We start from the raw sequence: 43,329 nt of genomic DNA, 5'->3' as shown, positions 1-43,329 counted from the left end.
ACGAGGACTTCCGCCCGGCACGCCGAGAGCACGCACCAGACGCCGCGGAGCCGCCCTTCGGGCGACGACGGGAATGTGACGACAGGACCTAGGGGGGACCGGAAGGTGCGGCAGGCTCCCGTGTTTCGGGCGGTGTCGCCGTCGCCGCGGGAGGGGGCGACGGCGACACCGCCTGGTCACGGCGACCGGCTCCTCTGCCGTCGGCGCGAGGCCGGACTCGCCGGGCCGGGACGCGCGGCGGTTCCCTCCGTGCCTCGCCCCGACCACCTCCGCCACGACGGCCGGCGTGGCACCCCCGCCGACCGGCCGCCGGCACCGAACCGGGCGCCGGGGCACCCGCCCGCGCCGCCGACCCCGCGCTCCTCACTCCCGCCGTGCGGCTTCCTCGCCCACGCCGTGCGACCCGGCCCGCCGAGCGACGCCGGCACCGACCCGCCCGCCGCCCGCACTCACACCCCGCCCGCACGGCACTGGACCGAGGAGGCGGGCCGCACCGCGGCCGCGGCGGGGCTCGCTCACACCGCCCACGCCGTGGGGCCTGCCCACGCCGCTGATCGCCTGGCCGACCAGCGCCGACGGCCGGCGGAGGCGAGCCGCCACCACGCGCGCCACCGCGTGCACGGCACCGGGTGATTCCCCCCGGTCGGTGGCCTCCCTCACGCCACGTGACAGGCCGGGGCACGTACCATGGCGGCATGTCGTTCCTCCGCCGCCGCAACGCCACGCCCGCCGGGCCCGACTTCGACGTCCTGGCCATGGACCCGGGCGACTGGCCCGGCAACCTGGGCGCCGGTCTGCTGCCCGCGCCCGACGGCACCTGCCAGGGCGTGTTCCTGCGTTACGACCTGTTCGGCGGCCGCGGCACCGCGATGATCATCGGCAATCTGCCCGAGGGCTCGGTCGCCCGCGAGGTCGCCGAGGGCGAGGTGCCCTTCGAGGTGGCCCAGCTGCTGCTGGCCCTGGAGAACGACGAGGAGGTCACCGTCGTCGGCAGCGAGGACATGCCCGTGCTCCAGGGCGACAACCTCCTTATCGTGCGCCGGCTCAAGCTCTCCGAGAGCCGTATCTCCTGCGTGCAGTTCGACCGCAGCGACGGCGTCCTGGTCACCATCGCCGCCTGGGACCGGCCGATCACCGACGACCTGTACGCCCTGCTCAAGCCGCTGCCCGCCGAGCTGTTCCAGCAGGGCTGACCGGGCGCCACGCGAAAGGGCCGGCCCCCACGGGACCGGCCCCTCACGTTCTCGTACGGCGGGCGACCTCGTCCCGCTACCGGGACGACGGCTCCACCTGCACGTCCGCGGCCCGCACGAACGCCACCCGGTGGCCGAACTGGATCTGGTAGTAGATGTCCTTGCCGACCACCACCCGGTGCGAGTCCGTGGTGAAGGTGGTCGAGTAGTAGTACTCACCCGGTTGCAGGTCGCCCACCACGTACTTCTGGCCCGCGAGCAGCTTGTACGGCAGCGGCGACACCGCCTGGACGGGCACGCCCGCCGGATAGGCCCCTGCCTCCGGGTACGCCCTGCCGTACACCGGCACGCTGTCCAGCCCGGCCTTCGGCGTCACCACCGTTCCGGCCGCGTCCACCGCCGCCCGCTGCTTCGCCGGGTTCTGGAACCAGGCCTTCTGGCCCAGGTACCAGATCGCCGTCCAGTCGCCCTGCCGGTCGGCGACCGCGTACTGCTGCCCGGTCTCCACCCGCGAGGCCACGTCGTTCACGTCGATCGTCGACGGGCTGCCGCCCGGCCTGAGGCCGATGTCCTTGATCAGCGGCGAGGACGTGTCGGGCTGCGAGTACAGCCGCACCTCGCTGGAGCCGTGCGCCGCGCACGGCTGGCCGCTGGTGACGCAGCCCGTGTACTCGGGCCGGTTGGCCTCGTAGTCGGGGCGGATCGTCACCAGGCCGCCGTTCTTGCCCGCGGACGGCACGAACGGGCGGCCCAGCAGCTTGAAGTAGTGCCGCCAGTCCCAGTACGGGCCCGGGTCGGTGTGCATGCCCGGGATGTTCGCGGTGGTCGGCCCGGGCACGGTGTCGTGGCCGAGGATGTGCTGCCGGTCCAGCGGGATGTCGTACTTCCGCGCGAGGTACTTCACCAGCCGCGCCGAGGACCGGTACATCGCCTCCGTGTACCAGGCGTCCGGCGAGGCGAGGAAACCTTCATGCTCCAGGCCGATCGACTTGGCGTTGATGTACCAGTTGCCCGCGTGCCAGGCCACGTCCTTGGCCTTCACATGCTGGGCGATGTGCCCGTCGGTGGAGCGCAGCGTGTAGTTCCAGGACACATAGGTGGGGTCCTGGATCAGGTTGAGGACGCCGTCCCAGCGACCCTCCGTGTCGTGGATGACGATGTACCGGATGGACTGCGCCTTCGGCCGGTCGCCCAGGTCGTGGTTGCCGTAGTCGTCACCGCCGAACTCCTCGTACGGCGCCGGAATCCACTCGCAGGACACCGAGACCGGGCACTCCGTACCCTTCGCCGAGCGGTGCGGCAGGGCCGTCCGCGCCAACTGGGCGGTGCGGGGGGCGACGCCGGGCCGCGCGGCCAGGACGACCCGCTGGCCCGTGTCGGTGGTGCGCCGCTCACCGGAGCGGATCACGTTGTACACATCGTCGGCGTAGGCCGCCGCCGTCGCGCTGTCGTCCGCGCCGGAGAACCGGGCCACCGCGCCGTACCAGGCGGCCGGATCCGCGCTCAGCGGCTCGCCGAGCTTCTTCTGGGCGGCCGCCAGCAGGGCCGCGCCGCCCGCGATGTTCGCCGACTCGTCCGCACGCAGCCGCGCGGCGGGGATCCCGGTCAGCTCGGCCGCCTCGGGCAGCGTCTTCAGCCGGGCGGGCAGGGCCGGGTCCGCCGGCACCTTCGCCTCGGGGTGCAGGGCCGCCCGCGCGTCGTCGCCGCGCGCGTCCTCCGTGCCCTCGCCGTGGTGCGGGGCCTCGGCGAGCGCGGTGCGTGCGTCGGTCAGGTGCATCGGCCCGTAGCCGCCGGTCACGCTCGGGGCGCCGTCGTGCCCGTCCCAGCGCGACTGCAGATAGGACACGCCCAGCAGGACGCTGAGCGGCACGTGGTACTCGGCGGACGCGGACGCGAACGCCCGCTGCAACCTGCCGGTGTCGTCCGTGGCGGCGCCCGCGGACGGGGTGCCGCCCAGCAGCGGCAGCAGCAGCGCCGCCGAGGCGACGACTCCCGCCGCGCTGCGCGCGCTTCTGCGTCTCGGCAGGGGTCGGGGGTCGATGGCGGATCCTCGCAATGCAGCCTCCTGGGGCGCTCGGGCGTAGCGGGGCGTGCGGGGTCGGCGTGGATCAGTGGTACCGGCTGTCCGACGATCCGTCAATCATGCGCACAGCAAGGCGATTCCCCATGTCAAGCGGTATCTCGGCGAGTTTCGGCACGGCGCCCCCGAGGCCTGCGGGGCGTCAGTGGCTTACACCAATGGCCCCCGCTGCCACTGTTCCGAAAGAGCTGAACGAGAGCTGGGCAAGGCAGGGGGCGAAGGGGGCGGCCGGCGGAGATGCCGGGGCATGACAAAGGACCGCGGGCACCCGGGTCGATGGGTGCCCGCGGACCGTTGTCCCCGTCAGCGAGTGCCGACGGCTGCGCGTACGGCCCGGCGGGCCAGTTGGCAGTCGTCGTGGAGCCGCCGCAGCAGCAGTCGCTGTTCCTCGCCGGACGGCGCAGCACCCGGGTGGGCCGTGCCCGGTGCCGCCGGGGCCGTGTCGTGCATGGAGCGCTGCACGGCCGTCTCGTAGGTGCGGATCTCCCGGGTGAGCACAAGCATCAGGTTCACCAGGAACGCGTCCCGCGTGGCCGGGCCCGCCGACTGGGCGATCTGGCTGATCTGCCGCCGTGCCAGCGGCGCGTCCCCGAGCACCGACCACAGCGTCGCCAGGTCGTAGCCCGGCAGGTACCAGCCCGCGTGCTCCCAGTCCACCAGCACGGGACCGGCCGGGGAGAGCAGGACGTTCGCGAGCAGCGCGTCGCCGTGGCAGAACTGGCCCATGCCCTGCCGGCCTGAGGCATGCGCGATGCCGTGCAGCAGCTTCTGCAGGTCACCCAGGTCCCGGTCGGTGAGCAGACCCAGCTCGTGGTACCGGGAGATGCGGGCGGCGTAGTCCAGCGGGGCGTCGAACGTGCCCGCCGGCGGCCGCCAGGCGTTCAGCCGGCAGATCGCGCCCAGGGCAGCCCCGATGTCCGCCCGGGGCGGGGCCTCCACCGGGTGCCGTTGCAGAGCGGCCACCCGTCCCGGCGTCCGTTCGATCACCAGCGTGCAGTTGTCCGGGTCCGCCGCGATCAGCCGGGGCACCCGGACCGGCGGCCGGTGCCGGACGAACGAGCGGTATGCGGCTATTTCGTGCCGGTAGCGCTCCGCCCACGCCGGGGAGTGGTCGAGTAAGTACTTGGCGACAGCCGTGCTGCGCCCGATGGTGCCGACGAGGAGCACGGACCGCCCGCTGCGGCGCAGCACCTGCACCGGAGAGAACTCCGGGCAGATCCGGTGCACCGAGGCGATCGCCGTGCGCAGTTGCGCGCCCTGCGGGCCGGACAGGTCGAGTCTCCCGCTCAGCGGTTGTGTGCCGGGCCCCACGGCGTGCCGCGTCCGGCCGGCACCGAGCACGGGGGCCGCCGGACGAAGGGGGTCGAGGTGGGGGCCGCCGGTGCCCGGACGGGCACGCAGCGACCGGGGCGGGGCGGACACGGAGGACGACGCTGCATACATGTGGCGGGACCGATCCCTTCGTGTGCCTGATGCTTCAGCGCGCTCCCGGCCCGGACGCCCGGGTGCACCCTGGGGAATGTCCCTCGGCGACCGGGTCGGGGTGGCGCGTTCCTACCTGACACCCGGTGCGCACTGGCACACCATGTGGCGCACCCTGGCGAACCCTGGCGAATAGTCGCCGGGCAAGTCGCGGCGGGTCTACTGTCAACTCAGCCGAGTACCTGGGGGCTTGACGTGACAGGACAACCCAACACCCGTCTCGCGGACCTGTTCGGCCTGGCCGGCTGGTCCAAAGGGGAACTCGCGAGGCTGGTCAACCGGCAGGCGGCGGCCATGGGCCACCCCCAGCTGGCGACCGACACCTCTCGGGTGCGGCGCTGGATCGACATGGGAGAGATCCCGCGCGATCCCGTACCGCGAGTGCTGGCAGCCCTGTTCACCGAGCGTCTCGGCCGTGTCGTGACCATCGAGGACCTCGGTCTGGTGCGGCACGGGCGTACAGGGAAACGGCAGGGCGACGGGAGTGCGGAACATCCCGACGGAGTGCCGTGGGCGCCCGAGCGCACCGCTGCGGTCCTCACCGAATTCACGGGAATGGACCTCATGCTCAACCGACGCGGCTTGGTGGGCGCGGGCGCCGCGCTCGCCGCGGGCTCCGCACTCAGCAGCGCCATGCACGACTGGCTGCAATCCGATCCGACACTCAAGGCAGACACTCCCGCCCTCGACCATCCCCTGCACGCCGACCCCGCTGGGTTCGACCGCTACGACGCCGCCCCCATCGGGTCGCAGGAGATCGAGGAACTCGAACGCTCGGTGGAGGTGTTCCGAGCCTGGGACGCCGCCCGCGGCGGCGGGCTGCAACGCAAGGCGGTGGTCGGACAGCTCAACGAGGTGGGCGGCATGCTCGCCTACCGCCACCCATCCCACCTCCAGCGGCGCCTGTGGGGCGTCGCCGCCAACCTCTCCGTCCTCGCCGGCTGGATGTCCCACGACGTCGGCCTGGAACCCACCGCCCAGAAGTACTTCGTCATCGCCGCCCATTCCGCCAGGGAGGGCGGCGACCGGCCGCGCGCCGGGGAGGCGCTGTCCCGCGCGGCGCGCCAGATGGTGCACCTGGGCCGGCCCGACGACGCGCTGGACCTGATGAAGCTCGCCCACTCCGGCGCGGGTGACCGCCTCCAGCCGCGCACCAAGGCGATGTTCCACACCATCGAGGCCTGGGCCCAGGCCTCGATGGGCAAGGGCCAGGCGATGCGCCGCACCCTCGGACAGGCGGAGGACCTCTTCGTCTCCGGCACCGGCGACGCGGAGCCGCTCGACTGGATGCAGACCTTCAAGGACGAGGATCTGTACGGCATGACGGCGCTCGCGTACCGCACGCTGGCGGAGCACGACCCGAACGCGGCCGCGCACGCCCAGCACTACGCGGAGAAGGCCCTGGCCCTGCGGGTCGACGGACGCGAGCGGTCGAAGATCTTCGACCATCTGTCCATGGCCTCCGCCTGTTTCATCGCGGACGACCCCGAACAGGCGGACCGGTACGCACGGCTGGCCCTGATGGCGATGGGATCGAACTCCTCCCGCCGCACCTGGGACCGGCTGCGCGAGATGTACCGGCTCACCGCCGAGTACGCCACCTATCCGAACGTCGGCGAGTTGCGGGAGGAGATCCGGCTGGCCCTGCCCAAGCCGAAGGGCAGGAGCACGGGCAGCGCACCGGCGTAGGGTCCCGGTTCCGTACGCGGGCTACGACGTCACTCGGGCGACCAGTACGCAGGCGTCGTCCTCGCGCCCGGTTCCGCCGAACTCCTCCACGACCGTCCGTACGCACTCCTGCGCGCGGCGCGCCGCGGTGAACCGCGGGGCCAGGTCGAGCAGGCGGTGTGCGGTGGCCGTCCTTCCCTCACGCTCGGCTGCGCTGGAGCGCGCGGACTCCCGTCGCGGCACCAGTCCGTCGGTGTGCAGCAGGAGCAGGTCGCCCGTCTCCAGGGTCTCCTCGGCCTGCCCGTAGGAGGTTCCCGAGGCGGCGCCGAGCAGGACGCCGTCCGGGGCGTCCAGGATCCGCCCCGTCCCGCCGCGGAACAGCAGCGGGGCGGGGTGTCCTGCCCGCGCCCAGGTCAGGGTGCGGGTGGCCGGCCGGTAGCGGCAGCAGACGGCGCTGCCCAGGGCCGGCTGCACGGTGGCGTCCAGCAGTTGGTCGAGCCAGGTCATCAGCTGTCCCGGCCGGGCCCCCGCCATCGCCATGCCGCGCAGGGAACCCAGCAGCATCGCCGTGCCCGAGGTCATGCCCGGCTCGCGGCCGGTGAGTCCGCCGACGCTGAGCAGGGTGTCGCCGTCGGCCAGTTCCAGCGCGTCGTACCAGTCGGCCCCGATCGGCGTGCCGGTGGAGGACGGCAGGTGGTGGGCGGCCAGGTCGAGCCTCGGGCGGCCCCGGTGCGGGAGCCGCAGGGAGCCGCGCCACGGGGGGAGCGCGGCTTCCTGCGGCTCGACCGCGAGCGGGTGCTCGGTCTGCGTGCGACGCCGGTGGCGGTGCAGCGAGTCACGGGTCTCGCGCACCGCCGACTGACTGAGCCGCAGTTCGCTGACGTCCCGCAGCACCGCCCACATCGAGGCGGTGCCGCCGTCTGCGTCGAGCACGGGCTCGCCCATCATGTGCACCGCGCGGACGACTCCGTCGGGCCGCACGATGCGGAACTCCCCGTCGATCGGCTTGGCGTCGACCAGGCAGTCGGTGACCATGGCGGTCAGCCGGGGCCGGTCCTCGTCCAGCACCACGGAGGGCAGTTCGTCGAGGGTGAGCGGGGGAACGGCGGGGTCGCGGCCGAGGATCAGGAACAACTCGCCCGACCAGGCGGCCTCGTCCGTCAGCAGGTTCCACTCGGCGCTGCCGACCCGGCTGAGCAGCGGACCGCGCGGTGGGGCGGCCGGTGTGCCGACCTCGGCCGCCGGTGCCGTGTGCACCGGTTCCGGGCCGTCCCGTAACTGCGCCAAGTGCTCGTCCAGATCGCTGAGTTGGAGCAGGGCCAGGTCGCACAGCGCACGCTCCCACCGGCCCCGCGGATCCGAGGCGTCGCCCTGTGCGTCCCGCCGTACGGCGTCCACTTCGCCCCTGAGTCGGCGCGCCTGCGATATCAGCGCATCGACGGGCCCGTGCCCTGGTGGCTGGGCGGGGGAGCGGTCCGCGGACACGTGGGGCGGCATGGCGCACTCCGATGCGGGGACGGTAGGGCCGAGGCGGCGGAAGGGACCGCTACGACTGTTGCACAGCCGGCGGCGCCCCGTAAGGGATTTGGCAAGACGCGATGCGAGGGTGCATCCGGCATATGCCACAGTCTTCCCCGGGCGGCTGACCGGCACTTTCGGTGTAGCCGCCCCGGTGGTCAAGGCGTAGACGACGTACGCGATTTGGCGGTCGTCCGGAGGCGGCACCCGGGCGTTCAAGTGTGTGTTCTACGGTCGTGTGTTCCCTCCCGGCGGGCCGCCCGCCGCCGATCACCCAAGAAGTGACGCAGGTCACATGAATTGGTGGGGGCTCATGCGTAATGCGAACGGCCCCTTCGGGCTCCTAAGGACAACGGCACAACCGGCCGACCTGACGACCCGCAGGGGAGACCGACCATGGACACCACTCTCGAGCAGTCCGCCCGCGCTCGCCTGATCACCGCGGACGGGTGGGAACTCCCCGTGCCCGCCACCCTGCGCTACGCCTCCATCGACCCGCTGGCCGTGCACGTCGACTTCCCGCCCGAGGCCTCCCTCGACGGCGAGGCGGTCTCGTGGACCTTCGCCCGCGCCCTGCTGGAGGAAGGACTCGAAGGGCAGGCCGGGGCCGGGGACGTGCACCTGTGGCCGTGCGGAGGGTCCCGTACGGTGCTGGAGCTGCACTCGCCCGCCGGCCTGGCCCTGCTCCAGTTCGACACCCCGGCGCTGCGCCGCTTCCTGCTGCGCAGCTACGCGGTGGTCGCGTCCGGCCAGGAGGACCTCGCCACGGCCGTCGACCGCGGTCTGAGCACCCTCTTCGGCACGGTCTGACCCGGCGGGCCGCCGGGCCGCCGGGTGGCCTCCCCGGAGAGGCCCCGATGCCCGGCGCGGCCGTGCCCGCGCCCGGCGTCAGTAACGCAGCACTCCGGCGATCCCCTGCGCGTCGCCCAGGGTGCCGTCGGGAACGAAGCGCACGTCCGCGCCCGTCTCCAGGCACTGCTCGACGATCTCGTCCACGATGTCCTCGCGGGCGCCCGGCTCCTCGCTCTCCGCCGGAACCAGATGGCCGCCGGCGGAGTCGCGCACCGTCACGCGGTAGTTCTCCTCGACGGCCAGCAGCCGGATCCGGCCCTCCCGCGCGGTCTGCCAGACCTCGTCGACACCGGCCGCGTACTCCTTGCGTCCGCGGGCCCCCTCCAGTTCCCGGGCCACCGCCTCGGTGTCGCCCCGCGTCTCCTCGCCGAGCACGGGCCCGATCGCCCGCCAGACGGCCTCGGGGGTGGCGTGCGCCAGACCGCCGTGCTGGACGGGCACCGCGCACTTGGCGACGCTGCCGACCTCCTCCAGGGCGGACAGTGCGGCAGGCTCGCCGGTGATGTACAGCCGGCGCGGATGCTCGCGCAGGACCGCGCTCATCGCGCCGTCCGCCTCCCGCAGGAACTGGCGGGTGCTCTGGTCCCGGAACGTGCTCGGCGCGTCGCCGATCTGCATCCGGCGCTCGGCGTCGAAGTTCTCGACGAGTTTCCTGGTCAGCGGGAAGCCGCCGGTGTGGTCCTCCGTGACGCGGTCGACGCCGCCGCTCCACAGCGTCACGCGGTCCGCGGAGACGGACAGTATCCAGAACGGGCGCTCGGCGGTCCGCGCGGAGACCAGGTTGCGGGTCAGGAAGGTGTCCGAGAGGACCACGCGCTCCGGAACGGTACGGGTCAGCGACCACACCTGGTGCTCGCCCGGGGCGGCGAAGATCGCCAGTCCGTCCTCGGCGTACGTCAGGTCCACCTCGGCGAGGGCCTGGTCGAGCTGCCGGACGACGTCGTTGCGCTGCTCCCGGGTGACCTGGGGGTTGGTCTCCAGCTGCCGCTTGGCCTCGGCCACGACGTTGCGCAGCCGGACCGGATCCTGTGCGTTGTCGGGCTCGCGGCGGTGTGTCGGCGTCAGCACCGACACCGCCGGGTAGGGGCGCGGACGCCGCAGCTCGGTAAGGATCGAGGGACTCAGCTCGTGCTCCATGACAGCACGATAGGTCCGATTCGCACTTCAGGCATTCGGGGCAACTCGACTGGCGTGCGGGGCCTTTCGCTGGTAGGGCGCCGGAGGTGCCGCGGGCCCTGCGGCGTGCCCCGTCCAAGACCGCCCGCGGGCCGGGACGCACGGTTCGGCGTGGCTCCGTTCGCGGACATTGGAGAAGTCTTTGCCCTTGCCCGGTTCCCGGTGCTCCGCCCCTGGTACGAGGCCCTTTCCGCGATGTCCCGGGAGCAAAGTGCGGCCGGAACGAGCGGGTCACGGTGGCAACCGGGTGACGTCCGCGTTGACCGCCACCGCCCCGGTGGCACACGCTCGTCACATAGATGCTCGATGCAACTGGTTTCGCCTGGGCGTCGGGCGCTCACCCGGCTCCGTGCGGGTGAGCGATCCCTTCCGGCGGGCCGGAGGGCAGGAGGTAGCGGATGTGCGGCATCACCGGCTGGATCTCCTACGACCGCGATCTGCGCGCCGAGGCCGCGACCCTGAGTGCCATGACCGAGACGATGGCCTGCCGCGGCCCCGACGACCGCGGCACCTGGACCGAGGGACCCGCGGCCCTCGGGCACCGCAGGCTCGCGATCATCGACCTGCCCGGCGGCCGGCAGCCCATGACCGCCGACACCCCGGACGGCACGGTGGCGCTCGTCTACTCCGGCGAGGCCTACAACTTCACCGAGCTGCGCGCCGAACTGGTCGCGCGCGGCCACCGCTTCACCACCGACTCCGACACCGAGGTCGTCCTGCGCGGCTACCTGGAGTGGGGCGACGAGGTGGCCGAGCGCCTCAACGGCATGTACGCCTTCGCGATCTGGGACGGCCGCCACGACGAGCTCGTCATGATCCGCGACCGGATGGGGATCAAGCCCTTCTACTACCACCCCACCCCCGACGGCGTCCTCTTCGGCTCCGAGCCCAAGGCCATCCTCGCCAACCCCATGGTCCGCCCCCGGGTCACCCTGGACGGCCTGCGCGAGCTGTTCACCTTCGTCAAGACCCCCGGCCACGCCGTCTGGGACGGCATGCACGAGGTCGAGCCCGGAACCGTCGTCACCGTCGGCCGCACCGGCCTGCGCACCCGCGCCTACTGGCGGCTGCGGACCCTGCCCCACCCCGACGACCGCGACACCACCGTCGCCACGGTGCGCACCCTGCTGGACGACATCGTGCGCCGCCAGCTCGTCGCCGACGTGCCTCGCTGCACCCTGCTCTCCGGCGGCCTGGACTCCTCCGCCATGACCGCGCTGGCCGCCCGCCGCCTGGCAGAGCAGGGCGAGAAGGTGCGCAGCTTCGCCGTCGACTTCGTGGGACAGAGCGACCACTTCGTCGCCGACGACCTGCGCGCCACCCCCGACACGCCGTTCGTGCACGACGTGGCGCGCGCCGCCGGCACCGACCACCAGGACATCGTGCTCGACGCGCACACCCTCGCCGACCCGGAGATCCGCCGGAAGGTGGTCCGCGCCCGCGACCTGCCGATGGGCTTCGGCGACATGGACTCCTCCCTGTACCTGCTGTTCCGCAGCATCCGGGACCACTCCACCGTCGCCCTGTCCGGCGAGTCCGCCGACGAGGTCTTCGGCGGCTACCAGCAGTTCTTCGACGAGGAGGCGCGCCGCGCCGACACCTTCCCCTGGCTGGTGCGCTTCCAGCGCGACTTCGGCGACGACGCCGGTGTCCTGCGCCCCGACCTCGCCCGGGCCCTCGACCTGCGCGCCTACATCGCCGACGGCTACCGCACCGCCATCAGCGCCGTCAGCCGCCTCGACGGCGAGAGCGACTTCGAGTTCCGGATGCGGCAGATCTGCCACCTCCACCTGACCCGCTTCGTCCGGGCCCTGCTCGACCGCAAGGACCGGATGAGCATGGCGGTCGGCCTGGAGGTCCGCGTCCCCTACTGCGACCACCGCCTGGTCGAGTACGTCTACAACGCGCCCTGGGCCCTGAAGTCCTTCGACGGCCGGGAGAAGACCCTGCTGCGGGAGTCGACCGCGGACCTGCTGCCCAAGTCCGTCTACGACAGGGTCAAGAGCCCCTACCCGTCCACCCAGGACCCCAAGTACGCCCTCGCCCTCCAGGACCACGCCAAGGACCTGCTCGGCCGACCGGGCCACCCGGTCTTCGACCTCGTGGACCAGGAACGGCTGCGCCGCCTCGCGCACAGCGACACCCCCCTCGGCGGCAACCAGGCGGCGCGACGCGGCCTGGAGCGGACCCTCGACCTGGCCGTCTGGCTGGACCTGTACCAGCCCCGGATCGTCACCGGCTGAGCCCGGTCAGCCGCTCGCGTCCGGCTCCCGGTCCGCGCCGCACGAGCTGCCGTCGGCCGGCAGGGAGCCGTACAGCAGGAAGTCGTTCACCTTCTTGTGCACGCACCGGGAGGACAGGTACCCGGTGTGCCCGTCGGCCCGGTTGTCGAGCACCACGGCGGACGGGCCGAGCCGCCGCGCCGTCTCCAGCGCCCAGCGGTACGGGGTCGCCGGGTCGCCGCGGGTGCCGACCAGCAGCATCCTCGCCGTGTCGACGTTCTTCACCTTCTCGCGGATGAAGTCGGTGCCCTTGGGGCGGCCGTAGCACATCAGCAGCTCGTTCAGCCGGGCGCGGCCGAAGACCGGCGAGGCCTGCTCGTACTCGGCGCTCAGCCGGCCGAGGTCCCTGGTGAACTGCGCGGCGCCGGGCCGGTCGGGGTCGTCGGCGCAGTTGACCGCGATGGTCGCGGCGGGCTGGTTGTCGGACGGTATCTCGGCGGAGCCGACCAGTCCGCCGTCCGCCGGACGCGGCGCGCTGCGCCGTCCCGGCAGGGCGCCGCCCCCGGCGGTGAAGGCCTCGATGCCGTGCGTGTCGCCGTCCTCCACCAGGGAGGCCATCGCCCGTTCCAGGGTGGGCCACAACCGCCTGCTGTAGAGCGCCTGCCCGACGGCCCGGGCGAGGTCCTGGCCCGACAGCCTGCCGCCGAACCCGTTCGGCACCGGGTTCGCGTCGAGCGAGCGGACGAGCTGGACCATCTGGTCGCCGGCCGCGCGGCGGTCGTCGCCCAGCGGGCAGGCGAGGTCCCGCACGCACCAGTCGAGGAAGTCGTCGAGCGCCGTCTGCTGCGCCTCGGCGGCGACCAGCCCCTGTTCCGCCGGCGGCTCGGTCAGGGTGTCGACCCCGTCGAGGGCCATCCTGCCGACCTTGCCGGGGAACAGCGCCGCGTACACCGCGCCGAGCCGGGTGCCGTAGGAGAAGCCCAGGTAGTCGAGCCGGTCGTCGCCGAGCGCCTGACGGATCACGTCCAGGTCCCGGGCCGCGTCGACGGTGCCCATGTGCGCCTGGACCGGGCCCGAGCGCCGGGCGCACTCGGCGGCCGTCCGCTGCCAGGCCGTGAGTTTCTCGCGGGCGACCTTCGGGTCGCCGAGGTCCCCGTTCCCACTGGTCAACTGCGTGGCCCGGTCGTCCGTGCCCAGGCCGCAGCCGACCGGAGAGGACCTGCCGACGCCCCGCGGGTCGAAGGCGACCACGTCGTAGCCGTTGGTCAGGTCCATGAACCGTCTGCCGTCGGTGGTCAGTCCGGACACGCCCGCGACACCGGGGCCGCCGAAGTCGAGCAGCACCGAGCCCCGGGAGGGGCCGGTGGCCCGGTAGCGGGCCAGGGCGAGGTCGAGGGTGCCGGCGCCGGCGTGCGCGTAGTCGAGAGGAACGGTGACCTTGCCGCACTGCATGTCCTTCGGGGCGCTCGCCTCGCACGCCGACCACGCCACCTTCTGGCGGTAGAACCGGCTCAGGTCCGGCGCGTCGCCGTCGGCCCCCGCGGACAGTCCCGCGCCGAGGAGGACGAGCGTGGCGGCCGCGACGCACGCGCCGCGCCGGGCTGCGCGCCGCGTCGACAGCTTGGCCAGCATGGGCGCCTCCAGCAACGCTCCGCCGCGGACCGGGAACAGGCCTTCGCCCACCTTAGGCGGCCCCTTTGGACGCCGCCTCCCGGCGGCCTGCCGCACGGGCGCCGCACCGGAACCCACCGCCCGGCATCGGCGGCTTCGCGCACCGTTCGATAACAGGCCCCCCGATGGAGTGAAAGGACGACAGGCCATAACCCCAAATCCTTCACCAGCGTTTTACGGAGTGCGGGTGAGCGCCCGCGACCATGTCTGGAAGGCAGGGAACCTATGAAACGGGTCACCCGGAACAGTGTGATCGCCGTGGCCGCCGCCTCAGGCGCGATGGCGATGGCCATGCCGTTGTCCGCCTTCGCGGCGGACGGCGGCGCCGCGGCGGAGGGTGCCGCGGTCGGCTCGCCCGGTGTGCTCTCCGGCAATACCATCCAGCTGCTGGTGGACGTTCCGGTCAACGTGTGTGGGAACACCGTGGACGTGGTGGGGCTTCTCAACCCCGCGGCGGGCAACCGGTGCGCCAACGCGTCCGACGGGAGGGAGCGGACGCCGGTAGCCGACGGTGCGGCGGCACAGGCAGGCTCACAGGATTCCCCGGGTGTGATCTCCGGCAACACCATCCAGCTGCCCGTGCACGTTCCGGTGAACGTCACCGGCAACAGCGTGAACGTGGCGGGCATCGGCAACCCGGCCTCCGGCAACACGTCCACGAACACCCCGGGCGACCACGTCGCCCCGACGCCTGTGCCGCCCGTGCGGTCCGAGCCGCAGCCGCTGCCGAGGCCCGTGACGCATCCCGAGCCCGCGGCCGTGCCCCAGGCGCAGGTGTCGCTCGCCCACACCGGCGCGGATCAGACCGTGCCGGTGGTGGCCGCGGGGGCGGCCCTGGTGCTCGGCGGAGCCGTCCTGTACCGGCGTTCCCGGCCCGGCGCGTACCGCTGACGCGGCCCGCGACCGCGGCGGAGGCCCACCGGACCTGGCCCGATGGGCCTCCGCCCGGTGGGGCCCGCGCCTGAGGGACCCGCACCGTAAACCTGTTGCCGTGGACGTCCGCGGTCTGTTGCAGTCTGCGTATGGATCACACAGCGGTACTCGCCCTGTACGACCGGGACCTGCGCGAGGGCGCTCGCCCCGACGGCCCCGGCATGCGCGTGGAGCGCGCCGGGAAGGTGGTGCGCCAGGTCGGCGCGGAGCAGGACTGGAACGGCGTGCTGTGGTCGGACCTGGACGAGGCCTCCGTGGACGCCGCGATCGCCGAGCAGACGGCCCGTTACGGCGAGTCCGGCCTCGCCTTCGAGTGGAAGGTGTACGGGCACGACCGCCCCGCGGACCTCGGGCGGCGCCTGCTGGCCGCCGGCTTCACCCCCGAGCCGCAGGAGGCGCTGATGGTCGGTGAGATCGCCGATCTGCATCTCGACGCCGAGCCGCCCGAGGGCGTTCGCTTGCGCACCGTCACCGACGAGGCAGGTGTCGACCTGCTGGTCGGCGTGCACGAGCAGGCGTTCGGGACGGACGGCTCCCGTCTGCGCCACCGCCTCCTCGCCCGGCTCGCCGCCGAGCCGGACACGCTCGTCGCCGTCGTCGCCCTTGCCGGTGACCAGCCGGTGAGCGCGGCGCGTATGGAGCTGGTGCCCGGGACACCGTTCGCGGGCCTGTGGGGCGGCGGCACCGCAAAGGGCTGGCGGGGCCGAGGCATCTACCGCGCCCTCGTCGCCCACCGCGCCCGTGCCGCCGCCGACCGCGGCTACCGCTATCTCCAGGTCGACGCCTCCAGCCAGAGCCGCCCCATCCTCGAACGCCTCGGCTTCGTCGCGCTGACCACCACCACGCCGTACGTGTACGAGCCGTGAGCCGCCTGCCGGACCGAGCGGGGTCGTCGGCTCAGCGGTGGCCCGTCTTCGCCCGGTCCAGCGCGGTGACACCCACCGCGGCGAGGGCGATCTGGATGAGCCACTCGATCCAGTCGACCCCCTTGGTGTCGGCGACACCGAGCGCGGAGGCGATCGCCGCACCGACCAGGGCGGCCACGATGCCGATGAGGATCGTCCAGAGAACGCCTATGTGCTGGCGGCCGGGAACGACGAGCCTTCCCAGGACACCGATGATCAAGCCGATGACGATGGCACTGATGATGCCCGTGATCTCCATCTTCCGCCCCTCTGCGTCGTGACCCCCGGGCCCTTCGAATGCCCGCTGGAACCGGAGCTACACCGGTCCGTTCCACCGCCCCGGCTTGACATGCAGGCAACCACCTGCATAACTGGAGTGTGCAATCACGCGGCGACTCGGGGATGGACACGGTCTTCAAGGCACTCGCCGACGAGACCCGCAGACGGCTGCTGGACCGTCTGCACGAGCACAACGGGCTGACGCTGGGCGAGCTGTGCGCGCGCATCGACATGACGCGCCAGTCGGTCACCCAGCACCTGGCCGTACTGGAGGCCGCCAACCTGATCAGCACGGTGCGGCGGGGGCGGGAGAAGCTGCACTACCTCAATCCGGTCCCGCTCCACGAGATCCAGGAGCGGTGGATCGACAAGTTCGAACGCCCACGCCTGAGCGCGTTGGGCGCCGTGAAGCGACGAGCCGAGGAAGCCATGGCCAACCCGCCGAGCTACGTGTACGTCATCTACATCGAGAGCACGCCCGAAACGGTCTGGGACGCCCTCACGGACGCCGACCTGACCGCCGTGTACTGGGGCCACCGCAATGTCTCGGACTGGCGGCCCGGCTCCCGCTGGGAGCACGTCCGCACGGACGGTTCGGGCGTCGCCGACGTGGTCGGCACCGTGGTCGAGGCCGACCGCCCCACCCGTCTGGTGACGACCTGGGCCGCGCCCGAGGACGCGGAGCGGCCGGACAGGCATTCCCGGGTCACCTTCGACATCCGGCCGCACGGGGACATCGTCCGCCTCACCGTCACCCACGAGGACCTCAACGACGAGGGCGAACTCGCCGACGTCTCGGGCGGCTGGCCCGCGGTCCTGTCCAATCTCAAGTCCCTCGTGGAGACGGGCAGTCCGCTTCCCCAGGAGCCGTGGCTGGTGCCCGGTCACTGACCCGGGGGCAGCCGGTCCCGGGGGAGCCGGTCCGCTCGCGCGCGGACCGGTCCGGACTTCTCGCACCGTTCGTGCATCGCATGCCGGTCCTCACCGTACGCCTGCGGCTCCAAGCGGCGGCGCAACTGGTGCAGGCCCCGGCGGGCGTGGCTCTTGACGGTGCCCAACGGCCAGCCCGTGCGCGCCGCGATCTGGGTCTGGGTCAGGTCCTCGAAGAAGGCCAGACGCAGCACACGCCGCTGGGCGGCCGGGAGCCGGTCCAGCTCGTACCGGACCAGGACGCGGTCCAGGGCGGCCTCCGGCCGGCCGCCGGTCGGATCGGCGGTGCCCAGGGCCGACCCGGCGGCCGCGACCAGTTCCCCGCGACGGGTCCGGGCGGACAGCGCGTCGGCGATCTTGCGCCGGGTGATGCCGACGATCCACCCGGCGAGCGGGCCGCGTTCGGGCCGGTAGCCGTGCCTGCCCCGCCAGACACCGAGGAAGACCTGCTGGGTCACGTCCTCCGCCTCCTTGGGGTCTCCCAGGGACCGCCAGGCCAGCGTGTGCACCAGGGCCGACCAGCGGTGGTAGGCGGCGGCGAGGCAGTCGTCGTCGCCCGCCGCCAGGCCGCGCGCGAGCTCCTCGTCGGGTGCCCGCGCGGACACCTCCGCGAGACCGTCCACAGCGGAAGCGCAAGCGGAAGCCGACGTGGCGGCGGGATGCGCGGTTTCGGTCAGGACGGCGGTCGGATGCGGTGTCATGACGACGGCTCCTGTGACGGTTCCCGGGGCTCGCCCCCGTGCCGCCATCGTCTGAGCCCCGACGTGCCCTCCTCAACTTGCATCGATCCTGCGTCGTTTTCCACGGCGGGCGCGGCCCCTCACTCGCGTCCGCGGGCATGCTTGAAGCGGGCCAGTCCCTCGGACAGTTCCACGACCGGGTCCGGGTAGTCGAGGGCGGCCCGCGCCGGCCCCTGGAGCTTCCACGGCTCGTGCACGGCCGGCCCGTCCAGCCCGGCGAGTTCGGGCACCCAGCGGCGTACGTACGTGCCGTCGGGGTCGTACCGCTTGGCCTGGATGACCGGGTTGAGCACCCGGTTGGGCCGGGTGTCCGTGCCGGTGCCGGCCATCCACTGCCAGTTGAGCTGGTTGTTGGCGATGTCGCCGTCGACCAGGTACCGCAGGAAGTGCCGCGCGCCCACCCGCCAGTCGACGTACAGGGTCTTGGTGAGGAAGCTCGCGGTCAGCAGGCGGCCCCGGTTGTGCATCCAGCCCTCGTGCAGCAGCTGGCGCATGGCCGCGTCGACGATCGGGTAGCCGGTGCGGCCCTCCCGCCACGCCTCGACGTCCTCGCGCGCCGATCGCTCGGACCGCCACCGGTCGTGCTTCGTGCGGTAGTCGGCGCTCGCCGCGGCGGGCCGCGCAGCCAGCACCTGGCGGTGGAAGTCGCGCCAGGCGAGCTGCCGTACGAAGGCCTCCGCGCCCGGACCGCCCGCGCCGCGCGCCCGGTGCACGAGCTCGACCGGGGAGAGGGTGCCGAAGTGCAGGTGGGGGGAGAGCCGGGACGTGGCGTCGCCGGCCAGGTCGTCGTGGCGCTCCTCGTAGGCACCGACGGCCGAGCGCAGCCAGGCCGCCAACCGCTTGCGGCCCTCCGCCTCGCCGCCCGGCGCCAGTCCTGCCGACAGGTCCGCGGCGGCCGGCCGGGAAGGCAGCTCCTCGGAGGCGACGCCGTCCGGCACGCGGACGGTGCGGGGGGCGCCGAGCGGAGCGCGCAGCCGCTGCCCCGACCACTGCCGGAAGTAGGGGGTGAAGACGGCGAAGTGGTCCGAGGAGGACGGTGTCAGCACGCCGGGCGTGACCGCCGTGGTCACCGTGTCGTGCACGTGCAGCCGGCGTCCGTCCGCCTCCAACGCGCGCCGCAGGCGCTCCTCGCGGCGGTGGGCGAAGCCGCTGACGTCGGCCGCCATGTGGACCTCGTCGGCGTCGGCCTCGCGGGCCACCTCGCACACCTGGTCGACGAGGCCGCCGTCGCGGACGACCAGCCGGCCGCCGCGCCGGCGCAGTTCCGCGTCGAGGCCGTGGAGGCAGTCGGCGAGGAACGCCAGCCGGTTCGGGGCGGCGAAGCCGGTGCCGTCCACGGCGCGGTCGCGGACGAACAGCGGGACGACGTGCCGGGAGCCGTCGAGGGCGGCGCGCAGCGGCGGGTGATCGTGTACCCGCAGGTCGGCGGTGAACAGGACGACCGAGACGTTCATGTGCGGTCTCCGTGGAGGGGACGGGAAAGGCCGGACGGAGCGCCCCGGATCACTCCGGATCGCTCGGATCGCTTCGGGCGCGGCACGTCCGGCGGATGCGGGCGTCAGCGCACGGAGGTGCGTTCCCCCGCCGAGGTGAGCCGGGCCTGCTCGGCCGCCGCCCCGGCGATGTTGCGGGCCATCCCGCCGAACACGAGCGCGTGGAAGGGCGAGACACTCCACCAGTAGGCGTGCCCCAGCAGCCCGTGCGGATGGAACACCGCGCGCTGGCGGTACAGCGTGCGGCCCCGGGCGTCGGCGCCGACGCGCATCTCCAGCCAGGCCTGACCCGGCAGCCGCATCTCGGCCCGCAGCCGGAGCAGCCGTCCCGGCTCGATCTCCTCCACGCGCCAGAAGTCGAGCGAGTCGCCGGCCCGCAGCCGCTGCGCGTCACGGCGGCCCCGGCGCAGCCCGACCCCGCCCGCCAGCCGGTCGAGGCCGCCGCGCAGCGCCCAGGCAAGGGGGAAGGAGTACCAGCCGTGGTCGCCGCCGATGCCCTCGACGACCCGCCACAGCGCCTCGGGCGGGGCGTCCACCGTGCGTTCCCGCCGGTCCGTGTAGAGGCTGCCGCCGGCCCAGTCGGGATCGGTGGGCAGGGGGTCGCTGGGCGCGCCGGGCACCGACGCGGACGACCACCGGGTCGTCACCTGCGCGTCGCGGACCCGTCGCAGGGCCAGCCGCACCGCCTCGTCGAAGCCGATCGGATGCCCGGGAGGGTCGGGCACGTACCGCAGGATGTCGTGCTCGCGGCAGACCACCTCGTGGCGCAGCGACTCGGCGAGCGGCCGCGCGATGGCCGCCGGTACGGGCGTGACCAGGCCGATCCAGTGACTGGACAGACGGGGGGTGAGGACCGGGACGGGGACGATGACCCGGCGGGGCAGGCCCGCCACCGCCGCGTACCGCAGCATCATGTCCCGGTACGTCAGGACGTCCGGCCCGCCGATGTCGAAGGCCCGGTTCACCTCGGTGGGCATCCGCGCGCTGCCCACCAGGACGCGCAGGACGTCGCGCACGGCGATCGGCTGGATGCGGGTGCCCACCCAGCTGGGGGTGACCATCACGGGCAGGCGCTCGGTGAGGTAACGCAGCATCTCGAAGGAGGCGGAGCCGGAGCCGATGATGACGGCAGCGCGCAGGACGGTGGTCGGCACACCCGAGGCCAGCAGGATGCGGCCGACCTCCGCACGCGAGCGCAGATGAGGGGACAGCTCCCGCCGCGGCACACCGCCGGGGGTCAGGCCGCCGAGGTAGACGACGCGCCGCACGCCCGCGGCCCGGGCCCGCTCCCCGAAGACGCGCGCGGCACGGCGGTCGGTCTCCTCGAAGCCCTTGCCGGTGCCGAGGGCGTGCACCAGGTAGTAGGCGACATCGACGTCCCGCAGGGCCGCGGCGACCGACTCCGGGTCAGTGACGTCCCCGCGCACCACCTCCGTGCGAGCTGCCCACGGATGGTCGCGCAGCTTGCCGGGGGAGCGGGCCAGACAACGCACCCGGTGGCCGGCGTCGAGCAGCTCCGGGACCAGCCGGCCGCCGATGTACCCCGTGGCGCCCGTCACCAGGCAGCGCGGCCCGTCGCCCGTGTCCTCACCGTTCATCGGCCTCGGTCCCTCGCGTGTCGGTGCCTTGTGACCGTCCGGATCACCTCCCCATCACTTCCACCGGGACGCCCCTCGCGGATGCGCGCCCGGCGCTTTCCGTGGGCCGATCGCGTGGCCGAGGCTGCCGCACCGCGCCGGCCGGGGAAAGGATTCCGCCAAGGCCGTCGGGCGAGGTGCCGGTGCGGCCCGCCGTTCGTGTACGAGGTGGGACGACGGCACGACGCCAAGGAGAACACGTCATGAAGTACTACCTGCTCAGCGTGATCCAGCCGGCCGAGGGCGAGCCGCCCTCGGCCGAGGCGCTCGCGCGGATCATGCGGGACGTCGAGGGCTTCCACCAGGAGCTGCGCGAGGCGGGCGCCTGGGTCTTCGCCGGCGGGCTGCACGGCCCGGAGACCGCCGTCGTCCTGCGTCCCCGAGGCGGTGAGGTGCGGGTCACCGAAGGCCCCTACACCAAGGGCGACGAGTACCTGGGCGGCCTGTGCCTCATCAAGGCGCCCGACCTGGACGCGGCCCTGGAGTGGGGCCGGAAGGCCGGCCTGGCCACCACCCTTCCCATCGAGGTGCGGACGTTCCTGCATCCGGCCGGGGACTGATGCCCGGCGCGGCCGCTGTCGAGGCCGGCGCCGAGTACGGCCGCGCCGTCTCCGGCCCACCGGAGCAAGGGGTTTGACTGGTCTATACCCTTGACTGGTACAGGCCAATGCGGTTGAGTGCCCCCAACCCCCCACCGCGGCCGCCCCCCCCACACCGTGCCCGGTACTGCCGGCGCATGCACGCGAGGACCGGCTCCGTCCGGCCTCGCGGGGGTGCGGCCGTGCTTACCGGGTCCTCGAAGTCGTCCCGCGCGCCGATCTGTTCCGCTGACGTCCGGCCGCAGTGCGTGGTGTCATGCACCTGACCATCCTGGCCGACGGGGTCATCGGCCTCCGGGGCGCTCCCGGGGGCACGGCCACCGTCCGGACGAAGGGCACACCGCCATGCGCACCCCCCACGCGCTGCTCGCCACGACCGCGGCGCTCGCCGCCGTCGTGGCGCCCCCCGCTCCCGCTCCCGCGAGCGCCACGGCACAGGCTCCGGCCGCCGGGGCGTACTACGTCCAGAGCGTCACGACCGGTCTGGCCGCGGCGGCCACCGGCGCCGGCGCCGTGGAACAGCACAACCCCAGGGGCGACGAGGACCACCAGCAGTGGAACCTGAGGGCGAACGGGCCGTCGTACGTCCTGGAGAACGCCGACCTGACCGGCACCTGCCTCGGCCGCTCAGGCGGCCAGGCGCGCACCGTCGCCTGCGCCGGCGCGGAGGCGGCCTGGGAGATCGCACCGGCCGGAGACGACCAGTACACATTCAAGTCGCCCGGCGCCGAACGCTACTTGACGGTCGCCGCCAAGCCGTCCGGCGCCAACTACCCCGCCCCGCTGGCCATCGGGGCCACGGGCGACCTGGCCCGCTGGTACCTCACCCCGGTGACGCCGAACATCCGGCCCATGCCGCCGGCGGACCAGCGCACGCTCGACCAGGTCACCTTCCTCACCGCCCACAACGCCTACGCCAACGGAGTCGACGGCGGCTTCGCCCCGCCGTTCGTCAACCTCTTCCCCAACCAGAGCCGCGGCATCGACCAGCAACTCTCCGACGGCGTACGCGGGTTCATGCTGGACATCCACCAGACCCCGGACGGCGCGATCCTCTGCCACAACAGCTGCACGCTGGTCAGCAGGCCGGTCGCCCTGTGGGTGGACCTCCAGCGCATGGTGGACTTCCTGGCGGCGCACCCCGACCAGTTCGTCACCGTGTTCTTGGAGGACTACGTCGATCCGGGCGTCCTGCGCGCCGAACTCGCCCATGTCCGCGGCCTGTCCGACGTGCTCTACCGGCCCGACCGGACCGGAGTGCGCAACGGCGGCTGGCCCAGGATGGCCGACCTGATCGCGGAGAACGACCGGCTGCTGATCCTCACCGACCACAGCCGCTCCACCGACGAGGCCGCCGGCCTGACCCGGGACGGCTTCGGCGTGATGTACCAGCGCGAGTGGACGGTCGAGAACCACTGGTCGATGGGGCCGGGCCTCGGCGCGTCCGACTGGTCCTGCCACAGCCGCTGGTACGGCGCCGACCTCGACATCCCGCTGACACGAACCGAACCGGGCTTCCGGCCGCTGTTCGTGATGAACCACTTCCGCGACAGCACGATCGCCGCCACGGCACAGACCGACAACACCAAACTCGCCGACCGCGCCCAGCGGTTCTGCGAGCCCGCCGCACGCAAGAAGCCCAACTTCCTCGCCGTGGACCGCTACGACCTGGGCGGCCCCGCGGCCGCCGTGGACGCGCTGAACACCCACAGATATCCCTGACATCTGCCCGTACGGCGCACGGGACCGCGGCCCGCGGGTGTGCGAGACTCCGCCGATGAGCTCCGAAACGATCACCGCGGACGCCGCGGGCACCTGGGAACTCGGCGGCCTGCCCGTCCACCGCATCGGCCTCGGCGCGATGCGGCTGACGGGCAGCGCCGCCTTCCACCTCGGCACACCGAGCGACAGGACCCGCTCGATCGCCGTCCTGCGCCGGGCGGTCGAACTCGGCGTGAACCACATCGACACGGCGGCCTTCTACTTCTCCGCCCGGCGCTCCGCCAACGAGCTGATCAACAGCGCCCTGTCGCCGTACCCGGACGGCCTGGTCGTCGTCACGAAGGTCGGTCCGTTCCGGAACTGCTCGGGGGAGTGGGGCCCCTCCGCGCGCCCCGACGACCTGCGCGGCCACGTCGAGGAGAACCTGCGTCAGCTCGGCCGCGACCACCTGGACGTGGTGAACCTGCGCCGGATGGGGCAGGACTCCATCGCCGAGCACTTCGGCGCACTCGCCGAACTGCGCGAGGAGGGCCTGATCCGCCACCTCGGCATCTCCGACGTGGAGCCCCGCCACCTCGAAGAGGCCCGGGCCATCGCGCCGGTGGTGTGCGTCCAGAACCGCTTCGGGCTCGATCTCCACGACCCCGGCACCGACGAACTGCTGCGGGTCTGCGGCGAGGAGGGCATCGCCTTCGTGCCGTTCTTCGCCATCGCCGGCGAGGGCGGCTCCCAGGGGGCGGCGGGCGGTGCGCACGACGAGGAGGTCGCGGCCGTCGCGAAGGCCCACGACGCCACATCCGCACAGGTCCGGATCGCCTGGACCCTCCAGCAGGGCCCGCACGTACTGGCCATCCCCGGCACCGGCAACCCCGACCACCTCGCGGAGAACGTGGCCGCGGGCGCACTGCGCCTCACCGACGAGGAGATGGCCCGTCTCGACGCGCTGCACGCCGGGACCGACTGAGCGTCCTTGAGCGCCCGCCGGTCCCGGCCGCGGCATCCGGTCCCGGTCAGTCCAGCTGCCGGTGCAGGAACGCCACGGTGCTCTGCCAGGCGCGGTCCGCCGAGCCGGGCTCGTGGCTGGGGCGTCGGTCGTTGAAGAAGGCGTGGCCGGCCGGGTACAGGCGGAAGTCCGCGGTGACGCCCGACTGCCGCCGGATCGTCTCGCCCAGCTCCTCGACCTGCTCCGGCGAGATGCTCCGGTCCTGCTCCCCGTAGTGGCCGAGGAGCTGGGCGCGCAGCCCGGAGAAGTCGGGCAGCTCGCCGCGGACGACGCCGTAGAACGGCACGGCCGCGCTCACCCGCGGCTCGACCGCCGCGAGGTACAGCACGAACCCGCCGCCCATGCAGAAGCCGACCGCGCCGACCGTGCCGGAGGTGACGTCGGGCAGGGACAGCAGATGGTCGACGGCGCCGGAGAGCAGTTCGACACCGCGGGAGACCGGCAGGGCCTTCATCATCCGCAGGGCCTCGTCGGCGTTGTGCGCCACGCTGCCGCCGTACAGGTCGGGTGCCAGGGCGACGAAGCCCTCGGCGGCGAGCCGGTCGGCCACGTCGGCGATGTGGTCCGTCAGCCCCCACCACTCCTGGATGACGAGGACGCCCGGACCGCTGCCCGACGGGGGCAGCGCGAGATAGCCGTGCGCGGTGGCTCCCGCGCTCGGGAAAGTGACGTTCTGCCGGGCGGGCGTCTCGGCGGGCCTGGGCCGCTCGGACATGGCGCTCAACTCCTTGCCGGGTTGCGGATCGGCGCCCCGCCGGGGGTGACGGAAGGCCTCCACGGATCCTTACCGCGTTCGCCGTGCCGATTCCGCCCGCCGTTCACGGTTCGGTTCGCGCCCCTTCGTACGGTACTGCCGGCGGTCCGGTCGCGCGGCGGGCCGCCGGAGCGCATCGGGGCGCGGGTGCGCGCATCCCCGCGGTCATTCCCGGCGGCTCCTTCCATAATGGGCGGGCGGCGAGGCCGCGAGCGGATCACGGCGCCAGACTGACTACAATCATGTAGACGATCTACGACTGTGGGCGACGACGGGGTGAGGAAGTACCCATGACCGACGACGACAAGGACGAACGCAGGCCGGCCGGCGAGCTCGAAGCCAGCGTCATGGCCGTCCTGTGGGCGGCCGGCGCGCCCCGGACCCCCGGCCAGGTCCAGCTGGGCCTCGGCGCCGGCCTGGCCCGCACCACGGTCACCACCATCCTCACCCGGCTGCACGACAAGGGCGTGGTCGAACGTCGCCGCCAGGGCCGGGGGTACGCCTACTACCCGGTCCAGGACGCGCATGGGCTGACCGCCCGCCGCATGCACTCCGAGCTCGACCGCGACACCGACCGCGAGACGGTCCTCGCCCGCTTCGTCGCCCAGCTCAACCCCGACGACGAGCGCGTCCTGCGCGACCTGCTCGAATCAGGTGAGCGATGACCCCAGCCCTGCTCCTGCTCCTGCCCCTGCTGCTGCCGTTCGCCGCGCCGGCGCTGGCCCGGCGCGCGCTCGACCGCCTCGCCCCCGTCACCGCGCTGTGGATGATCACCCTCTTCGCGGTCGTGCTCGCCGGCTGCTCCCTCGCCGCGCTCGGCGCCTTCGTCCTCACCGGCCTGCTCAAGCTGCCGCTCGTCGCGGCGCTGGGCAAGCTCGTCCACCCGCTGCCCACCGCATCCGACCTGATGGTCGTCCCGACGGCCGCGATCTCCGTCGGAGCGCTCGCCGTGTGCGCGTGGACGCTCGGACGCGCCGCGCTCAGGGAGTTCCGCGCCTTCCGCAGTGCGCGGACGGAGGCCGGCCGCAGGCCCGCCGCCGGCGACCTGTGCGTGGTGGACTCCCCGCACCCGGACGCCTACGCGCTGCCCGGTCGCCCGCACCGCATCGTCGTCACCACCGCGATGCTCCGCAGCCTCGACGCGGCCGAGCGCGAGGCGCTGTTCGCCCACGAGCGGGCCCACAACCGGGGCGGGCACCACTACTTCCTGGCCGCCGCCGAGCTCGCCGCCCACTGCCATCCCGCGCTGCGACGCGTCCGCGGGGCGATCCGCCTCGCGGCCGAGCGCGCCGCCGACGAGGCCGCGGCCGCGGCCGTCGGCGACCGCCGCCTGACCGCCCGCGCCATCGCGCGGGCCGCCCTGGCCGGCCAGGAGGCCCGCTCCGTGCGCCCGGAGTTCGCCCCCGCCGCCACCTCCGGCCCGGTCCCGCACCGTGTCAAGGCCCTCCTGACCGACCCACACGTCACGCGCCGCGCCGCGACCCGGATCGCCGCGCTGCTGATGGCCTGCGCCGCGGTCTCCTTCGCCGCCTCGGCGACGGGCATGATCGACTTCCACCACCGGGTCGAGGTCGCCCAGGGCGACACCTCCCGCTGACCCCCCGCCGACCGGTGCCCGGGATGACTGGCGCCGACGACGTTTTACGTATAACGTCACACGACGATCGCCCGCTCCGAAAGGCCCCGATGAGACGCATCGCCCTGATCACCCTCGTCGTCGACGACTATGACGAGGCGATCCGCTTCTACACCGGAGCGCTCGGCTTCCGTCTCACCGAGGACGCCCCGCGCCCGGACGGCTCCCGCTGGGTCGTCGTCGAACCGGGCGACGGGGCCGGGACCGCCCTGCTGCTGGCTCGCGCCCGGACCGCGCCCCAGCGCGCCCGGGTGGGCGACCAGACCGGCGGACGCGTCGGGTTCTTCCTGCACACCGACGACTTCGCCCGCGACCACGCCCGGATGCGGGCGGCGGGTGTGACCTTCCTGGAGGAGCCGCGCCGGGAGCCGTACGGCACGGTCGCCGTCTTCGAGGACCTGTACGGCAACCGCTGGGACCTGCTCCAGCCCGCGCCCGACGCGGGCTGACCCACCGAACGCCACCACCGCCGAACACCACCACCGCTCGACTGCCCTAGGAAACGCCCCATGACCGCGCCCCGCATCGACACCGACACCCTCCGCCGGCTCCCCAAGGCCGTGCTGCACGACCACCTCGACGGCGGCCTGCGCCCCGCCACCGTTGTCGAACTCGCGGACGCGGTCGGCCACACCCTGCCCACCACCGACCCCGCCGAACTCGCCGCCTGGTACTACGACGCGGCCAACTCCGGCGACCTGGTCCGCTACATAGCCACCTTCGAGCACACCCTCGCCGTGATGCAGAACCGCGAGGGCCTGCTGCGCACCGCCGAGGAGTACGTCCTGGACCTGGCCGAGGACGGCGTCGTCTACGGCGAGGTCCGCTACGCCCCCGAACTGATGGTCAACGGCGGGCTGACCCTCAGCGAGGTCGTGGAGACCGTCCAGGAGGGCCTCGCGGCGGGCATGGTCAAGGCGGCGGCCCAGGGCACGCCCGTCCGGGTCGGCACGCTGCTGTGCGGCATGCGGATGTTCGACCGCACCCGCGAGATCGCCGACCTGGCCGTCGCCCACCGCGACGCCGGTGTCCTCGGCTTCGACATCGCCGGCGCCGAGGACGGCTTCCCGCCCGCCGACCACCTGGACGCGTTCGAACACCTGCGCAGCGAGAGCGTGCCGTTCACCATCCACGCCGGCGAGGCGCACGGCCTGCCCAGCATCCACCAGGCCCTCCAGGTGTGCGGCGCCCTGCGCATCGGGCACGGCGTGCGCATCACCGAGGACATCGTCGACGGCAAGCTGGGCCGGCTGGCCGGCTGGGTGCGCGACCGCCGGATCGCCCTGGAGATGTGCCCGACCTCCAACCTCCAGACCGGCGCCGCCACCTCGATCGCCGAGCACCCCATCACCGAGCTGAAGGACCTCGGCTTCCGGGTCACCCTCAACACCGACAACCGCCTGGTGTCCGGCACCACGATGACCCGCGAGATGTCCCTCCTGGTCGAGCAGGCGGGCTGGACGGTCGAGGACCTGCGCACGGTCACGGTCAACGCCGTCAAGAGCGCCTTCATCCCCTTCGACGAGCGCGTGAGCCTGATCCGCGACGTGGTGCTGCCGGGCTACGAGTCCGCGCTCTGAAGCAGCCCCCTGACGTAGGCGGCCTGTCCGGCGTGCTGGAGATCGTCGGACAGGACGCTGACCAGGCGCACGCCCAGCGTGACTGGGGGGTCCCAGCCCTCGTCGACGACGCTTTCCAGGTCCTTGGCGGTCAGTTGGCGCAGGGCCGTCAGGGTCTGCTCGTGCACGGCGTCGTAGTAGCCGGTCAGCAGCTCACCGGAGTCGACCTGCACCTCCGCGACCTTCGCCGGACTGTGCCCGTAGCCGGTGTCGTGGCGGTTCAGGGGGAGTCCGAAGCGCTTCTGCCAGTCCCGCGCCAGCCACACCTGGTCGAGGCCGAAGGCGTCGGCGACATGGTCGTCCTGTACGCGCGTGAGGTGCCAGACGAGCCAGGCCACGGAGTTGGCGTCGGCGGCGGGACGGGCGTTGAGCCAATCGGCCGGAAGGCCGTCGACGACGGCATGGACCTCTTCCCGGATGCGGCCGTAGCCCTCGATGAGGATGTCCTTCGCGTGCATACGTCCACCTTGGCGTATCGCTCCCCGTCCCGCGTCCGGAACCCGGACTCCGTCAGACGGCTCCGGGCTCTTCCGGCCGGAGCAGGGTGATCAGGGCGCGGGCCGCCGGACTGGTGGCCTGTTCGGACGGCAGCAGGGCGACGGTCTCGTACTCCGTCTCCGCGGCGCCCTTGAGTGGCAGCGCGGTGAGCGAGGGCCGCTTGTGCCGGAAGTGGCGGGGGACGACGGCGATGCCCAGGTTCTCGTCGACCAGGTCGAGCAGGCTGTGCACGTCGTTGACCTCCAGGGCCACCGTGCGCCGGACCCCCGCGGCGGCGAAGGCCGCGTCGGTGGTCCGGCGCGGCCCCCAGTCCGGGTGGAAGTCGACGAAGACCTCGCCGTCCAGGTCCCGCGGCGTCAGGACGGCCTCGGCCGACGCGAGCCGGTGCCCCGGGTGGCACAGCACCGTCATCGGCTCGCCGGCCAGGGACACCGAGCGCAACTGGTCGGTGTCCGCGCGGGTCCGGTAGGCGAACGCCAGGTCGAGCCGGCCGGCCGCGACCTCCTCCGCCAGCGCACCCGAACCCGTCTGCCGCAGCCGTATCTCCACATCCGGATGCCGCCGCCGGAACGCGGCGAGCAGCCCGGCCACGTGCACCCCGGCGATGCACTGCTCGGTGCCCAGCGAGAGCGTGCCGCGCAGCACGCCCTGCACCGCCGCCACCGCCTCGTGCGCCGCCCGCACCTGCGCCAGGATCCGCTGCGCCTCGCCGAGCAGCGCGCGCCCGGCCTCCGTGAGCGTCACCCGTCGTGTGGTGCGCACGAACAGGGAGGTCTGCAACTCCCGCTCCAGCGCCCGGATCGACGCCGAGAGCCCCGACTGGGAGACCATCAGGCGCTCGGCCGCCCGGGTGAAGTGCCGGTCCTCGGCGACCGCGACGAAGTGCTGGAGATGACGCAGTTCCATGATTGAGCAGCGTAACCGTTGAATCCCATCGGATTCTCCTGTTGGACCGCTGCCCACGGGACGCGCGAGAGTGGGGACACCGGTTCCGCCGGAACCGTTCACCCCTGTGCCAACCCTGATGGAGTCGCGTTGTTCACCGCCCACCCCGACCGCTACGCGGACATGCCCTACCGGCGCACCGGACGCAGTGGCCTGAAGCTTCCCGCGCTGTCGCTCGGCCTGTGGCACAACTTCGGCCCGGACCGCCCGGTCGACACCCAGCGCGCCATCCTGCGCCGCGCCTTCGACCTCGGCGTCACCCACTTCGACCTGGCCAACAACTACGGCCCGCCGCCCGGCGCCGCCGAGTCCGCCCTCGGCGACGCGCTCCGCGCCGACTTCGTGCCGTACCGCGACGAGTTGGTGATCTCCACCAAGGCCGGCTACCTGATGTGGCCCGGCCCGTACGGCGAATGGGGCTCCCGCAAGTACCTGCTGTCCTCGCTCGACCAGAGCCTGAAGCGGATGGGCCTGGAGTACGTCGACATCTTCTACTCGCACCGCCCCGACCCGGACACCCCGCTGGAGGAGACCATGGGTGCCCTGCACTCGGCGGTCCAGCAGGGCAAGGCGCTCTATGTCGGCGTCTCCAACTACTCCGCGGAGCAGACTCGCGAGGCCGCCAGGATCCTGGGCGAACTGGGCACCCCGCTGCTGATCCACCAGCCCCGCTACTCGATGCTCGACCGGCGCCCCGAGGAGGAGGGCCTCCTGGACACCCTGGACGAGCTCCAGGTCGGCTCCATCGCCTACTCCCCGCTGGAGCAGGGCCTGCTCACCGACCGTTACCTCGACGGCATCCCCGAGGACTCCCGGGCGGCGAGCGACAGCCCCTTCCTCGACTCCGCCGCGGTGACCGGCGAACTGGTCGGCAGGCTGCGCGCGCTGGACGAGATCGCCAAGTCCCGTGGGCAGTCCCTGGCGCAGATGGCGCTGGCCTGGGTGCTGCGCGGCGGACGGGTCACCTCGGCCCTGGTCGGCGCGAGCAGCCCGCGACAGCTGGAGGACAGCGTCGCCGCGACGCGGTCCCTGGACTTCGACGCGGAGGAGCTGGCCCGCATCGACGCGCTCGTCGCGTCGTAGGACGCCTCCGGCCCACGACACGGGCCGGACGCGCGCTCGTACCGGCCCCGGCGGACGCTCCGCCGGGGCCGGCCCTCGTCCCCGGGCGGGCACCCGGTCACCTCATGCCCCGGTGGGCACCCGGTCGAGGAAGCCGAGTACGGTCCGGATCCTGCCCTCGGCGTCCAGGGTGACCACGTCGGACCCGGCGACCGGCGCGGAGCCTCCCCAGCCTCGCTCACCAGCTCCCAGGAGAAGCGTGCCGTGTCGTGGTGCCCGTCGACGGCCCGGTGAGCCGGAAGGCGAACCCGGGGAACTGCTCGCGGGCGGCGGTGATGACCGCGGTGATCTCGGCGTGGCCTCCGGCGTCGGCTGGGGGTCCCCCCTGCTCGAAGAGCTTGGGGGAGGGTCGGTGTAGCTGCCGTCCGGGGTCCAGGCGTCGGCCACCGCCTTCGTCCGGGCCTGGGTGTCCGGCGCGTTCCAGGCCTCGAAGCAGCGGGTGACGGCGATCGTGTACCGGTCGGTCTGCGCGGACATGCTGAATCAGCCTCCATCGAGGTCGTAAACGCTGGTCGGAGCCCGGGTCCCGGTGATCGGCGACCCGATGGAACCACCCTGCCGCGCTGGTGCCGCCGGGGTCGATTACCGCGCGGGTCATGCCCGCGCGGTCACGGACTGTCGCCCTTTCGGCCACCTGGCGTGATGAATATGCCAGGAGACTGGCTGGAAAGTCGTGGTGACAGTGGTTCAGTAGTGAACATACTCGAATTCAGGGGCACTTCACCGCATAAAAGCCGTACGCAGGGCGAGGCGGGGCCGGCCGGGCGGCGACGCTACGGGGGAGGAGCAGTGCACGACGAATTCCTGTGCCATGTCACCGCGTACGGGGTGTGCGACGGCCGCCGCATCGGCGTACCGCTCGGCACCTACCGGGCGCCCACCCTGGCCCTGGCCCTGTGGTGGCTGCGTGACCGCGCCTCCTGGATCGCCGAGCGGCTCGACCCCGGCCCTGACACCCCCCATGTCCCGCCGGGCGCTCTGGTCCCGGTGCCGGAGTCCGTGCCCGACGTCCCCGGCATCCTGCGGGCCTGGTGCGCCGACGTGGCTCAACAGGGGATCGCGGCCGACGAGTTGACCGAGGGAAGGCTGGTACGGATCGCCGCCAGCGACGAGACCACGGAGTACGAACTGCTCGCCGAGTCGGTGGACGCCCTGCGCATGCACCGGACCCTGCCCGCGCTCGTCATGCCGATGGCCTGACCGCCCGGTGACGTGACCGGTGCGCCGGCAGAGCACCCAGGAAGCCCGTGACCAGACCCCACAGGGCGGCCAGGCCCAGCGCACCCCAGAACCGGGGACGCAGCAGCAGCTCTCCGGAGAGGTTGCCGCCCACGTCTCCGATGCCGAGGAGCGACAGACCGTAGTGCGCGGAGATACGGCCCACGGCACAGATCGTCAGGACCGTCAGCACCAGGGCGACGGCCATGCGCAGGGCGTGCCGCGAGGCCGGCGTCCCGGCCGGGGAACGCGCCGCCATCAGGAACGCGGCACCCAGCAGCAGCACCGCGTCCACGACCACCAGCCACCACACCCGGCCGTCGTGCTCGGCGAGCGTGCGCAGGTTGAGCGTGGAGACGTCCGGGGTGCGCAGCACCTCGTCGAGCAGCCGCGGCATCGGCAGCCCGAACGGGCCGTCCACCCGGCCGTCCCAGGTGGCTCCCAGGCCGATGGTGAACACCGGCCAGACCACGTTCGGCAGCCCGAGCAGGATCACGGCGAAGTGCTCCGCCGGGCGCCCGCGGGTGGCCGCCGTCACCAGCGCGACGACCAGTCCCACGGCCACGCACGCGAGCAGCAGGGCCACCATGGCGTACGCCGCCGGACGTACCGACTCCCGCCATCGCAGCAGCCGCGTCGGCAACGGCGCCCCGGGTGCCACCAGCAGGGCCAGTACCAGCACGCCCGCCAGCCACAGCAGCCCGAAGACCACGGTCAGCGGCACCTGCGCGGCGAAGCCGACCTCCGGCGCGGCGCCGAACAGGCCGCCGACGACGCCGAGCACCCCGTTGCCCAGGTCGATGGCGAAGGTCTGCCGGGCGCCCAGTGCCAGACCGATCAGCGCGAGCAGCCACAGGACGGCGATCCGGGCGGCCCACCCGGCCAGTTCCCGCGCCCCGGCCACCGCACGGTGCCGCAGCGGCCGCAGAAAGCCCGCGGCGACGACGAGCGCGCCGGTCAGCGTGACCGACAGCGGCATCACCGTGATGCCCGCGTGGGTCCGGGCGAGGCCGCCCGCGTCGCCCGACAGCTCCACGCTGCCGCCGACCGCCGTCACCAGGGTCGCGGCGACCACCCGGGGGAAGGCGTTGTCGGGGAGGCCCGCCGCACCGGCCGCCCACAGCCCGAGCGCGGCGACCACACCCATGGCCACCACCGCGGCCAGTACCGTGGCCAGGGCCTGTGCCCAGCCGTGGCGGGCCGCCGACGGGACCGGGGTGCTCACGGGGCTCACACCGCAACGCTATGCAGGACCCCGGCGCCGCGCCTGCCGGAAGGTCCGTCCGCGTCCGCCGGCGGGCGGGGACTGCCGGGCGCGGCTCGGGGTAACAGCACAGGTGCAGCAGTGTCCGGCCTGGCCGGCTTCCCGAGAGAGACACGCATGACCGACCATCTGGACGGGGCAGTGATAGCGACTGGCTTCGACGTTCCCGTGGAACCGCTTCGGCGGGCGACGCACTACACCGGCGAACCGGGTTGCATCGCCGAGGCGCGTTCCTTCGCCGCGCAATTCCTGGAGCAGCTCAGGACCGAGTGGTGCGCCGAGATCGGCCGCCGCTGCGGCGACGCGCTCATGCTGGTGGTCAGCGAACTGGTCACCAACGCCGACCGGCACAGCGACGGGCCGTACATCCTGGAACTGGAGGGTACGGACAGCGCGGTGAACGTGTGCGTGTACGACAGCAGCGCCGTACTGCCCCGGCGCTTCCCCCGGGATCCGCGGCGCGTGGGCCGGCACGGCCTGGAGATCGTGCACGCGCTGGCACTGGAAGTGAGCGCGGAACGCGTCCCGGTGGGCAAGCGGGTCCGCGCGCTGGTCGAGCTCGGCGGCGAGTGACCGGCGCGCGACGGGCGCGAGCGACCGGGGAGTGACGGACGCGTGACCGGCGCGGGCGCGCCGGTCGCAGCACTAGGCGCAGCCCAGTTCGCCGAGCATGCCCTGGCGGAGCTGGGTGATGATCCGCTTGATCAGCCGGGAGACGTGCATCTGCGAGCAGCCGAGCCGTTCGCCGATCTCCGCCTGGGTGGCCTCCTCCACGAACCGCAGATGGATGATCTCCCGGTCGCGTTCACTGAGCCCGGCCACCAGCGGCGCGAGGGCGTGGAAGTCCTCGACCAGCCTGATCCCGTCCTCCTCCACGCCGATGAAGTCGGCGAGCACCGCCTCGCCGTCCTCGGGTCCTTCACCGGTGAGGGCGGCGTCCAGCGACGCGGAGTTGTAGCCGTTGGAGGCGATCTGGGCCTCGACGACCTGGTCCTCGGAGATGTTCATGAGCGTGGCGAGCTCGGCGACCGTCGGGTCCCGGTCCAGGCGGCTGGACAGTTCCTCGCGGGCCCGGGCCAGTTCCACCCGCAGCTCCTGAAGCCGCCGCGGCACGTGCACCGCCCACGTGGTGTCGCGGAAGAACCGCTTGATCTCGCCGACGATGTAGGGCAGGGCGAAGGAGGTGAACTCCACCTCGCGCGACAGCTCGAACCGGTCGATGGCCTTGATCAGGCCTATCATCCCGGTCTGGACGATGTCCTCCATGTCGTCGCCGCGGTTGCGGAACCGGCCGGCCGCGAACCGCACCAGCGACATGTTCATCTCGATGAGCGTGTTGCGGGCGTACTGGTACTCGTGCGTGCCCTCGTCGAGTTCGGTCAGGCGCCGGAAGAAATGGCGGGACAGTTCGCGCGCGTCACGCGGAGCGACCGACCGTGGGTTCTCCACCCCCGGCAGCGGCTCGCCACCCGTCACGGCCTCCCGGGTCTCCTCGACCGCTGCCCCGGACCGGATCACGGTGGTGTCCATCGCCTCTCCCACGTAAGTCACGGTTCGCCCTCTGCCTCGTCGGCCTGCGTACGTCTGTTCCGGCGCCGGTGGCACCGAGCGGTTGCGCGACCCCCGGGTACCCGGCCCGCCGGAATGTATGCGCGCCGCCGGCCTCGGGGGGGTCGTGCTCCGCTCCCTGCCTGCCGGGCTGTTGGAGCTGCGGATACCCGGAGTGACCCGGCACATGCCCTTCGTGTGCCGGGCGGCGCGAATTCGCCGGTACGAGACGGGGATGAAGGGGGATGAGGGGGAGGCCGGGCCGCGAATTCACCCAGGGCGCAACCGCCCTCCCTTCCGCCCGCGTTCGGGACTCCTAGGCTGAGGGGATGAGCGAACGAGCGCCGAACCAAGCCCGCGTCATCCCCTTGCGCCCGCCGGCCGCGCGCCCGGGGCCGTCCCGTCCGGCACCCGAACGCCCCGCGCAGGGCCGCACCCCGGCGGCGGCGCCCAGGGAACCCCTCTGGCGCGATCTCGTCGGCGACGTCCTGCGCCGCGAGCGGCGGGCGCAGGAGCGCACGCTCAAGGACGTCGCGGACGCGGCGCGGATCTCGATGCCGTATCTGTCGGAGATCGAGCGCGGCCGCAAGGAGGCCTCCTCGGAGGTCCTCGCGGCCGCGGCGCAGGCGCTCGGCTTCGGCCTCGGTGACCTGCTCTCACTCGCCCAGGACGAGCTGGCGCGGACCGCACGAAGCGGCGCCGTGCGCGGCCGCGGCCCGTCCGTCCCCCGTTACGACGGACTCTGCCTGGCCGCCTGACGGCCGCACCCGGGCCGGTGCCTCGGAGCCGCGAGCCGGACCCGCGGGAGGCGCCGGCCCGCGCGGGTCAGACCCGCGCGAGGCGCCGGCTCAGCACCTCGTCCGCCAGCCCGTACGCCACCGCCTCCTCGGCGGTGAACACCTTGTCGCGGTCCATGTCCGCGCGCAGCGTCGCCGCGTCGTGGCCGGTGTGCCGGGACAGCACCTCCTCGACCTGGGAGCGGATCCGGCTCATCTCCCTGGCCTGGACCGCCAGATCGGAGACCGTGCCCTGCCGGCCGCCGGTGGCCGGCTGCCCCAGCAGCACCCGGGCGTGCTCCAGCACGAACCGCCGCCCCGGGTCGCCGCCCGCCAGCAGCACCGCCGCCGTCGAGGCCGCCTGCCCCACGCAGAACGTGGAGATCGGCGCCTGCACGAACGTCATCGTGTCGTAGATGGCCATCAGCGAAGTGAACGATCCACCGGGCGAGTTGAGGTAGATCGCGATCTCCTGGTCCGGAGCCGCCGACTCCAGGTGGAGCAGTTGGGCGATGACCACGCCCGCGACGCCGTCGTCGATCTCGGTGCCGAGGAAGACGATGCGTTCGTTCAGCAGCCGGCTGAACACGTCGTAGGACCGCTCACCCTGCGCGGTCCGCTCGACCACGTACGGAACCGTGTACGACCCCATGTCACAACCCCATCCGCCCGCGCGAGTGGGCCGGGCGGATGTCGGCGAGCGACTCCACCACCCGGTCCACCATCCCGTACTCCATGGCCTGTTCGGCGGTGAACCAGCGGTCCCGGTCGCCGTCTCGCGAGATCGTCTCCTCGCTCTGCCCGGTGTGCTCGGCGGTGATCCGCTCGATGGTCCGCTTGGTGTGCTCCAGGTTCTCCGCCTGGATCTCGATGTCCGCGGTGGTGCCGCCGATGCCCGCCGACGGCTGGTGCATCATGATCCGCGCGTTCGGCAGCGCGAACCGCTTGCCGTGCGCCCCCACCGCGAGCAGGAACTGGCCCATGCTGGCGGCGAATCCCATCGCCAGTGTCGACACGTCGTTCGGGATGAGCCGCATCGTGTCGTAGACGGCCAGCCCCGCGGTGACGGATCCGCCGGGGCTGTTGATGTACAGGGCGATGTCGGTGCGCGGGTCCTCGGCCGACAACAGCAGCAGTTGGGCGCACACCCGGTTGGCCGACACCTCGTCGACCTGGGTGCCCAGGAACACGATCCGCTGGGCGAGCAGTCCGGCCGCGAGGTCGTCGTCGAACCGGCTGGGCGGGGTGTCGTGCTCCTCGGCGCGCGGCGCGAGCGCGCCGGGTGAGAGCAGTGCGGTCGGTGGGGTCATCGGGTCTCCTTGTCGTGGCACGGATGCCGTCGACCCCACTGTCGGCCCGGAGCCACCGCCGCGTACGGTTTCTCTGCCGGTGGCAGATTCGCCACCGGCAGAGCGTCCCGGTCAGCCCTTCTCGCGCAACTGCCGGAAGAACGCCCGCACATCCGCGACCAGCAGGTCCGGCTCCTCCATCGCCGCGAAGTGCCCGCCTCGGTCGAACCGCGTCCACCGCACGATGTTCTCGGTGCGCTCCGCCCTGTGCCGCAGCGGGACCTGCAACTCGGCGGGGAAGAGGGCGACCGCGGTCGGCGCGGTCGACGGCTCGGCGGGCGCGGCGGCCCGGCCGGAGGCGTGCGCTCGCTCGTAGTAGATCCGCGCGGACGAACCGGCCGTCCCGGTCAGCCAGTACAGCATCACGTCGGTGAGCAGCCGGTCCCGGTCGACGGCCTCCTCGGGCAGCTTGTCGGAGTCCGTCCACTCGCGGAACTTCTCGACGATCCAGGCGAGTTGGCCGACCGGCGAGTCGGTGAGCGCGTACGCCAGGGTCTGCGGGCGGGTCGCTTGCAGCACCGCGTAGCCCGTGCCCTCCCGCTGCCAGGCGTCCCAGCGCCGCCACGACGCGAGCGTCCGCTCCCGCTCCTCCGAGCCGAGCCCGGCCAGCTCCTCCCCGGTCGGCTCGGTGGACTGCTGCGCGCCCGGCAGCAGATTCAGGTGGACGCCGATCACCCGGCCGGGGTGGGCGCGGCCCAGCTCGCGGGAGATCGCCGCGCCCCAGTCGCCGCCCTGCGCGCCGAACCGCTCGTAGCCGAGCCGCCGCATCAGCTCGGCCCATGCGTCGGCGACCCGTCCCGCCTCCCAGCCCCGCTCGGTGGTGGGCCCGGACAGCCCGAAGCCCGGAATGGTCGGCAGCACGACGTGGAAGGCGTCGGCCGGGTCGCCGCCGTGGGCGGCCGGGTCGGTGAGCGGGCCCACGATGTCGAGGAACTCGACGATCGAGCCCGGCCAGCCGTGCGTGACGACCAGCGCGGTGGCGTCCGGCTCCGGGGAGCGGATGTGGGCGAAGTGCACGTTCGCCCCGTCGATCGTGGTCGTGAACTGCGGCCACCGGTTCAGCAGCGCCTCGGCCGCCCGCCAGTCGTAGTCGTGCCGCCAGTACCGTACGAGCTCGCGCAGGTAGCCGACGGGAACGCCGTAGTCCCAGCCCGCGCCCGGAAGCTCGTCCGGCCAGCGGGTGCGGTCGAGGCGGTCGTGGAGGTCGTCCAGATCGCTCTGCGGGACGCTGAGCCGGAAGGGCCGGATGCCGTCGGCGGTCGGTGACGTCGTCATGCCCGCGATGCTAGTTCGGGGCCGCCGAAGCACCCGCGGATTTTCTCCGGATCCGCCGATGAGTTTCGCGGCGCGGGCCGGTCGATACACATGACCGCGTCGCACACTCCAGGAGGAACCCGTGGCCACCGAAGGATTCACCACCTGTCTCTGGTTCGACGGCCAGGCCGAAGAAGCCGCCCACTACTACGTCTCGATCTTCAAGAACTCCACCATCGGGCGGATCGGCCGCTACACGGAGGCCGGGCCCGGCCCGGCCGGATCGGTGATCGCGGTCGACTTCGTGGCCAACGGCCAGAGGTTCGTGGCGCTGAACGGCGGTCCCCAGTTCACGTTCAACGAGTCGATCTCCTTCCAGATCTACTGCGAGAGCCAGGAGGAGATCGACCACTACTGGACCAAGCTGACCGAGAACGGCGGCGAGCCCGGCCCCTGCGGCTGGCTCAAGGACAAGTACGGCGTCTCCTGGCAGGTGGTCCCGGCCAAGCTCATCGACATGATCGGCGACCCCGACGCCGAGAAAGCGGCCCGCACCACGCGGGCGATGCTCGCCATGCGCAAGCTCGACATCGCCGCCCTGGAAAGGGCCTACGCGGGCGAGTGACGGCGGGCGGCGGGGCCGGTCCACCCATCCGGGGGAGTGGACCGGCCCCACCCTTGCGTGCACGGGCCTGGCGCGAGGTGCGGGCCCCCGGTCAGGACAGGTCGTTCACCAGCACCGCGGCCCCGTCGAACCGGCCGGCCTTGAGGTCCTCCAGCGCCTGCGGGGCCCGGGAGAGCGGATAGGTGTGCGTGGTGGCGCGCACCCCGTGCCGGGCGGCCAGGGCGAGGAAGTCCCGGCCGTCCTCGCGCGTGTTCGAGGTGACGCTGCGCAGTTCCTTCTCGTAGAAGAGCTCGCTCTCGTAGCGCAGCGGCGGTGTGTCGCTCAGGTGGATGCCGGCCACCGACAGGACGCCGCCGCGGTCGAGGGCCCGCAGCGCCACGGGCACCAGATCGCCCACGGGGGCGAACAGGATCGCGCTGTCCAGCGGCTCGGGGGGCACCGCGTACGCGTCCTGGGCCGAGGCCGCGCCCAGCTCCAGCGCGAGCCGCCGCGCGGTCGCCCCGCGGGTCATGACGTGCACCCTCGCGCCCTCCGCGAGTGCCACCTGCGCGCACAGGTGGGCGCTGCCGCCGAACCCGTACAGGCCGAGGCGCCCGCCGGGCGGCAGCGCGGCCCGGCGCAGTGCCCGGTAGCCGATGATGCCCGCGCACAGCAGCGGCGCGAGCGCGACGTCGTCGACCTCGCCGGGCAGCCGGTAGGCGAAGGCGGCCGGGACGGTCGTGTACTCGGCGTAGCCGCCGTCGGCGTCCCAGCCGGTGTACCGGGAGGCCGGGCACAGGTTCTCCGCGCCGCGCAGACAGTACGCGCAGGTGCCGTCGGTGCGGCGCAGCCAGGCCACGCCCACCCGGTCGCCGGGCGCGAAGCCGTTCACCGCCCGGCCCTGACCCGCGACCACGCCCACGACCTCGTGGCCGGGTGTGACCCCGGGCCTGTGCACCGGCAGATCGCCCTCGGTCACGTGCAGATCGGTGCGGCACACCCCGCACGCGCGCACGCGCACCAGCAGCTCGTCGTCCCCCGGCACGGGAATCGGCTTCTCCGCCAGCCGCAGCGGGCCCTCCTCCACCGGCCGGGGCCCGGTCACCGTCCACGCCCGCATCGTGCCGTCCGCCATCTCGCGCCCCGTCCGCCGAAGGCCGCCCGGTCCACCCGTGTCCGGTACACCTCTGTCCGTCCCAGTGTGGAACAGGCGGGCCCGCTCAGCGCGCGACCGGACCCGGCAGTCACTAGCGTGAGGACGGGAACACATCACCGAACGGGAGAGGGCGACGGCCATGGCGGTACGACCCGAGGGAACCCCCTGCTGGGCCGATGCGATGTTCAGCGACCTCGAGGGGGCCAAGAGCTTCTACGCCGACGTCCTCGGCTGGACTTTCGGCGAGTCCTCGTCGGAGTACGGCAACTACACCCAGGCCTACGCGGACGGCAAGGCGGTGGCCGCCGTCGTACCGCCCATGCCCGGGCCGGAGGGGCAGTCGCAGTGGTGCCTGTACTTCGCCTCGCCGGACGCCGCCGCCACCGCCCGCAGGATCCGCGACAAGGGCGGCGAGGTGCTGATGGAGCCCATGCAGGTCGGCGACTTCGGCACGATGTGCCTGGCCCGGGAGCCCAGCGGCGCCGTGTTCGGCGTGTGGCAGGGCGGCACCCACGAGGGCTTCGAGGCGACCGCGGTGCCCGGCGCCTACTGCTGGGCGGAGGTCTTCACCCGCGAGCCAGCGAAGGCCGACACCTTCCTCTCCGCCGTCTTCGGCTACACCGCCAAGCAGCTCCAGGACGAGGCGATCGACTTCCGCCTGTTCGACGTGGGCGGCGAGACGGTCCTCGGCCGGATGACGATGACGGACGACTTCCCGCCTGAGGTGCCGTCGTACATCAACGTCTACTTCACCGTCGCGAACTGCGACGACGCCGTCGCCGCCGCGACCAGCCGGGGCGGTGTGCTGCGGTTCGGTCCGCACGACAGCCCCTTCGGCCGGTTCGCGGCGCTCACCGATCCGCAGGGTGCGAACTTCTCGGTGATCGACATCACCACGACGCAAGGGGAGAAGCCGCAGGCCGCGGACGTGTCCTAGGCGGCGGTCCGAAGGGCCCGGCCGGCGTGGCATGATCGGGCCCATGCGTGAACGTGTGGTGGCCGCCTGCGACGGGGCGTCGAAGGGAAATCCGGGTCCGGCGGGCTGGGCGTGGGTCGTCTCGGACGACGCCGAGACCCCCGCCCGCTGGGAGGCGGGAGCGCTCGGCACCGCCACCAACAACGTCGCCGAACTCACCGCGCTGGAGCGGCTGTTGACGGCGATCGACGCGGACGTGCCACTCGAGGTGCGGATGGACTCGCAGTACGCGATGAAGGCCGTGACCACCTGGCTGCCCGGCTGGAAGCGCAACGGCTGGAAGACGGCCGCGGGCAAGCCGGTCGCCAACCAGGAACTGGTCGTGCGGATCGACGAACTGCTCCAGGGCCGCTCGGTCGACTTCCGCTACGTGCCCGCCCACCAGGTCGACGGCGACCCGCTGAACGACTTCGCCGACCGGGCGGCCAGCCAGGCGGCGAGCGTGCAGCAGTCCGCGGGCAGCGCCCTCGGCTCGCCGGAGCCGCCGCCCGCCGCCCCCGCGTCCGCCGCACCGCGCCGCCGCGCGAACGGGACCAAGACGGCACGGCCGCGCGCCGGCGACGCCTCGTCCCGCACGATCAAGGCGAAGTTCGCCGGCCGCTGCGTGTGCGGCCGCTCCTACGCGGCCGGCGAGTCCATCGCCCGCAACGACCAGGGCTGGGGCCACCCGGAGTGCCGCACGGCGGCCGCCGGATAGCCCCGGTCGGCGCGCACGGGGCGCCGACCCCCGCGGTCGCCGCCGGCGCTTCTGCCCGGGTGAGCACCCGGAGCGGCCCGGCCCGCGCGGGCGGACCGCTGATGACAGACTGTCGCCATGGACGAACGTGAATTCGGCAGGTCGCACCAGCACGCGTCGGTCGTCGGGCTCGGCACCTGGCAACTGGGCGCCGACTGGGGCGACGTGGACGAGAAGGAAGCCCTCTTTGTCCTGGAGGCGGCCGCCGAGTCGGGGGTGACCTTCTTCGACACGGCCGACGTCTACGGCGACGGGCGCAGCGAGTCGGCCATCGCCAGCTTCCTCGCCGGCCGGCCGGACCACCACGTGCTGGTCGCCACCAAGATGGGCCGGCGCGTCGACCAGATCCCGGAGAACTACGTCCTGGACAACTTCCGCGCCTGGAACGACCGTTCGCGACGCAACCTGGGCGTCGACCGCATCGACCTGGTGCAGTTGCACTGCCCGCCCACCCCCGTGTACTCCAGCGACGCGGTGTTCGACGCGCTGGACACCCTGGTGGAGGAGGAGCGGATCGCCGCCTACGGTGTCAGCGTGGAGACCTGCGCCGAGGCGCTGACGGCGATCGCCCGGCCGAACGTGGCCAGCGTGCAGATCATCCTCAACCCGTTCCGCATGAAGCCGCTGCGCGAGGTGCTGCCCGCGGCGCGGGAGGCGGGCGTCGGCATCATCGCCAGGGTGCCGCTCGCCTCCGGGCTGCTGTCGGGCAAGTACACCAAGGGCACCGTCTTCGCCGCCGACGACCACCGCACCTTCAACCGGCACGGCGAGGCTTTCGACCAGGGCGAGACCTTCTCCGGCGTCGACTTCGCCACGGGCGTGGAGGCCGCGGCCGAGTTCGCCGCGCTCGCCCCCGAGGGCTGGACCCCGGCCCAGCTCGCGCTGCGCTGGATCATCCAGCAGCCCGGCGTCACCACGGTCATCCCGGGCGCCCGCTCACCGGAGCAGGCACGCGCGAACGCCGCCGCCGGGAAGCTGCCCCCGCTGGGCGAGGAGACCCTCGCGGCGATCCGGGACCTCTATGAGCGCCGGATCAAGGACCAGGTGGAGGCCCGCTGGTAGCAGCGGGTCGGGAACCGCTCGCTGGGGAACCCGCACGACACAGGGGCCGGGCCGGGAGGCGGGCCGGCCCCGGGGGGCCGGAAGCCGGGAGGCGGGATGGCGGTGACGGGAGACGGTGACGCGGGGCGCCGGGGGCGCCACGAGACCGAGGAGGAGCGGGCGGACCGCAGATGGGTGGAGCTCATCCAGGAGGTGCGGGTGGCCCAGACGGGTGTGCAGATCCTCTTCGGCTTCCTGCTCACCGTCGTGTTCCAGCCGAAGTACGACCACCTGAGCCACACCGACCAGGTGATCTACGTCGTCACCGTCGTCCTCGGCGCCGCGACGACCGGCGCGCTCACCGGCCCGGTGTCCCTGCACCGTCTGGTCGCCGGGCGCCGGATCAAGCCCCAGGCCGTGGCCTGGGCCTCGCGGCTGACCTTCGTCGGCCTCCTCCTGCTGCTTGCCACCATGACCTGCTCCCTGCTGCTGATCCTCAGGGTGGCGACGCACGGGGGGTTCGTGTCCTGGCTGGTCGCCGCGGTGGTGGCCTGGTACCTGCTGTGCTGGTTCGCGCTGCCCCTGTGGACCCTGCGCCGCCACACCACTCGGTGAGGCGGCGGCACCGAGTGCTGTGGATGTACTCGGGTGATGCGACAACGCGGCTGGGGGTCCCCCCTGCTCGAAGAGCTTGGGGGAGCCGTGCCGGGCGTCGCGAGCCGGTGAACCT

The 43,329-nt window shown here is 73.0% G+C and carries 42 protein-coding genes and 1 pseudogene; 24 read left to right on the top strand and 19 right to left on the bottom strand.

What is annotated here, in order from left to right:
- Positions 1 to 249 precede the first annotated feature (249 nt).
- Entirely contained in the window at positions 250 to 633 is a 384-nt protein-coding gene (locus ACIQFZ_RS36585; protein WP_383133620.1) for a hypothetical protein, read from the top strand.
- A gap of 62 nt (positions 634 to 695) precedes the next feature.
- Complete coding sequence (locus ACIQFZ_RS36580; protein WP_141364343.1) at positions 696 to 1,193, top strand: hypothetical protein; 498 nt, start codon at positions 696 to 698, stop codon at positions 1,191 to 1,193.
- Positions 1,194 to 1,269: 76 nt separating this feature from the next.
- Here ACIQFZ_RS36580 and ACIQFZ_RS36575 read toward each other — a convergent pair whose 3' ends face one another.
- Positions 1,270 to 3,249 (bottom strand): N-acetylmuramoyl-L-alanine amidase, encoded by a 1,980-nt coding sequence (locus ACIQFZ_RS36575; protein ID WP_402693240.1) that lies wholly within the window; start codon positions 3,247 to 3,249, stop codon positions 1,270 to 1,272.
- Positions 3,250 to 3,576: 327 nt separating this feature from the next.
- Positions 3,577 to 4,716, bottom strand: a complete 1,140-nt coding sequence (locus ACIQFZ_RS36570; protein WP_365421928.1) for an aminoglycoside phosphotransferase family protein — start codon at positions 4,714 to 4,716, stop codon at positions 3,577 to 3,579.
- Between the two features lie 234 nt (positions 4,717 to 4,950).
- Between ACIQFZ_RS36570 and ACIQFZ_RS36565 the strand changes: the two genes are divergently transcribed.
- Positions 4,951 to 6,444, top strand: coding sequence for a hypothetical protein (locus tag ACIQFZ_RS36565; protein WP_402693239.1), 1,494 nt, complete (start codon positions 4,951 to 4,953; stop codon positions 6,442 to 6,444).
- A 21-nt stretch (positions 6,445 to 6,465) separates the two neighbouring features.
- Here ACIQFZ_RS36565 and ACIQFZ_RS36560 read toward each other — a convergent pair whose 3' ends face one another.
- Positions 6,466 to 7,920 (bottom strand): PP2C family protein-serine/threonine phosphatase, encoded by a 1,455-nt coding sequence (locus ACIQFZ_RS36560; RefSeq protein WP_402693238.1) that lies wholly within the window; start codon positions 7,918 to 7,920, stop codon positions 6,466 to 6,468.
- A 417-nt stretch (positions 7,921 to 8,337) separates the two neighbouring features.
- Between ACIQFZ_RS36560 and ACIQFZ_RS36555 the strand changes: the two genes are divergently transcribed.
- Entirely contained in the window at positions 8,338 to 8,751 is a 414-nt protein-coding gene (locus tag ACIQFZ_RS36555) for an SsgA family sporulation/cell division regulator (RefSeq protein ID WP_365421936.1), read from the top strand.
- 78 nt (positions 8,752 to 8,829) lie between these two features.
- On the opposite strand, the gene ACIQFZ_RS36550 is transcribed toward ACIQFZ_RS36555, so the two are convergent.
- Positions 8,830 to 9,930, bottom strand: a complete 1,101-nt coding sequence (locus ACIQFZ_RS36550; protein ID WP_365421939.1) for a chemotaxis protein — start codon at positions 9,928 to 9,930, stop codon at positions 8,830 to 8,832.
- 437 nt (positions 9,931 to 10,367) lie between these two features.
- On the opposite strand from ACIQFZ_RS36550, the gene asnB reads away from it, so the two are divergent.
- Positions 10,368 to 12,212 carry an asparagine synthase (glutamine-hydrolyzing) gene (gene asnB / locus ACIQFZ_RS36545; protein ID WP_402693237.1) on the top strand — a complete coding sequence of 615 codons (1,845 nt, stop codon included), beginning with the start codon at positions 10,368 to 10,370 and terminating at the stop codon, positions 12,210 to 12,212.
- A 6-nt stretch (positions 12,213 to 12,218) separates the two neighbouring features.
- Here the strand turns inward: asnB and ACIQFZ_RS36540 are convergent, their stop codons facing one another.
- Positions 12,219 to 13,823, bottom strand: a complete 1,605-nt coding sequence (locus ACIQFZ_RS36540) for an alpha/beta hydrolase (protein ID WP_402693242.1) — start codon at positions 13,821 to 13,823, stop codon at positions 12,219 to 12,221.
- Between the two features lie 264 nt (positions 13,824 to 14,087).
- On the opposite strand from ACIQFZ_RS36540, the gene ACIQFZ_RS36535 reads away from it, so the two are divergent.
- On the top strand, positions 14,088 to 14,753 hold the full coding sequence (locus tag ACIQFZ_RS36535) for a chaplin family protein (RefSeq protein WP_402693236.1): 666 nt from the start codon (positions 14,088 to 14,090) through the stop codon (positions 14,751 to 14,753).
- A 131-nt stretch (positions 14,754 to 14,884) separates the two neighbouring features.
- The gene (locus ACIQFZ_RS36530; protein ID WP_402693235.1) at positions 14,885 to 15,661 is read left to right on the top strand and encodes a GNAT family N-acetyltransferase; all 777 of its coding nucleotides are present in this window, start codon (positions 14,885 to 14,887) and stop codon (positions 15,659 to 15,661) included.
- Positions 15,662 to 15,692: 31 nt separating this feature from the next.
- Here ACIQFZ_RS36530 and ACIQFZ_RS36525 read toward each other — a convergent pair whose 3' ends face one another.
- Positions 15,693 to 15,959: a GlsB/YeaQ/YmgE family stress response membrane protein gene (locus ACIQFZ_RS36525; protein WP_365421950.1), complete on the bottom strand. Its 267-nt coding sequence runs from the start codon at positions 15,957 to 15,959 to the stop codon at positions 15,693 to 15,695.
- A 143-nt stretch (positions 15,960 to 16,102) separates the two neighbouring features.
- Between ACIQFZ_RS36525 and ACIQFZ_RS36520 the strand changes: the two genes are divergently transcribed.
- Complete coding sequence (locus ACIQFZ_RS36520) at positions 16,103 to 16,870, top strand: metalloregulator ArsR/SmtB family transcription factor (RefSeq protein WP_365421979.1); 768 nt, start codon at positions 16,103 to 16,105, stop codon at positions 16,868 to 16,870.
- Here ACIQFZ_RS36520 and ACIQFZ_RS36515 read toward each other — a convergent pair.
- From ACIQFZ_RS36515 to ACIQFZ_RS36505, 3 genes are all read right to left on the bottom strand, one after another.
- On the bottom strand, positions 16,864 to 17,610 hold the full coding sequence (locus ACIQFZ_RS36515; protein WP_402693234.1) for a sigma-70 family RNA polymerase sigma factor: 747 nt from the start codon (positions 17,608 to 17,610) through the stop codon (positions 16,864 to 16,866). The genes ACIQFZ_RS36520 and ACIQFZ_RS36515 overlap by 7 nt on opposite strands.
- A gap of 119 nt (positions 17,611 to 17,729) precedes the next feature.
- Positions 17,730 to 19,103 carry a cryptochrome/photolyase family protein gene (locus tag ACIQFZ_RS36510; protein WP_402693233.1) on the bottom strand — a complete coding sequence of 458 codons (1,374 nt, stop codon included), beginning with the start codon at positions 19,101 to 19,103 and terminating at the stop codon, positions 17,730 to 17,732.
- Positions 19,104 to 19,207: 104 nt separating this feature from the next.
- On the bottom strand, positions 19,208 to 20,740 hold the full coding sequence (locus ACIQFZ_RS36505; RefSeq protein WP_402693232.1) for an SDR family oxidoreductase: 1,533 nt from the start codon (positions 20,738 to 20,740) through the stop codon (positions 19,208 to 19,210).
- Between the two features lie 242 nt (positions 20,741 to 20,982).
- Between ACIQFZ_RS36505 and ACIQFZ_RS36500 the strand changes: the two genes are divergently transcribed.
- From ACIQFZ_RS36500 to ACIQFZ_RS36490, 3 genes are all read left to right on the top strand, one after another.
- Positions 20,983 to 21,339, top strand: coding sequence for a YciI family protein (locus ACIQFZ_RS36500; protein WP_365421962.1), 357 nt, complete (start codon positions 20,983 to 20,985; stop codon positions 21,337 to 21,339).
- A gap of 384 nt (positions 21,340 to 21,723) precedes the next feature.
- Positions 21,724 to 23,100 carry an RICIN domain-containing protein gene (locus ACIQFZ_RS36495; protein WP_402693231.1) on the top strand — a complete coding sequence of 459 codons (1,377 nt, stop codon included), beginning with the start codon at positions 21,724 to 21,726 and terminating at the stop codon, positions 23,098 to 23,100.
- Between the two features lie 55 nt (positions 23,101 to 23,155).
- Positions 23,156 to 24,064 carry an aldo/keto reductase gene (locus tag ACIQFZ_RS36490; protein ID WP_365421968.1) on the top strand — a complete coding sequence of 303 codons (909 nt, stop codon included), beginning with the start codon at positions 23,156 to 23,158 and terminating at the stop codon, positions 24,062 to 24,064.
- A 46-nt stretch (positions 24,065 to 24,110) separates the two neighbouring features.
- Here the strand turns inward: ACIQFZ_RS36490 and ACIQFZ_RS36485 are convergent, their stop codons facing one another.
- Positions 24,111 to 24,818 carry a dienelactone hydrolase family protein gene (locus ACIQFZ_RS36485; RefSeq protein ID WP_402693230.1) on the bottom strand — a complete coding sequence of 236 codons (708 nt, stop codon included), beginning with the start codon at positions 24,816 to 24,818 and terminating at the stop codon, positions 24,111 to 24,113.
- A gap of 329 nt (positions 24,819 to 25,147) precedes the next feature.
- Here ACIQFZ_RS36485 and ACIQFZ_RS36480 point away from each other — a divergent pair, with 329 nt between their 5' ends.
- From ACIQFZ_RS36480 to ACIQFZ_RS36465, 4 genes are all read left to right on the top strand, one after another.
- A complete protein-coding gene (locus ACIQFZ_RS36480) occupies positions 25,148 to 25,522 on the top strand; it encodes a BlaI/MecI/CopY family transcriptional regulator (protein ID WP_361410751.1) in 375 nt (124 codons plus the stop codon).
- Complete coding sequence (locus ACIQFZ_RS36475; RefSeq protein WP_365421973.1) at positions 25,519 to 26,454, top strand: M48 family metalloprotease; 936 nt, start codon at positions 25,519 to 25,521, stop codon at positions 26,452 to 26,454. Before ACIQFZ_RS36480 ends, ACIQFZ_RS36475 begins: the two co-directional genes overlap by 4 nt.
- Before the next feature lie 89 nt (positions 26,455 to 26,543).
- The gene (locus tag ACIQFZ_RS36470; protein WP_365775873.1) at positions 26,544 to 26,942 is read left to right on the top strand and encodes a VOC family protein; all 399 of its coding nucleotides are present in this window, start codon (positions 26,544 to 26,546) and stop codon (positions 26,940 to 26,942) included.
- A gap of 60 nt (positions 26,943 to 27,002) precedes the next feature.
- Positions 27,003 to 28,073, top strand: a complete 1,071-nt coding sequence (locus ACIQFZ_RS36465; protein ID WP_365775872.1) for an adenosine deaminase — start codon at positions 27,003 to 27,005, stop codon at positions 28,071 to 28,073.
- Here the strand turns inward: ACIQFZ_RS36465 and ACIQFZ_RS36460 are convergent.
- Both ACIQFZ_RS36460 and ACIQFZ_RS36455 read right to left on the bottom strand, forming a co-directional pair.
- Complete coding sequence (locus ACIQFZ_RS36460; RefSeq protein ID WP_383060450.1) at positions 28,055 to 28,570, bottom strand: DinB family protein; 516 nt, start codon at positions 28,568 to 28,570, stop codon at positions 28,055 to 28,057. The genes ACIQFZ_RS36465 and ACIQFZ_RS36460 overlap by 19 nt on opposite strands.
- 52 nt (positions 28,571 to 28,622) lie before the next feature.
- On the bottom strand, positions 28,623 to 29,516 hold the full coding sequence (locus tag ACIQFZ_RS36455; RefSeq protein ID WP_383060448.1) for a LysR substrate-binding domain-containing protein: 894 nt from the start codon (positions 29,514 to 29,516) through the stop codon (positions 28,623 to 28,625).
- A gap of 129 nt (positions 29,517 to 29,645) precedes the next feature.
- Between ACIQFZ_RS36455 and mgrA the strand changes: the two genes are divergently transcribed.
- Entirely contained in the window at positions 29,646 to 30,638 is a 993-nt protein-coding gene (mgrA, locus tag ACIQFZ_RS36450) for an L-glyceraldehyde 3-phosphate reductase (protein ID WP_383060447.1), read from the top strand.
- Between the two features lie 102 nt (positions 30,639 to 30,740).
- Here mgrA and ACIQFZ_RS36445 read toward each other — a convergent pair.
- Positions 30,741 to 31,154 (bottom strand): annotated as a pseudogene (locus ACIQFZ_RS36445) (nuclear transport factor 2 family protein).
- Positions 31,155 to 31,466: 312 nt separating this feature from the next.
- Between ACIQFZ_RS36445 and ACIQFZ_RS36440 the strand changes: the two are divergent.
- Entirely contained in the window at positions 31,467 to 31,877 is a 411-nt protein-coding gene (locus ACIQFZ_RS36440) for a hypothetical protein (protein ID WP_361410730.1), read from the top strand.
- Here ACIQFZ_RS36440 and ACIQFZ_RS36435 read toward each other — a convergent pair.
- Positions 31,861 to 33,042: a streptophobe family protein gene (locus ACIQFZ_RS36435; RefSeq protein WP_402693241.1), complete on the bottom strand. Its 1,182-nt coding sequence runs from the start codon at positions 33,040 to 33,042 to the stop codon at positions 31,861 to 31,863. The two genes, ACIQFZ_RS36440 and ACIQFZ_RS36435, sit on opposite strands and share 17 nt — an antisense overlap.
- 234 nt (positions 33,043 to 33,276) lie before the next feature.
- On the opposite strand from ACIQFZ_RS36435, the gene ACIQFZ_RS36430 reads away from it, so the two are divergent.
- Positions 33,277 to 33,732 (top strand): ATP-binding protein, encoded by a 456-nt coding sequence (locus ACIQFZ_RS36430; protein ID WP_365426046.1) that lies wholly within the window; start codon positions 33,277 to 33,279, stop codon positions 33,730 to 33,732.
- 72 nt (positions 33,733 to 33,804) lie between these two features.
- Here the strand turns inward: ACIQFZ_RS36430 and ACIQFZ_RS36425 are convergent, their stop codons facing one another.
- The gene (locus tag ACIQFZ_RS36425; RefSeq protein ID WP_365775871.1) at positions 33,805 to 34,689 is read right to left on the bottom strand and encodes an RNA polymerase sigma factor SigF; all 885 of its coding nucleotides are present in this window, start codon (positions 34,687 to 34,689) and stop codon (positions 33,805 to 33,807) included.
- A 347-nt stretch (positions 34,690 to 35,036) separates the two neighbouring features.
- Here ACIQFZ_RS36425 and ACIQFZ_RS36420 point away from each other — a divergent pair, with 347 nt between their 5' ends.
- A complete protein-coding gene (locus ACIQFZ_RS36420; RefSeq protein ID WP_361410721.1) occupies positions 35,037 to 35,465 on the top strand; it encodes a helix-turn-helix transcriptional regulator in 429 nt (142 codons plus the stop codon).
- A gap of 67 nt (positions 35,466 to 35,532) precedes the next feature.
- Here ACIQFZ_RS36420 and ACIQFZ_RS36415 read toward each other — a convergent pair whose 3' ends face one another.
- The 3 genes from ACIQFZ_RS36415 to ACIQFZ_RS36405 all read right to left on the bottom strand — a co-directional run bounded on the left by ACIQFZ_RS36415 (position 35,533) and on the right by ACIQFZ_RS36405 (position 38,107).
- The gene (locus tag ACIQFZ_RS36415) at positions 35,533 to 36,135 is read right to left on the bottom strand and encodes an ATP-dependent Clp protease proteolytic subunit (RefSeq protein ID WP_365426042.1); all 603 of its coding nucleotides are present in this window, start codon (positions 36,133 to 36,135) and stop codon (positions 35,533 to 35,535) included.
- Position 36,136: 1 nt separating this feature from the next.
- Positions 36,137 to 36,793, bottom strand: coding sequence for an ATP-dependent Clp protease proteolytic subunit (locus tag ACIQFZ_RS36410; protein WP_365426040.1), 657 nt, complete (start codon positions 36,791 to 36,793; stop codon positions 36,137 to 36,139).
- Positions 36,794 to 36,904: 111 nt separating this feature from the next.
- A complete protein-coding gene (locus ACIQFZ_RS36405; protein WP_365426038.1) occupies positions 36,905 to 38,107 on the bottom strand; it encodes an epoxide hydrolase family protein in 1,203 nt (400 codons plus the stop codon).
- Positions 38,108 to 38,228: 121 nt separating this feature from the next.
- Here ACIQFZ_RS36405 and ACIQFZ_RS36400 point away from each other — a divergent pair, with 121 nt between their 5' ends.
- Positions 38,229 to 38,711 (top strand): VOC family protein, encoded by a 483-nt coding sequence (locus ACIQFZ_RS36400; RefSeq protein WP_365426036.1) that lies wholly within the window; start codon positions 38,229 to 38,231, stop codon positions 38,709 to 38,711.
- Between the two features lie 91 nt (positions 38,712 to 38,802).
- Here the strand turns inward: ACIQFZ_RS36400 and ACIQFZ_RS36395 are convergent, their stop codons facing one another.
- Positions 38,803 to 39,810, bottom strand: coding sequence for a zinc-binding alcohol dehydrogenase family protein (locus tag ACIQFZ_RS36395; RefSeq protein WP_376653013.1), 1,008 nt, complete (start codon positions 39,808 to 39,810; stop codon positions 38,803 to 38,805).
- 175 nt (positions 39,811 to 39,985) lie between these two features.
- On the opposite strand from ACIQFZ_RS36395, the gene ACIQFZ_RS36390 reads away from it, so the two are divergent.
- The 4 genes from ACIQFZ_RS36390 (at position 39,986) to ACIQFZ_RS36375 (ending at position 43,214) form a co-directional block, all read left to right on the top strand.
- Positions 39,986 to 40,783, top strand: coding sequence for a VOC family protein (locus ACIQFZ_RS36390; RefSeq protein ID WP_402693229.1), 798 nt, complete (start codon positions 39,986 to 39,988; stop codon positions 40,781 to 40,783).
- 43 nt (positions 40,784 to 40,826) lie between these two features.
- Positions 40,827 to 41,519, top strand: a complete 693-nt coding sequence (locus ACIQFZ_RS36385; RefSeq protein ID WP_365775870.1) for a ribonuclease H — start codon at positions 40,827 to 40,829, stop codon at positions 41,517 to 41,519.
- Between the two features lie 117 nt (positions 41,520 to 41,636).
- Positions 41,637 to 42,620 (top strand): aldo/keto reductase, encoded by a 984-nt coding sequence (locus ACIQFZ_RS36380; protein ID WP_402693228.1) that lies wholly within the window; start codon positions 41,637 to 41,639, stop codon positions 42,618 to 42,620.
- Between the two features lie 96 nt (positions 42,621 to 42,716).
- Positions 42,717 to 43,214: a DUF6328 family protein gene (locus tag ACIQFZ_RS36375; RefSeq protein ID WP_402693227.1), complete on the top strand. Its 498-nt coding sequence runs from the start codon at positions 42,717 to 42,719 to the stop codon at positions 43,212 to 43,214.
- Positions 43,215 to 43,329: the final 115 nt, after the last annotated feature.

This window comes from Streptomyces sp. NPDC093064 (assembly GCF_044754605.1).
Lineage (GTDB): Bacteria > Actinomycetota > Actinomycetes > Streptomycetales > Streptomycetaceae > Streptomyces.
This window is presented reverse-complemented; position numbering and strand designations above follow the sequence as displayed.

What these genes read in the sequence shown, in the direction of transcription:
- ACIQFZ_RS36580 (WP_141364343.1), top strand. Translation starts at nt 696, where the DNA reads ATGTCGTTCCTCCGCCGCCGCAACGCCACGCCCGCCGGGCCCGACTTC.
- ACIQFZ_RS36570 (WP_365421928.1), bottom strand. Translation starts at nt 4,716, where the DNA reads ATGTATGCAGCGTCGTCCTCCGTGTCCGCCCCGCCCCGGTCGCTGCGT.
- ACIQFZ_RS36560 (WP_402693238.1), bottom strand. Translation starts at nt 7,920, where the DNA reads ATGCCGCCCCACGTGTCCGCGGACCGCTCCCCCGCCCAGCCACCAGGG.
- ACIQFZ_RS36555 (WP_365421936.1), top strand. Translation starts at nt 8,338, where the DNA reads ATGGACACCACTCTCGAGCAGTCCGCCCGCGCTCGCCTGATCACCGCG.
- ACIQFZ_RS36550 (WP_365421939.1), bottom strand. Translation starts at nt 9,930, where the DNA reads ATGGAGCACGAGCTGAGTCCCTCGATCCTTACCGAGCTGCGGCGTCCG.
- asnB (WP_402693237.1), top strand. Translation starts at nt 10,368, where the DNA reads ATGTGCGGCATCACCGGCTGGATCTCCTACGACCGCGATCTGCGCGCC.
- ACIQFZ_RS36540 (WP_402693242.1), bottom strand. Translation starts at nt 13,823, where the DNA reads ATGCTGGCCAAGCTGTCGACGCGGCGCGCAGCCCGGCGCGGCGCGTGC.
- ACIQFZ_RS36535 (WP_402693236.1), top strand. Translation starts at nt 14,088, where the DNA reads ATGAAACGGGTCACCCGGAACAGTGTGATCGCCGTGGCCGCCGCCTCA.
- ACIQFZ_RS36530 (WP_402693235.1), top strand. Translation starts at nt 14,885, where the DNA reads ATGGATCACACAGCGGTACTCGCCCTGTACGACCGGGACCTGCGCGAG.
- ACIQFZ_RS36525 (WP_365421950.1), bottom strand. Translation starts at nt 15,959, where the DNA reads ATGGAGATCACGGGCATCATCAGTGCCATCGTCATCGGCTTGATCATC.
- ACIQFZ_RS36520 (WP_365421979.1), top strand. Translation starts at nt 16,103, where the DNA reads ATGGACACGGTCTTCAAGGCACTCGCCGACGAGACCCGCAGACGGCTG.
- ACIQFZ_RS36515 (WP_402693234.1), bottom strand. Translation starts at nt 17,610, where the DNA reads ATGACACCGCATCCGACCGCCGTCCTGACCGAAACCGCGCATCCCGCC.
- ACIQFZ_RS36510 (WP_402693233.1), bottom strand. Translation starts at nt 19,103, where the DNA reads ATGAACGTCTCGGTCGTCCTGTTCACCGCCGACCTGCGGGTACACGAT.
- ACIQFZ_RS36505 (WP_402693232.1), bottom strand. Translation starts at nt 20,740, where the DNA reads ATGAACGGTGAGGACACGGGCGACGGGCCGCGCTGCCTGGTGACGGGC.
- ACIQFZ_RS36500 (WP_365421962.1), top strand. Translation starts at nt 20,983, where the DNA reads ATGAAGTACTACCTGCTCAGCGTGATCCAGCCGGCCGAGGGCGAGCCG.
- ACIQFZ_RS36495 (WP_402693231.1), top strand. Translation starts at nt 21,724, where the DNA reads ATGCGCACCCCCCACGCGCTGCTCGCCACGACCGCGGCGCTCGCCGCC.
- ACIQFZ_RS36490 (WP_365421968.1), top strand. Translation starts at nt 23,156, where the DNA reads ATGAGCTCCGAAACGATCACCGCGGACGCCGCGGGCACCTGGGAACTC.
- ACIQFZ_RS36485 (WP_402693230.1), bottom strand. Translation starts at nt 24,818, where the DNA reads ATGTCCGAGCGGCCCAGGCCCGCCGAGACGCCCGCCCGGCAGAACGTC.
- ACIQFZ_RS36480 (WP_361410751.1), top strand. Translation starts at nt 25,148, where the DNA reads ATGACCGACGACGACAAGGACGAACGCAGGCCGGCCGGCGAGCTCGAA.
- ACIQFZ_RS36475 (WP_365421973.1), top strand. Translation starts at nt 25,519, where the DNA reads ATGACCCCAGCCCTGCTCCTGCTCCTGCCCCTGCTGCTGCCGTTCGCC.
- ACIQFZ_RS36470 (WP_365775873.1), top strand. Translation starts at nt 26,544, where the DNA reads ATGAGACGCATCGCCCTGATCACCCTCGTCGTCGACGACTATGACGAG.
- ACIQFZ_RS36465 (WP_365775872.1), top strand. Translation starts at nt 27,003, where the DNA reads ATGACCGCGCCCCGCATCGACACCGACACCCTCCGCCGGCTCCCCAAG.
- ACIQFZ_RS36460 (WP_383060450.1), bottom strand. Translation starts at nt 28,570, where the DNA reads ATGCACGCGAAGGACATCCTCATCGAGGGCTACGGCCGCATCCGGGAA.
- ACIQFZ_RS36455 (WP_383060448.1), bottom strand. Translation starts at nt 29,516, where the DNA reads ATGGAACTGCGTCATCTCCAGCACTTCGTCGCGGTCGCCGAGGACCGG.
- ACIQFZ_RS36435 (WP_402693241.1), bottom strand. Translation starts at nt 33,042, where the DNA reads ATGGGTGTGGTCGCCGCGCTCGGGCTGTGGGCGGCCGGTGCGGCGGGC.
- ACIQFZ_RS36430 (WP_365426046.1), top strand. Translation starts at nt 33,277, where the DNA reads ATGACCGACCATCTGGACGGGGCAGTGATAGCGACTGGCTTCGACGTT.
- ACIQFZ_RS36425 (WP_365775871.1), bottom strand. Translation starts at nt 34,689, where the DNA reads ATGGACACCACCGTGATCCGGTCCGGGGCAGCGGTCGAGGAGACCCGG.
- ACIQFZ_RS36420 (WP_361410721.1), top strand. Translation starts at nt 35,037, where the DNA reads ATGAGCGAACGAGCGCCGAACCAAGCCCGCGTCATCCCCTTGCGCCCG.
- ACIQFZ_RS36415 (WP_365426042.1), bottom strand. Translation starts at nt 36,135, where the DNA reads ATGGGGTCGTACACGGTTCCGTACGTGGTCGAGCGGACCGCGCAGGGT.
- ACIQFZ_RS36410 (WP_365426040.1), bottom strand. Translation starts at nt 36,793, where the DNA reads ATGACCCCACCGACCGCACTGCTCTCACCCGGCGCGCTCGCGCCGCGC.
- ACIQFZ_RS36405 (WP_365426038.1), bottom strand. Translation starts at nt 38,107, where the DNA reads ATGACGACGTCACCGACCGCCGACGGCATCCGGCCCTTCCGGCTCAGC.
- ACIQFZ_RS36395 (WP_376653013.1), bottom strand. Translation starts at nt 39,810, where the DNA reads ATGCGGGCGTGGACGGTGACCGGGCCCCGGCCGGTGGAGGAGGGCCCG.
- ACIQFZ_RS36390 (WP_402693229.1), top strand. Translation starts at nt 39,986, where the DNA reads ATGGCGGTACGACCCGAGGGAACCCCCTGCTGGGCCGATGCGATGTTC.
- ACIQFZ_RS36385 (WP_365775870.1), top strand. Translation starts at nt 40,827, where the DNA reads ATGCGTGAACGTGTGGTGGCCGCCTGCGACGGGGCGTCGAAGGGAAAT.
- ACIQFZ_RS36380 (WP_402693228.1), top strand. Translation starts at nt 41,637, where the DNA reads ATGGACGAACGTGAATTCGGCAGGTCGCACCAGCACGCGTCGGTCGTC.
- ACIQFZ_RS36375 (WP_402693227.1), top strand. Translation starts at nt 42,717, where the DNA reads ATGGCGGTGACGGGAGACGGTGACGCGGGGCGCCGGGGGCGCCACGAG.